At 72.1% G+C, this 56,650-nt stretch carries 49 protein-coding genes and 1 pseudogene; 24 read left to right on the top strand and 26 right to left on the bottom strand.

Going from position 1 to position 56,650, the window contains the following annotated elements:
• The first annotated feature begins 650 nt into the window (after positions 1-650).
• The gene (locus BM339_RS45085; RefSeq protein ID WP_177287928.1) at positions 651-1,406 is read left to right on the top strand and encodes a hypothetical protein; all 756 of its coding nucleotides are present in this window, start codon (positions 651-653) and stop codon (positions 1,404-1,406) included.
• Here BM339_RS45085 and BM339_RS45090 read toward each other — a convergent pair.
• Entirely contained in the window at positions 1,344-2,195 is an 852-nt protein-coding gene (locus BM339_RS45090; RefSeq protein ID WP_256255845.1) for a putative RNA methyltransferase, read from the bottom strand. The two genes, BM339_RS45085 and BM339_RS45090, sit on opposite strands and share 63 nt — an antisense overlap.
• 98 nt (positions 2,196-2,293) lie before the next feature.
• A complete protein-coding gene (gene trxA, locus BM339_RS45095; RefSeq protein ID WP_021598928.1) occupies positions 2,294-2,647 on the bottom strand; it encodes a thioredoxin in 354 nt (117 codons plus the stop codon).
• A gap of 130 nt (positions 2,648-2,777) precedes the next feature.
• Between trxA and BM339_RS45100 the strand changes: the two genes are divergently transcribed.
• Entirely contained in the window at positions 2,778-3,773 is a 996-nt protein-coding gene (locus BM339_RS45100; RefSeq protein WP_256255846.1) for a sigma-70 family RNA polymerase sigma factor, read from the top strand.
• Between the two features lie 125 nt (positions 3,774-3,898).
• Positions 3,899-5,248: a class II 3-deoxy-7-phosphoheptulonate synthase gene (locus tag BM339_RS45105; RefSeq protein ID WP_075024830.1), complete on the top strand. Its 1,350-nt coding sequence runs from the start codon at positions 3,899-3,901 to the stop codon at positions 5,246-5,248.
• A gap of 101 nt (positions 5,249-5,349) precedes the next feature.
• Here the strand turns inward: BM339_RS45105 and BM339_RS45110 are convergent, their stop codons facing one another.
• The 3 genes from BM339_RS45110 to BM339_RS45120 are packed head-to-tail and all read right to left on the bottom strand — an operon-like array spanning position 5,350 to position 8,394.
• Complete coding sequence (locus BM339_RS45110) at positions 5,350-5,718, bottom strand: ATP-binding protein (RefSeq protein WP_033333276.1); 369 nt, start codon at positions 5,716-5,718, stop codon at positions 5,350-5,352.
• A gap of 44 nt (positions 5,719-5,762) precedes the next feature.
• On the bottom strand, positions 5,763-6,101 hold the full coding sequence (locus BM339_RS45115; RefSeq protein ID WP_024936128.1) for an STAS domain-containing protein: 339 nt from the start codon (positions 6,099-6,101) through the stop codon (positions 5,763-5,765).
• 31 nt (positions 6,102-6,132) lie between these two features.
• Complete coding sequence (locus BM339_RS45120) at positions 6,133-8,394, bottom strand: SpoIIE family protein phosphatase (RefSeq protein ID WP_075024831.1); 2,262 nt, start codon at positions 8,392-8,394, stop codon at positions 6,133-6,135.
• A 334-nt stretch (positions 8,395-8,728) separates the two neighbouring features.
• Here BM339_RS45120 and BM339_RS45125 point away from each other — a divergent pair, with 334 nt between their 5' ends.
• From BM339_RS45125 to BM339_RS45135, 3 genes are all read left to right on the top strand, one after another.
• Positions 8,729-12,970: a HAMP domain-containing protein gene (locus BM339_RS45125; protein ID WP_075024832.1), complete on the top strand. Its 4,242-nt coding sequence runs from the start codon at positions 8,729-8,731 to the stop codon at positions 12,968-12,970.
• Positions 12,971-13,046: 76 nt separating this feature from the next.
• Positions 13,047-13,700 carry a response regulator gene (locus tag BM339_RS45130; protein WP_033333273.1) on the top strand — a complete coding sequence of 218 codons (654 nt, stop codon included), beginning with the start codon at positions 13,047-13,049 and terminating at the stop codon, positions 13,698-13,700.
• Positions 13,701-13,795: 95 nt separating this feature from the next.
• Positions 13,796-14,812 carry an urease accessory protein UreH domain-containing protein gene (locus tag BM339_RS45135; protein WP_075024867.1) on the top strand — a complete coding sequence of 339 codons (1,017 nt, stop codon included), beginning with the start codon at positions 13,796-13,798 and terminating at the stop codon, positions 14,810-14,812.
• Here the strand turns inward: BM339_RS45135 and gltX are convergent.
• Positions 14,809-16,206, bottom strand: a complete 1,398-nt coding sequence (gltX, locus tag BM339_RS45140; protein WP_075024833.1) for a glutamate--tRNA ligase — start codon at positions 16,204-16,206, stop codon at positions 14,809-14,811. The two genes, BM339_RS45135 and gltX, sit on opposite strands and share 4 nt — an antisense overlap.
• 66 nt (positions 16,207-16,272) lie before the next feature.
• Positions 16,273-16,854 carry a TIGR03086 family metal-binding protein gene (locus BM339_RS45145; protein WP_052357852.1) on the bottom strand — a complete coding sequence of 194 codons (582 nt, stop codon included), beginning with the start codon at positions 16,852-16,854 and terminating at the stop codon, positions 16,273-16,275.
• Positions 16,855-16,948: 94 nt separating this feature from the next.
• On the opposite strand from BM339_RS45145, the gene BM339_RS45150 reads away from it, so the two are divergent.
• Together BM339_RS45150 and BM339_RS45155 are read left to right on the top strand one after the other, a co-directional pair.
• Positions 16,949-17,788 carry a helix-turn-helix domain-containing protein gene (locus BM339_RS45150; protein ID WP_075024834.1) on the top strand — a complete coding sequence of 280 codons (840 nt, stop codon included), beginning with the start codon at positions 16,949-16,951 and terminating at the stop codon, positions 17,786-17,788.
• On the top strand, positions 17,785-18,423 hold the full coding sequence (locus tag BM339_RS45155) for an NUDIX hydrolase (RefSeq protein ID WP_075024835.1): 639 nt from the start codon (positions 17,785-17,787) through the stop codon (positions 18,421-18,423). Before BM339_RS45150 ends, BM339_RS45155 begins: the two co-directional genes overlap by 4 nt.
• A gap of 3 nt (positions 18,424-18,426) precedes the next feature.
• On the opposite strand, the gene BM339_RS45160 is transcribed toward BM339_RS45155, so the two are convergent.
• Complete coding sequence (locus BM339_RS45160; protein WP_337959955.1) at positions 18,427-18,615, bottom strand: SDR family oxidoreductase; 189 nt, start codon at positions 18,613-18,615, stop codon at positions 18,427-18,429.
• A gap of 27 nt (positions 18,616-18,642) precedes the next feature.
• Positions 18,643-19,653 carry a methyltransferase gene (locus BM339_RS45165; protein ID WP_075024836.1) on the bottom strand — a complete coding sequence of 337 codons (1,011 nt, stop codon included), beginning with the start codon at positions 19,651-19,653 and terminating at the stop codon, positions 18,643-18,645.
• Between the two features lie 199 nt (positions 19,654-19,852).
• Here BM339_RS45165 and BM339_RS45170 point away from each other — a divergent pair, with 199 nt between their 5' ends.
• The gene (locus BM339_RS45170; RefSeq protein ID WP_021595457.1) at positions 19,853-20,491 is read left to right on the top strand and encodes an HNH endonuclease family protein; all 639 of its coding nucleotides are present in this window, start codon (positions 19,853-19,855) and stop codon (positions 20,489-20,491) included.
• Positions 20,492-20,568: 77 nt separating this feature from the next.
• Here the strand turns inward: BM339_RS45170 and BM339_RS45175 are convergent, their stop codons facing one another.
• Positions 20,569-21,069 carry an HAD domain-containing protein gene (locus BM339_RS45175; protein WP_024936121.1) on the bottom strand — a complete coding sequence of 167 codons (501 nt, stop codon included), beginning with the start codon at positions 21,067-21,069 and terminating at the stop codon, positions 20,569-20,571.
• A 90-nt stretch (positions 21,070-21,159) separates the two neighbouring features.
• Between BM339_RS45175 and BM339_RS45180 the strand changes: the two genes are divergently transcribed.
• Both BM339_RS45180 and BM339_RS45185 read left to right on the top strand, forming a co-directional pair.
• Positions 21,160-22,014: a class II glutamine amidotransferase gene (locus tag BM339_RS45180; protein ID WP_075024837.1), complete on the top strand. Its 855-nt coding sequence runs from the start codon at positions 21,160-21,162 to the stop codon at positions 22,012-22,014.
• Between the two features lie 53 nt (positions 22,015-22,067).
• Positions 22,068-22,880: a PIG-L family deacetylase gene (locus tag BM339_RS45185; protein WP_075024838.1), complete on the top strand. Its 813-nt coding sequence runs from the start codon at positions 22,068-22,070 to the stop codon at positions 22,878-22,880.
• Here BM339_RS45185 and BM339_RS45190 read toward each other — a convergent pair.
• The 3 genes from BM339_RS45190 to BM339_RS45200 all read right to left on the bottom strand — a co-directional run bounded on the left by BM339_RS45190 (position 22,873) and on the right by BM339_RS45200 (position 25,862).
• Positions 22,873-24,012, bottom strand: coding sequence for an ARPP-2 domain-containing protein (locus tag BM339_RS45190; RefSeq protein WP_075024839.1), 1,140 nt, complete (start codon positions 24,010-24,012; stop codon positions 22,873-22,875). The two genes, BM339_RS45185 and BM339_RS45190, sit on opposite strands and share 8 nt — an antisense overlap.
• A complete protein-coding gene (locus BM339_RS45195) occupies positions 24,009-25,439 on the bottom strand; it encodes a hypothetical protein (RefSeq protein ID WP_075024840.1) in 1,431 nt (476 codons plus the stop codon). Before BM339_RS45195 ends, BM339_RS45190 begins: the two co-directional genes overlap by 4 nt.
• Before the next feature lie 183 nt (positions 25,440-25,622).
• Positions 25,623-25,862, bottom strand: coding sequence for a hypothetical protein (locus BM339_RS45200; RefSeq protein ID WP_021595451.1), 240 nt, complete (start codon positions 25,860-25,862; stop codon positions 25,623-25,625).
• A gap of 182 nt (positions 25,863-26,044) precedes the next feature.
• On the opposite strand from BM339_RS45200, the gene BM339_RS45205 reads away from it, so the two are divergent.
• Complete coding sequence (locus BM339_RS45205) at positions 26,045-29,944, top strand: hypothetical protein (protein ID WP_075024841.1); 3,900 nt, start codon at positions 26,045-26,047, stop codon at positions 29,942-29,944.
• Between the two features lie 18 nt (positions 29,945-29,962).
• Here the strand turns inward: BM339_RS45205 and BM339_RS45210 are convergent, their stop codons facing one another.
• The 3 genes from BM339_RS45210 to BM339_RS45220 form a co-directional block, all read right to left on the bottom strand.
• Positions 29,963-30,325, bottom strand: a complete 363-nt coding sequence (locus tag BM339_RS45210; protein WP_075024842.1) for a VOC family protein — start codon at positions 30,323-30,325, stop codon at positions 29,963-29,965.
• 70 nt (positions 30,326-30,395) lie between these two features.
• On the bottom strand, positions 30,396-31,058 hold the full coding sequence (locus tag BM339_RS45215; protein ID WP_075024843.1) for a TetR/AcrR family transcriptional regulator: 663 nt from the start codon (positions 31,056-31,058) through the stop codon (positions 30,396-30,398).
• Positions 31,051-32,343 carry an acyl-CoA dehydrogenase family protein gene (locus BM339_RS45220; protein WP_075024844.1) on the bottom strand — a complete coding sequence of 431 codons (1,293 nt, stop codon included), beginning with the start codon at positions 32,341-32,343 and terminating at the stop codon, positions 31,051-31,053. The genes BM339_RS45215 and BM339_RS45220 overlap by 8 nt, the downstream gene beginning before the upstream one ends.
• A 107-nt stretch (positions 32,344-32,450) precedes the next feature.
• On the opposite strand from BM339_RS45220, the gene BM339_RS45225 reads away from it, so the two are divergent.
• The 3 genes from BM339_RS45225 to BM339_RS45235 all read left to right on the top strand — a co-directional run bounded on the left by BM339_RS45225 (position 32,451) and on the right by BM339_RS45235 (position 35,222).
• Positions 32,451-33,515, top strand: coding sequence for a phosphotransferase family protein (locus tag BM339_RS45225; RefSeq protein WP_337959954.1), 1,065 nt, complete (start codon positions 32,451-32,453; stop codon positions 33,513-33,515).
• Positions 33,516-33,590: 75 nt separating this feature from the next.
• Complete coding sequence (locus BM339_RS45230) at positions 33,591-34,097, top strand: GNAT family N-acetyltransferase (RefSeq protein ID WP_021595445.1); 507 nt, start codon at positions 33,591-33,593, stop codon at positions 34,095-34,097.
• 186 nt (positions 34,098-34,283) lie between these two features.
• Positions 34,284-35,222: a TIGR03621 family F420-dependent LLM class oxidoreductase gene (locus tag BM339_RS45235; RefSeq protein ID WP_021595444.1), complete on the top strand. Its 939-nt coding sequence runs from the start codon at positions 34,284-34,286 to the stop codon at positions 35,220-35,222.
• On the opposite strand, the gene BM339_RS45240 is transcribed toward BM339_RS45235, so the two are convergent.
• The 3 genes from BM339_RS45240 to BM339_RS45250 are packed head-to-tail and all read right to left on the bottom strand — an operon-like array spanning position 35,219 to position 38,845.
• Positions 35,219-36,718 (bottom strand): sugar ABC transporter ATP-binding protein, encoded by a 1,500-nt coding sequence (locus BM339_RS45240; RefSeq protein WP_075024846.1) that lies wholly within the window; start codon positions 36,716-36,718, stop codon positions 35,219-35,221. The two genes, BM339_RS45235 and BM339_RS45240, sit on opposite strands and share 4 nt — an antisense overlap.
• Before the next feature lie 13 nt (positions 36,719-36,731).
• A complete protein-coding gene (locus tag BM339_RS45245; RefSeq protein ID WP_021599915.1) occupies positions 36,732-37,808 on the bottom strand; it encodes a sugar ABC transporter substrate-binding protein in 1,077 nt (358 codons plus the stop codon).
• Positions 37,805-38,845 carry an ABC transporter permease gene (locus BM339_RS45250; RefSeq protein ID WP_075024847.1) on the bottom strand — a complete coding sequence of 347 codons (1,041 nt, stop codon included), beginning with the start codon at positions 38,843-38,845 and terminating at the stop codon, positions 37,805-37,807. Before BM339_RS45250 ends, BM339_RS45245 begins: the two co-directional genes overlap by 4 nt.
• 102 nt (positions 38,846-38,947) lie before the next feature.
• On the opposite strand from BM339_RS45250, the gene BM339_RS45255 reads away from it, so the two are divergent.
• From BM339_RS45255 to BM339_RS45265, 3 genes are all read left to right on the top strand, one after another.
• A complete protein-coding gene (locus tag BM339_RS45255) occupies positions 38,948-39,700 on the top strand; it encodes an SDR family NAD(P)-dependent oxidoreductase (protein ID WP_021599913.1) in 753 nt (250 codons plus the stop codon).
• A 46-nt stretch (positions 39,701-39,746) separates the two neighbouring features.
• Positions 39,747-41,390, top strand: coding sequence for a thiamine pyrophosphate-binding protein (locus tag BM339_RS45260; protein ID WP_075024848.1), 1,644 nt, complete (start codon positions 39,747-39,749; stop codon positions 41,388-41,390).
• Between the two features lie 71 nt (positions 41,391-41,461).
• Positions 41,462-42,256, top strand: coding sequence for an IclR family transcriptional regulator (locus BM339_RS45265; RefSeq protein ID WP_052357843.1), 795 nt, complete (start codon positions 41,462-41,464; stop codon positions 42,254-42,256).
• Positions 42,257-42,396: 140 nt separating this feature from the next.
• Here BM339_RS45265 and BM339_RS45270 read toward each other — a convergent pair whose 3' ends face one another.
• The 3 genes from BM339_RS45270 to BM339_RS45280 all read right to left on the bottom strand — a co-directional run bounded on the left by BM339_RS45270 (position 42,397) and on the right by BM339_RS45280 (position 45,121).
• A complete protein-coding gene (locus BM339_RS45270) occupies positions 42,397-43,065 on the bottom strand; it encodes an RlpA-like double-psi beta-barrel domain-containing protein (protein ID WP_075024849.1) in 669 nt (222 codons plus the stop codon).
• Between the two features lie 680 nt (positions 43,066-43,745).
• Positions 43,746-44,222 (bottom strand): hypothetical protein, encoded by a 477-nt coding sequence (locus BM339_RS45275; RefSeq protein ID WP_143118851.1) that lies wholly within the window; start codon positions 44,220-44,222, stop codon positions 43,746-43,748.
• Positions 44,223-44,356: 134 nt separating this feature from the next.
• Positions 44,357-45,121: a siderophore-interacting protein gene (locus BM339_RS45280; protein WP_218163937.1), complete on the bottom strand. Its 765-nt coding sequence runs from the start codon at positions 45,119-45,121 to the stop codon at positions 44,357-44,359.
• A gap of 206 nt (positions 45,122-45,327) precedes the next feature.
• On the opposite strand from BM339_RS45280, the gene BM339_RS45285 reads away from it, so the two are divergent.
• Entirely contained in the window at positions 45,328-46,422 is a 1,095-nt protein-coding gene (locus BM339_RS45285; RefSeq protein WP_021594888.1) for a winged helix DNA-binding domain-containing protein, read from the top strand.
• 7 nt (positions 46,423-46,429) lie between these two features.
• Here BM339_RS45285 and BM339_RS51020 read toward each other — a convergent pair whose 3' ends face one another.
• Together BM339_RS51020 and BM339_RS51025 are read right to left on the bottom strand one after the other, a co-directional pair.
• Positions 46,430-46,834 (bottom strand): acyl-CoA synthetase family protein, encoded by a 405-nt coding sequence (locus BM339_RS51020; RefSeq protein ID WP_075024850.1) that lies wholly within the window; start codon positions 46,832-46,834, stop codon positions 46,430-46,432.
• The gene (locus tag BM339_RS51025) at positions 46,773-47,369 is read right to left on the bottom strand and encodes an AMP-binding protein (protein WP_075024851.1); all 597 of its coding nucleotides are present in this window, start codon (positions 47,367-47,369) and stop codon (positions 46,773-46,775) included. The genes BM339_RS51020 and BM339_RS51025 overlap by 62 nt, the downstream gene beginning before the upstream one ends.
• A gap of 240 nt (positions 47,370-47,609) precedes the next feature.
• On the opposite strand from BM339_RS51025, the gene BM339_RS45300 reads away from it, so the two are divergent.
• Together BM339_RS45300 and BM339_RS45305 are read left to right on the top strand one after the other, a co-directional pair.
• Positions 47,610-47,882, top strand: a complete 273-nt coding sequence (locus tag BM339_RS45300; RefSeq protein ID WP_021594885.1) for a hypothetical protein — start codon at positions 47,610-47,612, stop codon at positions 47,880-47,882.
• 379 nt (positions 47,883-48,261) lie between these two features.
• Complete coding sequence (locus tag BM339_RS45305) at positions 48,262-49,638, top strand: DUF2786 domain-containing protein (RefSeq protein ID WP_075024852.1); 1,377 nt, start codon at positions 48,262-48,264, stop codon at positions 49,636-49,638.
• Between the two features lie 81 nt (positions 49,639-49,719).
• Here the strand turns inward: BM339_RS45305 and BM339_RS45310 are convergent, their stop codons facing one another.
• Both BM339_RS45310 and BM339_RS45315 read right to left on the bottom strand, forming a co-directional pair.
• Complete coding sequence (locus BM339_RS45310; RefSeq protein ID WP_021594883.1) at positions 49,720-49,932, bottom strand: helix-turn-helix domain-containing protein; 213 nt, start codon at positions 49,930-49,932, stop codon at positions 49,720-49,722.
• A 167-nt stretch (positions 49,933-50,099) separates the two neighbouring features.
• On the bottom strand, positions 50,100-51,092 hold the full coding sequence (locus BM339_RS45315) for a class II glutamine amidotransferase (protein ID WP_075024853.1): 993 nt from the start codon (positions 51,090-51,092) through the stop codon (positions 50,100-50,102).
• A 186-nt stretch (positions 51,093-51,278) separates the two neighbouring features.
• Between BM339_RS45315 and BM339_RS45320 the strand changes: the two genes are divergently transcribed.
• From BM339_RS45320 to BM339_RS45335, 3 genes and pseudogenes are all read left to right on the top strand, one after another.
• A complete protein-coding gene (locus tag BM339_RS45320) occupies positions 51,279-52,226 on the top strand; it encodes a hypothetical protein (RefSeq protein ID WP_075024854.1) in 948 nt (315 codons plus the stop codon).
• A 661-nt stretch (positions 52,227-52,887) separates the two neighbouring features.
• Positions 52,888-53,599, top strand: a pseudogene (locus tag BM339_RS52920) (IS5 family transposase); the annotation flags it as partial.
• A 1,589-nt stretch (positions 53,600-55,188) separates the two neighbouring features.
• Complete coding sequence (locus tag BM339_RS45335) at positions 55,189-56,010, top strand: hypothetical protein (RefSeq protein ID WP_075024855.1); 822 nt, start codon at positions 55,189-55,191, stop codon at positions 56,008-56,010.
• Positions 56,011-56,650: the final 640 nt, after the last annotated feature.

Genomic DNA, 56,650 nt, shown 5'->3' on the forward strand with positions numbered 1-56,650 from the left:
GACGGTCACGGGGCGGTCCAGCCACAACAGGCCGAACCGATAAAGGCACTGGCTTTTAACACGCTGTTGAGTTCTCAAGAAACGGACACCCACCGCGCCGAACACCGCTCTCACGGTCCCGACTCCGGGGCAACCCTTCTAACTTACCTGGTTCGTTCCCGTTGTCAAGCGGATCGGCGAAGATCTTTTCGACGGTTCGAGGACGTTCCAGACCCCCACGCGACGACACACCCCCAGGCCGAAGACCTGGCGAGATCGTTTCGTAGGGAGTGCCCTGCGGGCCGGCCACCTCGCGGCGTCCTGCATCCTGTTCCGGGCGGTTTCACCATCGTACAACAGCCCGAGCGAAGCTCGAACCATTTTCGATGGTGTGGTTCCCCTGGGCCGGCCGCCTTCCGGCGTCCCGCATCCCCTCGGGGCAGGAGAGACATTAAGGCGGCTCTCCGAGACCGTCAAATCCATCGCTCCGGCCACTCGGCGTTCTTGTCACCCGAGCACACCAAATGTCCCTTTGACCTCGTCTTTCACGCACTATGTGCGCCGGGTCACAGTGAGGTAGCGTGCGCAGACCCGCTTCCCGCGGCGGGCGACGCCACGGGACGGTGGTGGCTCCCGGCACGCCTGTCAGACCGAGGTCAGGAGGACACCTCGTGAATGTGCCCGTAGCCGTCCGCGCTTCGGCGGAGCGTCTGGTGGTCGCGGCGACGATGGGGCCCACCATCCATGACGTGCACGCCTGGCGATTCCGAGTCGTGCCCGGCCAGATCGAGGTGCACGCCGACCCGGACAGGTTCCGGCCCATGCACGACCCCGCAGGACGGGGCCTGCACCTGAGCAGCGGCGCGGCGCTCGTGAACCTGCGCCTGGCTGCCGCCCAGCTCGGTCATGAGGCCGTGGTTCGCCTGCTTCCAGACGCGGGACGTCCCACGGTGCTCGCGTCTGCGCGGCTCGCCGGGCGCCACCGGGTGACCCGCGAGGAGCGGCTCCTCTACGCCGCGACCCTCCGCCCATTCCTCACGGACCGTCCTGCCGCGGGGACCCGGCCGCCCCTCCCACTCGTCAGCGAGCTGGGCGGTGAGGCCAGGCTGGAAGGGGCGACGCTTCATCCGCTCCCGCCCGCCCCCGGCTCGGTGGGGCAGCGGGCCGTGCTGACGACCCAAGGCGACTCCCCCGCCGAGTGGCTCCGTGCCGGCCAGGCGCTCCAGCGGCTCCTGCTGAGCGGAACGGCCCGCGGGGTCTCCACGTCCTTCATGTACGAAACGGTCGACGTGCCTGGGGCGGAGGACGTCGCAGAGCCCGGCGAGGTGCCGCAGGTGCTTCTGGAGATCACGCAGGACGTCCGCCTATTCGAGGCGCCGGTACGTCGACAGGACGAACGACAGGGGCGTCGGCAACGGGTCCGGTAGCCGTTCCAGCCGATCTTCCAGCAGACCTGCCGGGACGTGGTGCGCGCTCGGCCCCATCCCCACGAGCGTGGCCGCCTCGGCCCGGGTGAGGACGGCCTCGGTCTCGATCTCCTCGCGGGAGTCGAGCTTGAAGTATCCGGCGAGCGCCGCGTCCATGCGCTCGGTCTTGCGCTCGTCGATCGAGAGCAGGCCCAGCGGCCCCACCAGCGTGCCGAGATGCCGTGGCGACGGTGTCACCGTGATGAGCAGCCCGTCGTCTATGAGGACCCTGTGGAACTCGGCCGCGTTGCGGGGCGCGAAGACGTTGACGACGGTCCCGGCGGCACCGTCCCGGACGGGAAGCGGGCGCCAGAGGTCCGCGACGACCGCGCCGCTCCGCGGATGCGCCCTGGCGGCCCGGCGGGCGGCGTGCTTGGAGATGTCCACCGCGAGGCCCACGGCGTCCGGTGATCTGTCGAGTATCCGGCTCAGGTAGTGCCCTGTGCCGGCGCCCGCGTCGAGGACGAGCGATGGCCGCGCCGCGGCGACCCCCCACGCGAGCCGCTCCGCCAGCATCGTGAAGTGCCCGGCGTTCAGGAACTCTTCCCGCGCGCGCACCATGTCCGCTGTGTCGGCTGTTCCCGGCCGGGCGTTGCCGGGCAGGAGGTTGGCGTATCCCTGTCGGGCGATGTCGAACGAATGCCGGGCGGAGCAGCGGAGTCCGCGGCCGGCCAGTTCGAGGTCGGCTCCGCACACGGGGCAGACCAGGTGTGGGACGACATCGGCGAGCATCCGTCCATCATCGTCCATGCGGGACGCGGAAGGGGCGGCACCGTCCGGTTCTTTGCCGACCCGCCGCCCGCGCGCCCGCTGCGCGTCCCGTTCCCGCAATCCGCGGGCGAGGACGGTCAGGTGTCCGCGCGCCGGCGGACGTCCTCCATGTCCAGGGCGCGGACCTGCTCGATCACGTTCTCCAGGACGCCCTCGGGCACCGCGCCCGGCTCGGCGAAGACGATCATGCCGTCGCGGATCGCCATGAGGGTCGGGATCGATTGGATCCCGAACCGCTGGGACAGCTCCGGCTCGGCGTCGGTGTCGACCTTGCCGAAGGTGATGTCCTCGTGCTTGCCCGCCGACTTCTCGTACACGGGCGCGAACCTCTTGCACGGACCGCACCACTCCGCCCAGAAGTCGACCAGCACGATCCCGTCGGCCTGAGCCACCTGGTCGAAGTTCTCGGCGGTGAGTGTGACCGTCGCCATGTCGCATTCTCCTCAGTCGGGGTATCAGGACCTAGAGCGGCTTGCCGTCTCGCAGTATTCCCGACCTGGGAATCACAGAGCGGTAATTAGCGTTGTCCCCCTAGGGAGATCGCACCGGAGAAGGGTCAGGATGGCTGCAACCCGTACCAAGGGCGACAGGGTCGACGTCCCCGAGAAGGATCTCGTCGGGGCATACCTCGACCGGATCGGCCGTACCCCCCTGCTCGACGCGCAGGCGGAGGTCGATCTGGCCAAGGCGATCGAAGGGGGCCTGTACGCCGAACAGCTTCTCGAGGAGGGCAGGGTGCCGGAGGGCGCCTCCCGCGAGGAGCTGGTCGCGGCGGGGCTGCGCGCGAAGCAGCGCTTCGTCGAGGCCAACCTGCGGCTGGTCGTCTCGATCGCCCGGAAGTATCCGACCGATTCGTTGCCCCTCATCGACCTCATTCAGGAGGGGAACCTGGGGCTGATGCGCGCGGTGGAGAAGTTCGACTACCGCCGCGGCTTCAAGTTCTCCACGTACGCGACATGGTGGATCAGGCAGGCGATCGGCCGCGGGCTCAGCCACACCGCCCGCACCATCCGGTTGCCCGTCCACGTCGAGGAGGAGCTCTCCCGGCTGCGGCGCGCGGAGCGCCAGCTCGGCCGCGAGCTCGGCAGGGAGCCGACCCGCGAGGAGCTCGCCGGGACGCTCGGCGCCGACGCCGAGCACGTGGACGAGCTGCTGCGCTGGCGGCGGGACCCGGCGAGCCTGGACGCGACCGTCGACGACGCCGGTGAGACGCCGATGGGCGACCTGCTGGAGGATCCGGACGCCGTCACCCCGGAGTCGGAGATCCTCGCGCTGGACGACATCGAGGGTCTCGGGCGGCTGCTCGACCGGCTCCCGGAACGCGAGTCCGCGATCCTGCGCGCCCGGTTCGGGATGGACAGCGGCCAGCCCCTGTCGTACGCGCAGATCGGCGCGCGGTACGGCCTGAGCCACAACCGCGTGCGGCAGATCACCGACCGGTCGCTGCGCCGGCTGCGGCAGCTGGCGAACGAGGCGGACACGGGCGGCCGCCCGACGCTGACCGCCGAGCCCGGTATCGCGCGCCAGGCCGCCACCGCGGGCAGCCGCGCGGCCTGAACCGCCCCTCCCACTCCTGAGCCGAACCGGGCGGCCCCGAAAGCGGGGCCGCCCGGCCGTGTCTCCGGGGGTCGGCTGGTGGATTCGGCGTCTTCGCGGGGCGGACCGTGCCATAGCCTTTTCACGTGAGTACATCCGCCGTCACCGGGGAGCTCGACGCCTGGCGCGCCCTCCCCGCCCACCAGCAGCCCGAATGGGACGGTCCAGACGAGGTCCGGAAGGTCGCCGTGGAACTGGCGTCCCAGCCGCCGCTCGTCTTCGCCGGCGAGTGCGACCAGCTGAAAGCGCAGCTCGCGGACGTCGCACGCGGCGAGGCGTTCGTCCTGCAGGGCGGCGACTGCGCGGAGACGTTCGAGGGGTCGACCGCCGACGCGGTGAAGAACAAGCTCAAGACGCTGCTGCAGATGGCGGTCGTGCTCACCTACGCGGCGAGCGTCCCGGTCGTGAAGATCGGCCGGATGGCGGGGCAGTACGCGAAGCCGCGGTCCAAGCCCGTGGAGGTCCGCGGGGGCGTGGAGCTGCCCGCCTACCGGGGCGACGCGGTGAACGGGTTCGGGTTCGACGCCGCGTCCCGCCGCAACGACCCGCGCCGCCTGCTGAAGGCCTACCACTGCTCGGCGGTGACGCTGAACCTGTGCCGGGCGTTCACCAAGGGCGGCTACGCCGACCTGCGGCAGGTGCACGCCTGGAACCGCGACTTCGTCCAGCAGAGCCCGGCGGGCCGCCGTTACGAGCGGCTGGCCGGCGAGATCGACCGGGCGCTGACGTTCATGAAGGCGTGCGGGGCGAACCCCGACGAGTTCCACGGGGTGGAGTTCTACTCCAGCCACGAGGCGCTGCTGCTGGAGTACGAGCGGGCGCTGACCCGCATCGACCACCTCAGCGGCCATCCGTACGACGTGTCCGCGCACTTCCTGTGGATCGGCGAGCGGACCCGCCAGCTGGACGGCGCGCACGTGGAGTTCCTGCGGCACATCCGGAACCCGATCGGAGTGAAGCTCGGCCCGACGACCTCGCCGGACGACGCGATAGCGCTGCTGGAGCGGCTGAACCCCGACCACGAGCCGGGCCGGCTCACGTTCATCACCCGGATGGGCGCCGGCCGGATCCGGGACGCGCTGCCGCCGCTGATCGACAAGGTCCGCCAGACCGGCGCGCCGGTCGCGTGGATCTGCGACCCGATGCACGGCAACACGTTCGAGGCGCCGAGCGGGCACAAGACGCGGCGGCTGGACGACGTGCTGGACGAGGTGGCCGGGTTCTTCGAGGTGCACCGCGCCCTCGGCACGCACCCGGGCGGCATCCACATCGAGTTCACCGGCGACGACGTCACCGAGTGCGTCGGCGGCGGGGACGGTCTCGCTGAGGACGACCTGCACCAGCGCTACGAGACGGCCTGCGACCCGCGCCTCAACCGCGGCCAGTCGCTGGACCTCGCCTTCATGGTCGCCGAGCTGTACCGCAAGTCCGCCTGACCGCCTCACGGCGGGGCGCGCCTGCCGACCGTCGCCGGGCACGGTCGGCGGGCACGGTCCCTAGGAGATCTTGCCGGGGGCCGGTGCAGCCGGGGGTCTCGTCAGATGTCGACCTCGGCCCAGACGACCTTGCCGCCGGTCACCGGGTCCGCGCCCCACGAGTTGGCGAACCGGTCGACGATGAACAGGCCGCGATGAGATTCGTCCAGGGGGCCGGGGACGGTCAGCCGGGGCAGCTGGGCCGCGCGGTCGCGGACCTCGACGCGGATCCGGCCGGTACCGCGCAGCAGCCGCAGCTCCAGGGCCGTGCCGGCGTGCCGGACGGCGTTGGCGACGAGCTCCGCGACGATGGCGGTGACGAGCTCCTCGCGGTCCATGAGCGCCCAGGTGCGCATGGTGCGGGCGGCGAGGCGCCGCGCGTACTCGACGGCCTCCGTCTGGGGCGCCGCGCGCAGTGTGGTCTCGGTCATCGGGTCGGTCACTCCGCCCGCTCGCCGTTCTTCATCGGTTCCCCTCACCGCCCATCGGCCGAAGCCTCCTCCGCCGGGCCCTCGATCAGGAACCGGTCGAGGCCTGTGGTCCGCAGCACGTTCTCGACCCGGCCGTAGGCGCCGGTGACGGTGAGCGTGGCGTTCTGCGCACGGGCGTGCTTGTACGCCCTGACGAGGACGTTCAGGCCGGAGGAGTCACAGAAGTCGACCGCCGCGAGGTCGACGACCACCGCCCGCTCGCCGGCGTCCACGAGCTCGGTCAGCCGGGCGCGCAGTTCGTCGGAGGAGTGCAGGTCGATGGAGCCGCGCGCGGCGATCGTCGCGCGGCCGTCCTGTCGTGTCGTGTGCAAGGCAAGCCCCACGCCACCCCACCTTACCGATTGTTGGTCTCCATCATGACGCCCGCAGAACGATGAGGGCAATGTCGTCGTTCGACGGCTCGGGGCCGAAGTCGCGGACCGCGCGCTGGATACGGGCGGCCACGGCGCCCGCGCTCAGACCGGTGCATCCGGCCAGCAGCTTCTCCAGCCCGTGCCCGTCGCCGAGCAGGCGGTTGCCCGAGCGCCGTTCGGTGACACCGTCGGTGACGCAGAGCAGGACCTCGCCGCGGCGCAGGTCGACCGTGTCGGTGTGGAAGTCCACGCCGTCGAAGACGCCCAGCAGCGGCTGGGGCGAGGCGGCCTCGCGCACACCGCCCTCCGGGTCGAGCACCAGCGGGGGCGGGTGCCCCGCGCTCGTCAGCTTGATGGTCACGCCGTCGCGGCGCCGCCGGGACGCGATCTCGCCGTGCAGCAGGGTGAGCAGCCGGCCGCGCTCGCCCTCGCCGAGGATGAGCCGGTTGAGGCGGGTCAGGACGGCCGGGACGGACATGTCCTCGGCGGCGAGGATGCGCAGCGCGTGCCGGGCGAGGCCGGTGACGGCGGCGGCCTCCGGGCCGGTGCCGCACACGCCGCCGATGGCGAACCGCCAGCGGGACGCGGGGGCCGGGCCGCCCGGCCGCAGGCCGCTCTCGAAGACGTCGTAGAAGTCTCCGCCGACCTCGCTGCCCTCCCCGGCCGGCTCGTACACCACCGCGACCTCCAGGCCGGGGATCTCGGGGATGGCGGGCGGCAGCAGGCTGCGCTGCAGCGCGCTGCTCATGGCGGTCTGGGCGGAGAACAGGCGGGCGTTGTCGACGGCGAGGGCGGCGCGGCGGCTCAGCTCCTCGGCCAGCTCGACCGCGCTGCGGGGGAAGCGGTCACCGGACGGGCGGCCGATGACGATGGTGCCGATGCGGCGGCCCCGGGCGATCAGCGGGAACGCGTAGACCTGGTCGGAGGCGGTGTCGCCGGCGGCGGCCCGGACGTCCTCGGCGGCGGTGGCGAGCCCGTTCCAGGGCCCGGGGGTGTCGGTCGGCGGGGCCGCGCCCGCGTGCTCGAGGAGCTCGCGGAGGCCGTCGGCGCGGTTCTCGTCGGCGTGCCACACGTAGGCGAGCCGGTCGGGCTCGGCCTCGGTGACGGTGTAGACGGCGCACCAGGTGGCCAGGCGCGGGACGACGAGCTGGGCGACCAGCGCCATCGTGCGCTCCTGGTCGAGCGTCCCGGCGAGCAGGTCGCTGGCCTCGGCGACGAAGCTGAGCCAGCCGCGCCAGGACCGTTCCAACTCCCCCACCCTGGCCTTCTCCAGGGAGAGCGACATCTCGTCGGCGAGCCGGCCGAGCCGGACGCCGTCGGCCTCGTCGAAGCGGCCGGAGACCGACGAGACGGCCACGATCAGGCCGGTCAGCCGGCCCTGGGACTCCAGCGGCGCGGCGGCCAGCGACGGGGCCCGCAGCGCCTCCGCGGTCGGATCGGCGGCGTCGGCGGCCACCCAGGCCGAGCCGGCGCGGGCGGCGGGGCCGAGGGTGCCGACCGACAGCTCGCCAAGCGGCATCTCCGCGGCCGTCCCGGCGGACGACCCCATGATCAGCCGCCCGTCGCGCTCGGTCAGCAGGACGGCGGCCCCCTCGGCGCCGAGGATCTCCCGGACGGTGGCGACGCCGTCCTCCATGGCCTCGATGGCGGCCGGGGAGCGCAGCAGCCGGTCGCCCGCGACGGGCATCTCGCTCGCGCCGCCGACCAGCCTGCTCTCGCGGCCCTGGGCGGGGCCGGCGCCCTCCCGCGCGGTGTCGGCGCCGTCGGCGGTCTCCCGCGCGCCGCCGTCACGCCCGGCGCGCTCGCGCCGCGGGAGGCCGGCGGCGATGCCGGTGGTGAGGGCCGCCTCCCCCGACCCGGGTTCCGGCGGCGCCGCGACGTCGGCGGCGCCCGGCCGGGGAAGCCGGAACCAGACTCCCTTGGTGCGTCGGTCGTAGGAGACGCCCCAGGACGTGGCGAGCCGGGAGATCGACGGGAGCCCGCGCCCGCTGGAGGCGGTGACGCCCGGCATCTCGATGCCGCGGGTGGGATGGCGGTCGCGGACCTCGATCTCCACGCTCCCGCCCTCCAGGCGGCAGGAGACCTCGAAGGACGTGCCGGCGTAGGCGATGGCGTTGGTGGCGAGCTCGCTCGTGGCGAGGACGGCGTCGTCCGCGACCTCGTCCATGCCCCAGTCGGCCAGCACCTTCCGGACGAACCGGCGCGCGTCCGCCACCGCCGCGGCGGCGGACGGGAAGGTGGCCGACGCCGTCTGCCGATCCAACTGTCGTCCCTCGTTCGAAGCGTCTCTACCCGGGCCTGGCTATCGTGACAGACTGGTCGGCCGCCCGGCCACGAGTGCCGGGAACCGGGCCGTGCGATGCGTCCGGCCTCGGTGTTCGCGACCCCGCCACAACACGACAGACCGTAACACGAAGGCTACAGGGCAGGATGCACGGTCAATGCCGCGCGACGGCCCGCGCGACGGCCGCCCGGCGTCGGAGGGGGGTTCCGCCGCCGTGCGGAGACGTAGAGTACAAGGGCGGCCGGACAGGCCCTGGAGCAGGAGTCCGTGTCACCCGGATGACCAACGATCGCGGGCCAGGAGGATGAAGAGAATGCCGCGTACCGCGTCACGTGCCCGCCCCGGAGGCGGGTACCGCGACACCACCCCGCGTTACAGCGACGCGGACCTCGAACCGCTCCTGAGGGCGCTGATCGCCGTCCGGGACGGCAAGGCGAGGTCGGAGCTGGACGTGCCGGGCGAGGGCGCCGTCGCGGAGGCCGCGGCGGTGCTGGAGGAGATCCGGCAGAACGGCATGGAGCTGGCCTCGGGCCTGGCCCGCGTGCGCCGGGAGATCGGCCGGGAGGGGCAGCTCCGGGGGCGGCTGACGCCGGGGACCCTGCGCGGCACCTGGGTGACCGCGGTGGAGGACGCCAACGCGATCATCGACAAGCTCACCGATCTCGCCACCGGGATGAGCCAGGTGGTGGAGGCGGTGGCGGCCGGCGACCTGAGCCAGCGGGTCGAGCTGCGGGTGCGCGGCCGGCCGATGCGCGGCGAGCTGCTGCGCATGGCCAAGTCGGTCAACGGCATGGTGGAGCTGCTCGACCAGTTCACCTGGGAGGTCACCCAGTTCGCCCGGGAGGTCGGGACGGAGGGCCGGCTCGGCGGGCAGGCCCCGGCGCGCGGCATGACGGGCCGGTGGCGGGACGTGACCGCGTCGGTGAACGTGATGGCGGCGCGGCTGACGTCGCAGGTCCGCGACATCGCGGAGGTCACCACGGCGGTCGCCGAGGGCGACCTGACCCGCAAGGTCACGGTGGAGGCGACCGGTGAGCTGCAGGAGCTGAAGCTCACCGTGAACACGATGGTCGACCAGCTGTCGGCGTTCGCCGACGAGGTGACCCGCGTCGCCCGCGAGGTCGGCACCGAGGGGCAGCTGGGCGGGCAGGCCAACGTGCCCGGTGTCAGCGGCGTCTGGAAGAACCTGACCGACAACGTCAACGCGATGGCGAACAACCTGACCTACCAGGTACGCAACATCGCCCAGGTCACCACCGCCGTCGCCGAGGGCGACCTCGGCAAGAAGATCACGGTCGACGCGCAGGGCGAGATCCTGCAGCTCAAGGACACCGTGAACACGATGGTCGACACGCTCTTGGCGTTCGCCGACGAGGTGACCCGCGTCGCCCGCGAGGTCGGCACCGAGGGCCGCCTCGGCGGCCAGGCCAACGTGCCGGGCGTGAGCGGCGTGTGGAAGGACCTGACCAACAACGTCAACGGGATGGCGTCCAACCTGACGTTCCAGGTCCGCAACATCGCGCAGGTCACCACCGCGGTCGCCGAGGGCGACCTCGGCAAGAAGATCACGGTGGACGCGCAGGGCGAGATCCTGGAGCTGAAGGACACCGTCAACTCCATGGTGGACACGCTGTCGGCGTTCGCGTCCGAGGTGACCCGCGTCGCCCGCGAGGTCGGCACCGAAGGGCGCCTCGGCGGCCAGGCGATCGTGCCGGGCGCCGGCGGCGTCTGGCTCGACCTGACCGACAACGTCAACTCGATGGCCAACAACCTGACGAATCAGGTGCGCGGCATCGCGCAGGTGACCACGGCGGTGGCCCAGGGCGACCTGACCCGCAAGATCGAGGTCGACGCGCAGGGCGAGATCCTTCAGCTCAAGGACACCCTGAACACGATGGTCGACACCCTGTCGGCGTTCGCCGACGAGGTCAGCCGGGTGGCCCGCGAGGTCGGCACCGAGGGCCGGCTCGGCGGCCAGGCCCGGGTGCCCGGCGCGGGCGGCATGTGGAAGGACCTGACCGACAACGTCAACGGGATGGCGTCCAACCTGACCTACCAGGTCCGCAACATCGCCCAGGTCGCGACCGCGGTCGCGCACGGCGACCTGACGCGGCGCATCGACGTGGACGCGCAGGGCGAGATCCTGGAGCTGAAGACCACGCTGAACACGATGGTCGACACGCTGTCGTCGTTCGCGTCCGAAGTCACCCGTGTCGCCCGCGAGGTCGGCATCGAGGGCCGGCTCGGCGGCCAGGCCGAGGTCGAGGGCGTGTCCGGCACCTGGAAGCGGCTGACCGAGAGCGTCAACGAGCTGGCCGGGAACCTGACCACCCAGGTCCGCGCGATCGGCGAGGTCGCGAGCGCGGTCGCCACCGGCGACCTGACCCGGACGATCACCGTGGAGGCGCGCGGCGAGGTCGCCGAGCTGTCCGACAACGTCAACCTGATGGTGGCGACGCTGCGCGAGACGACCCGCGCCAACGAGGAGCAGGACTGGCTCAAGACCAACCTGGCGCGGATCGGCGGCCTCATGCAGGGCCACCGCGACCTGATGCAGGTCGCGGAGCTGATCATGCGGGAGCTGACGCCGACCGCGAGCGCCCAGTACGGCGCCTTCTATCTGGCGGAGAACTCCGGCGAGGAGACCGACCTGGTGCTGATCGCCGGGTACGGGACGCGGCGGCACCGCGGCGGCCACATCCGGTTCGGGCTGGGCGAGGGCCTGGTCGGGCAGGCGGCGCAGGAGCGCCGGCCGCTGCTGATCGCCGACGCGCCCACCGACTACGTCAAGCTCGGGTCCGGCCTCGGCGAGGCGTCCCCGGTCAACATCATCGTGCTGCCGATCGTCTTCGAGGACGAGGTGCTCGGCGCGATCGAGCTGGCCTCGTTCGGCCGCTTCACCGACGTCCACCTGGCGTTCTTCAGCCAGCTGATCGAGACGATCGGGGTCACGCTCAACGCGATCCGCGCCAACACCCGGACCGAGGCGCTGCTCGGCGAGTCGCAGCGGCTCGCGCAGGAGTTGCAGGAGCGGTCGGACGAGCTGCAGCGCCAGCAGGGAGAGCTGCGGCACTCCAACACCGAGCTGGAGGAGAAGGCGGCGCTGCTGGCCCAGCAGAACCGCGCGATCGAGATCCAGAACTTCCAGATCGAGCAGGCCAGGCGGACGCTGGAGGAGCGCGCCGAGCAACTGGCGATCTCCTCGCGGTACAAGTCGGAGTTCCTGGCCAACATGTCGCACGAGCTGCGCACGCCGCTGAACAGCCTGCTGGTGCTGGCCAAGCTGCTGTCGGAGAACCAGGACGGCAACCTCACCGACAAGCAGGTGGAGTTCGCGCGGACCATCCACGAGTCCGGCACCGACCTGCTGGAGCTGATCAACGACATCCTGGACCTGGCCAAGGTCGAGGCCGGGAAGATGGAGGCGCACCCGCAGCACCTGACGGTCTCCGCGCTGGTCGACTACGTGGACGCGACGTTCCGGCCGCTGTCGGTCGACAAGGGCCTGCAGTTCGGCGTGGAGGTCGCGCCGGACGTCCCCGCCACCCTGAACACCGACGAGCAGCGGCTGCAGCAGGTGCTGCGGAACCTGCTGTCGAACGCGGTGAAGTTCACCGCTGAGGGCGAGGTGCGGCTGCTGATCGAGCGGGCCGGCGACATCGACTTCACGCTGCCCGCGCTGTGGAACACCCCCGATGTGATCGCGTTCCGGGTGATCGACACCGGGATCGGGGTGAGCGCCGACAAGCTCCAGGAGATCTTCGAGCCGTTCCAGCAGGCCGACGGGACCACGAGCCGCCGCTACGGCGGCACCGGCCTCGGGCTGTCGATCAGCCGGAACATCGCGCGGCTGCTGGGCGGGGAGATCCACGCCGAGAGCCAGCCGGGCCGCGGCAGCGTGTTCACGCTGTACCTGCCCGCGCAGTACAGCGACCGGGACGGACGGCGCCGCGCGGCGCTGCCGGACGAGCCGGCCGCGGCGGACGCGGTGCCGGGTCTGGCCGCCGGCGGCGGCAACGGCGGGGTGGCCGGGCCTGGGCCCGTCGCCGCCGTGGAGCAAGGGCGGACGGCGGAGCAGCGCCCGCCGGCCGGGGACCGTCCCGGCGAGGAGGAGCCGGCGCTGAGCAGGCTGCTGGAGGAGCCGCCCGCCGAGTTCCTCGACACGGCCCTGTCGGGCCGCAAGGTCCTGATCGTCGACGACGACGTGCGGAACGTGTTCGCGCTCACCAGCGTGCTGGAGGGGTACGGCATGGAGGTCCTGTACGCCGAGGACGGGCAGGCCGGGATCGAGGTCCTGCACCGGAACCCGGACGTGGCGGTGGTCCTGATGGACGTCATGATGCCGGGCCTGGACGGCTACGCCACGACGGCCGCGATCAGGGAGATGCCGCAGTTCGCCGAGTTGCCGATCATCGTCATCACGGCCAAGGTGATGAAGGGCGATCGGGAGAAGAGCCTCGCCTCTGGCGCGTCGGACTATGTGCCGAAGCCCGTTGACGTGGACCATCTCCTTGACGTCATGAGGAACTGGCTGCAACCCTCCATCGTCCGCTGAGGGAGAGGAGACGCCCGGCAAGTGGGTCGCCGCGGGGTCGGTGGCGATGGCGGGGACCGGAATCGGAGAGACGCGCGTGGACGACAAGGCGAAGATCCTGCTCGTGGACGACCGCGAGGAGAACCTGATCGCGCTGGAGGCCATCCTCAGCTCCCTCGATCAGGACCTCGTCCGGGCCCGGTCCGGGGAGGACGCGCTGAAGGCGCTGCTCACCGACGAGTACGCGGTCATCCTGCTGGACGTCGTCATGCCGGGGATGGACGGGTTCGAGACGGCGCGGGACATCAAGCGCCGCAAGAAGACCCGCGACCTGCCGATCATCTTCCTGACGGCGGTGAACAGCGACCCCGACTACGCGTTCCGCGGTTACGCGGCGGGCGCGGTCGACTTCATCTCCAAGCCGTTCGACCCGTGGGTGCTGCGCGCCAAGGTGTCGGTGTTCGTGGAGCTGCACACCAAGAACAAGCAGCTCCGCGACCAGACCGCCCTGCTGCGGGAGCAGGCGGCCCTGCTGCGGGAACAGGCGACGCTGCTGAAGGCGCGCCCGGCCGGCGACGGGGCGGAGCCGGCCGGGGACCGGCGCGTCGGCGACCGCCTGGCCTCGGTGGAGGAGCAGGCGGAGCTGGTCGCCAAGCGCGTGCCGGCCGCGCTGCGCGACGAGTTCGAGGAGCTCGACCGCCGGCTCGCCGAACTGCGGGCGGCCCTCGACGGCGCCCCCTCCGCGGGGTGACCGCCGCCGGCACCGCGGGACACCGGAGGGTGTCCGTACGGTGACGCTTCGCGGCGTCCGGCGGTGGGGAGGGTCTCGCGGCGGAGGTGGTCCGGGTGGGCGTCGCCGCGCTGTTCCTCACCGGTGCCGGGACGGGCCTGCTCGCGGGCGGCACCACGTGCGCGGCCGTGCAGCTGGGGCTGCTCACCGGCGCGGTCTCCGGCGGGCGGAAGGCCCCGGAGAGGGAGGCGTCGGGTACGCGATCGGTGGGCGGGGAGGTCCGTGCCCGCCTTGTCCGCCCGGTGGCGGCCTTCCTCGCGGCGAAGCTCGTCTCGCACGCGCTGCTGGGGGCGGTGCTCGGCCTGGCGGGCGGCGCGCTCCAGCCCGGGCCGCGTGTGCGCGGGGCGATCCTCGCGGCGGCCGCGCTGATGCTCGCCGTGTTCGCGCTGGACCTGCTCGGCTTCCGGCCCGCGCGGCGCCTCATGCGGCGGAGGGGCGCCGAGCGGTGCCGTCCACCGCGTTCCGGGCGTCCCGCCGTGCTCGGGGCGGCGACCGTGCTGCTGCCGTGCGGGCTGACGCTGTCGGCCGAGCTGCTCGCGGTCTCGTCGGGGTCGGCGCTCGGCGGCGCCGCGGTCATGGCGGGGTTCGTGCTCGGGACCGCACCGCTGTTCGGGCTCGTCGGCGTGACGGTCGGCCGGTCGCTTGCGGCCGTGCGGGGACGGCTGGCGGCGCTGCTGGCCGTCGGGTTGCTGGCCGTCGCCGGCTGGACGCTTGCCGCGGGCCTGCGCCTCGGCGGCTGGCTCCCGGACGGCGGCGGCACGGCCCCGGCGTCCGGTGCGGCGCGGTTCGTCTCGACGGACGCGTCCGGGACCCAGCTCGTGACCGTGTGGGCCCTCGACCGCGGTTACCGGCCCTCGCTGCTCAGTGCCCGCGCCGGGGTGCGCACCGTCCTGGTCGTGAAGACGGCGGGCACGCGCGGCCACACCAGGGCGTTCACCATCCCGAGCCTCGGTCGGGACGTGTTCCTCCCGGTGACCGGTGAGACCCGGATCGACGTGGGCGCCCCGGGGCCCGGCCGGATGCGCTTCGTGTGCGCGTCCGGCCACTTCCCTGGGGCGGTCACCTTCCGCTAGGCGGCGGCCAGCCGCGCGCGGGCGGCGGCGATGCGCGCGAGGGTGCGGTCGCGGCCGAGGATCTCCAGGGACTCGAACAGCGGCAGCCCCACGGTGCGGCCGGTGACCGCGACGCGGACGGGCGCCTGCGTCTTGCCGAGCTTGAGCCCGTGCTCGGTGCCGATCCGCTCCAGCCGGTCCTTCAGCTCGGCCGCGTTCCACGGCGCGTCCTGGTAGGCGGCCTCGGCGGCGGCGAGGATCTCGGCGGCCGGCTCCTTCATCGCCTTGTTCCAGGACTGCTCGTCGGACGGCGGCTCGTCCAGGAACGCGAAGTCGATCATCTGGACGATCTCCGACAGCAGCGCGACGCGGGTCTGCGCGAGCGGCGCCAGCTCGGCGAACACGGCGACGTCGACGTCGAAGGGGGCTTCCTGCAGGAACGGCAGGCACTCGGCGATGAACTTCTCCACCGGCAGCGCGCGGATGTACTCGCCGTTGATCGCGCGGAGCTTCTTGACGTCGAAGAACGCGGGCGAGGTGTTGACGTCCTCGATGCGGAACTCGTCGACGATCACGTCCCAGGGGACGATCTCGCGGTCGCCGGACGGGGCCCAGCCGAGCAGCATCAGGTAGTTGCGCATGGCCTCGGCGAGGTAGCCCTCGGCCCGGTAGTCCTCCAGCGCGACCTTGTCGCGGCGCTTGGACAGCTTCTGCCGCTTCTCGTTGACGATGACCGGGACGTGCGCCCACACCGGAGGCTCCCCGCCGAGCGCCTCCCAGAGCAGCTGCTGCTTGGGCGCGTTCGACAGGTGCTCCTCGCCGCGCACGACGTGCGTGATGCCCTGGCTCATGTCGTCGACCGCGTTGGCCAGGAGGAATGTGACCGACCCGTCGGCGCGGGCGATGACGAAGTCCTCCATGAGGGCGTTCTCGAACACCGGCTTGCCGCGCAGCAGGTCGACGACGGTCGTCTGGCCCTCGTCGGGCGTGCGGAAGCGGAGGGCGCGTCCCGGGCCGGCCTCCAGGCCGCGGTCGCGGCAGAAGCCGTCGTAGCCCTTGTGCGAGTCGCCGGTGCGGGCGATGACCGACTCGCGGGAGCAGTCGCAGTAGTAGGCGCGGCCCTTGCCCTTGATGGTCTCGACGGCCTCGGCGTGCTTGTCGGCGTTGGCGGACTGGAAGTAGGGGCCCTCGTACTGCTCGCCGTCCATCCCGAGCCACGCCAGGGCGCGGATGATGCCCTCGGTCCACTCCGGGCTGTTGCGCGAGGCGTCGGTGTCCTCGATCCGGAGCACGAGCGTCCCGCCGGACTGGGCCGCCATCACCCAGTTGAACAGCGCCGAGCGGGCGCCGCCGACATGGAACATGCCGGTCGGGGACGGGGCGAAGCGTACGCGGATCGAAGAGGTCGAAGACATGCCACCAAGGGTAGGGCGCGGGGAGCGCGGTTCGCGCCTCGTTTACTCCCGGGCTGTTCCGGCGTGTCAGGGCCTCCAGGACGGGTCGCGGCCCGCTTTCCCGAGCACGCGGTCGAGCAGCGGCGCGTCCCCGGGCACGGGGACCTCGGCTCCGATGGCCCCGTATTGGCGGCTCATCTCGGCCGTGGCGGAGATCTGCTCCCACGCGGCCTCCACCACCGCGGGCGGGAAGGCCGGCTCGCGGCCGGTGGCGACCGCGAGGTCCCAGCCGTGCATGACCCACTCGCCGAGAAGGATCCCGGCGATGAACCCGGCCGGCATGCCCTCCTTGTTCCCGGTGAGGCTGGTGTTGCCTTCCCACGCGGCGGGGTCCTGCCACGCCTCGGCGGTCTTGCGGGCCTGCTCCGCGAACCGCTCGGCCCAGCCCGCCTCGGCGGTGAAGTCGTGGTCCTCCCCCGGCCCGGTGGGCGGCAGCCGGTGCGCGGCGGTCTCGCCCCGTCCGGTCCACAGGATCAGATGGCCGGCGAGCCCCCGCACGTCCCAGTCCGGGCACGGGGTCGGCGCGTCCAGCCCGCTCTCCGGGATCGCCAGGACGATCCGCCCCGCGGCCTCCGCGGCGGCGGGCATCTGGGTCCTTATGTTGTCCATGTCCGTCTCCTCGCTCATCCGTTCGAATACGGTCCACGCTAGGAGGACCCCGTGACGCGCGTCTTGAAGAAACGCGCCACGTTAGCCTGACCTCATGGAACGTCCCCTGCCCGGCGGCACGCGCGGCATCCTGCGGCCGCGGACGGGCCTGGAGCGCTTCCAGATCGAGCGGATCCCGCCGCGGGCGGCGCTCGCCCCGTTCGTCGCCAACTTCTGGGTGCTGCGCTGGGATTTGCGGGGCCGGCCGCCGCACCGCCAGCAGGTGCTCACCCGGCCGTCGGTCCATATGACCTTCACCAGTTATCTGACCGAAGGCGCGACGCGGGCCAGGATCGTCGGCGTGGTGAGGGACGACTTCGCCGAGGAGATCCACGACGAGGGGCGCGTGATCGGCGCGGCCTTCCGCCCGGGCGGGTTCCGGCCGTTCATGGACGCGCCGGTCGCCACGCTGACCGGCCGTTTCGCCGGGGTCGAGGAGGTGTTCGGCGCGGACGGCACCGCGCTCGCCGCCGAGATCTTCGACTGCGCCGACGCGGCCGAGGCCGTCGGCCTGCTGGAGGCGTTCCTGACCGGGCGCGGGCCCGCGCCGGATCCGTCCGCCGAGCGGGCCGCCGTGATCGTCGACCGGATCGCGGCGCGCCCCGGCCTGGTCCGGGTGGACGAGCTGGCCGCGGAGGCGGGGCTCAGCCCCCGCAGCCTGCAGCGCCTGTTCCACGAGTACGTGGGCATCGGGCCGAAGTGGGTGATCCGGCGGTTCCGGATGCAGGAGGCCGCCGAGCGCGCCGCGTCCGGCGCGGACGTGGACTGGGCGGAGCTGGCGGCCGAGCTCGGCTACGCTGACCAGGCGCACTTCGTCCGCGACTTCACCGCCTCCGTCGGCACACCGCCGGCGAGATACGCGCGGGAAACCGGGCCTGGCAGTATCGGGGGATGACCGCCGCCCCCAGCAGCCCGTTCGACGACCTCACCGCGTTCCGGGCGCTCGCCGCCGAACGGCTCGGCTCGTTCGAGCACACGACCGTCCCGGACGCGCCCGGCCTGCGCCGTGCCGGGGTCGTGCTGTGCGCGGTGGAACACGGCGGCGTCCCCTCGGTCATCCTCATCAGGCGCGCCTACCGTGGGCGCAACGCCGGCCAGTGGGGCCTGCCCGGCGGGCGGCTGGAGGACGGCGAGACACCCGAGGCTGCGGCGCTGCGGGAGCTGCACGAGGAGATCGGGCTGACCGCCGGACCCGGTGACGTCCTAGGCAGGCTCGACGACTTCCCCGCCACCTCCGGCTTCGCGATCACGCCGATCGTGGTGGTGCTGGACGCTCCGGGCCCCCTGGCGCCGAGCGCGGACGAGGTGCACTCCGTCCACCACACCAGCCTGCGCAAGCTCGCCGCCGACGACACCCCGAAGTGGGTTCCGCAGCCCGACGGCGGACGCCTGCTGCAGATGTGGCTGGGCCCGAAGTGGCGCGTCCATGCCCCGACCGGCGCGATGCTGTGGCAGTTCCGCGAGGTCGTCCTGCTCGGACGGCAGGTCAGGGTCGCCGACTTCGTCCAGCCCGACTGGACGCGCCACTGAGGGTCAGAACGTCCCGCCGTCCACGACGATGCGCTGCCCGGTCACGTAGGACGCGGCGTCGGAGACGAGGAACCGCACCACGTCGGCGACCTCCTCGGGAGTGCAGACGTGGCCGTACGGGGACGAGGCGTCCGCCTGCCGGATGTCCTCGATCCCGGCGGTGGCGCGGACCAGCCCGCACGCTCCCGGAATCCCGCCGTGAGCCGCCCCTGACGCGGGTCATCGGGCGGGCACGGCCTCGATGACGTGGTAGGCCGCCGGCGGCAGCGGCCCGGTCAGCGCGACGACCGTGAACCCGGCGCCGTCCAGCAGGTCCCGGTACTCGGCCTCGGTGCGCTCCCGCCCGCCGGTCGCCACCAGCATGTTGAGGTCGTTGCGGACGATGCCCGCCGACTCCGGCGCGACGATCTCCGGCATCACCTGCTCCAGCAGGATCATCCGGGCGTCGGGGCGCATCGCCGCCCGGCAGTTCCGCAGGATCGCCGCGGCCTTCTCGTCGTGCCAGTCGTGGACGACGCTCTTGAGGACGTAGGCGTCCGCGCCCCCCAGGACCGACGCGAAGAAGTCGCCCGGGACGATCTCCGCCCGCCCGGCGACGTCGGCCAGGGTGCCCGGTGCGGCGGCGAGCCCGGCGGGCAGGTCGAACAGGACGCCGCGCAGGCCGGGATGGGCGCGCAGGATCGCGGCGAGCAGCGTCCCGTCGCCCCCGCCGAGATCGGCGACCGTCCCGTAGCGGCCGAAGTCGTGGGCCTCGATGACGCCCGGCGCGATGTCGCGGGTGTGCTCGGCCATGGCCCGGTTGAACGTCGCCGACGGTTCGGCGTCCGACGCGAAGAACTCGAACGGCGTCCTGCCGGTGACCCGTTCCCAGGCGTACTCCCCCGTGCGCAGCGTCTCGGTCATGTCGCCCCACGTCCGCCATACCTCGGGGCCGCAGAACAGCCTGATCAGCGACCGGATCGAATCCGGGGCGTCGGCGCGCAGGCGGCGCCCCTCGGCGGTCAGCGAGAACAGGTCGCGGTCACGCTGCTCCACGACGCCGAGGCCGGTGAGCCCGCGCAGCAGGCGGTGCAGCGACGGCGCGTGCGCGCCGGTCTCCTTCGCCAGCTCGGTGCTCGACATCGGCATGTCGCCGTCGAAGGCGTCCGCGAGCCCGATCTCGGCGGCGGCGTAGATGATCTGCGCCGGCATGAATCCGAAGGCCAGGTCCATGAGCGGTGATCTCGGCATCGTCGTGCTCCCCTCCGTGCCGCCTTCCCTTGCCGTCCGCACGTTACGAGGCCGCCTCGGGCGCGGTCTTGGACGAATGCAACCTCCCGGACAGATCGCCGTTACCTGATCGTGATCTCCGCTAACACGATAGACATTTCCGGTTTATCTAACTATTTGAGACTGGCGGCTCGTGCTCCCGAGCGAAAAGGAGTTTCCCGTGAGACGCACGGGGATCACCGCCAGCGCACTCAGCGCACTCACCGCCGCCCTCACCGGGGCGGCCCTGCTCGCCCCCGCCGCCGACGCCGCTCCGCCGCCCCCGCCAGACGGAAGCACCGCGTCCCAGCACCTCGCCGCCCTGACCGTCGCCGCCGAAGGCTCCGGCGACGGCTACTCCAGGGACAAGTTCCCGCACTGGATCGACCAGGGCGACAGCTGCAACACCCGCGAGGTCGTCCTCAAGCGGGACGGCGACAACGTCGGGACCGGCTCGGACTGCTACCCGACGTCCGGTTCCTGGACCAGCCCGTACGACGGGGCCACCTGGACCCAGCCGTCCGACCTCGACATCGACCACATGGTCCCGCTCGCCGAGGCGTGGCGGTCGGGGGCCTCGTCCTGGACGACGTCCCAGCGCCAGTCGTTCGCCAACGACCTGTCCAGCTCGCAACTGTGGGCGGTCACCGACAACGTCAACCAGGCCAAGGGCGACAAGGACCCGGCCGAGTGGACGCCGCCGCTGGCCTCGTTCCACTGCATGTACGCCAGGTCGTGGATCGACGTGAAGTACCGCTTCGGCCTCACGGTCGACTCGGCGGAGAAGTCGGCGCTCACCGGCCTGCTCGGCACCTGCTGACGCGATACCCCCGCTCCCGGCGGGTCCGCGGCGCGCCCGCGGACCCGCCGGCCTCCGCCGTCAGCCGGCCTCCGCTGTCAACCGGCCAGGGCTCGCAGCCAGGTCTTGGCGATCCCGATGTGGTCGTCGGTCAGGCCGGTCAGCGGGTCGATCTCCACGAGCAGATGCTCGGCGATGCCGGGCTCCCCGGCGATGCAGTCGGTGGCGTCCGGCTCGTCCTCGAACCAGACGAACGGCCTGCCCTCCGCCCACGCGGCCACGTGGCGCGCCTTCCACGCCCCGAGCGTGCGGCCCTCGTGGATGCCGGGGAACTGCGGGATCGGCACGAAGGGCAGCTCCGGCAGCCCGACCCGCGGGGCGATCCACTCGTTGGCGTTGTCGCACCAGTAGCTCGCCCAGGCGAGCTCGGCGCCCGTGGACTCGGCGAGCTCCAGCAGCGCCGGGCCGTGCCCGGGGTTCAGCCACAGCGTGAACGGCATCCCGTTCGGCGAGCACCGGTGCCGTTGAAATCCGCGATGAGGCCTCTCAAAGGGATTGAGCACCCCGTCGACATCCAGAAGAACCACCGGCGACCCCATACACCGGACCGTACGGCATCCCGGCCCGCCCGTCGAAGGTCATCGCGGCGCGGCCGTCATAGGTCGCCGCCGAGCGGGCATCGTCCCCGCATGTGCCGACTGTTCGGACTGACCACGGGCGGGCCCCGCGTCCGCGCCACGTTCTGGCTGCTGGACGCCCCCGACAGTCTCAGTTCCCAGAGCCGCCGCATGCCCGACGGGACGGGGCTCGGCTGGTTCTCGCTGGGCGAGGAGCCCGTCCGCGACCGGGCGCCCATCGCCGCCTTCCAGGACGCCGACTTCAACTCCGAGGCACGGTACGTCGCCTCGCACACCTTCGTCTCCCACGTCCGGTACGCCTCGACCGGGGCGCCGGACGTCCGCAACTCCCACCCGTTCGTCATGGACGACCGGCTGTTCGCCCACAACGGGGTCGTGCGCGGCCTCGACGTCCTCGGCTCCTGGCTCACGGACGCGGAGCGGGCGATGGCGCGGGGGCAGACCGACTCCGAGCTCGTGTTCGCCTACATCACCGCGCAGATCCGGCGGCACGGGGACACGCGGTCCGGGCTGATCGCGGCCGTCGGCCGCATCGCCGCCGAGCTGCCCGTCTTCGCGCTGAACCTCCTGCTGGCCGAGTCCGGGCGGCTGTGGGCGCTGCGCTACCCCGGGACCCACGAGCTGTGGGTGCTCGCCCCCGAGCTGACCGAACCCGGCGCCGCCCGGCACATGTCCTCCGGCCGCGAACCGGGCCGCATCGACGTCACGGCCCATCGGGAGGCGTGCGCGGCCTGGATCATCGCGAGCGAGCGCATGGACGACGACCCGGACTGGCGGCTCCTCGATCCCGGCGAGCTGCTCATGCTGGACGGGTGGCAGGCGTCCTCGCACTTCCCCTTCGGCACCCCCGCGCACCCGCTGACCACCGCCGACCTGTCGGCGGCGGAGTCGGTGTCCCAGACATGATCGGGTTCGCCGCTCCCGCCGTATAGTGGACGGCCGAGGACCGAGGAGCCCGGATGCCGCGAGAACTCACACTGATGGCCGTGCACGCCCACCCCGACGACGAGGTGCTGAGCACGGGCGGGATCCTCGCCCGCTACGCCGCCGAGGGCGTCCGCACCGTCCTCGTGACGTGCACCAACGGCGAGCAGGGCGACGGGCCCGGCGGCGTGAAGCCCGGCGAGCCGGGGCACGACGCCGAGGAGGTCGCGCGGCGGCGGCTCGCCGAGCTCCGCGAGTCCGCCGGCCTGCTCGACATCGGCCACCTGGAGCTGCTCGGCTACCGCGACTCCGGCATGCCGGGCTGGCCGGCCAACGACGACCCGGCGGCCTTCGCGAACGTCCCGCTGGACGAGGCGGCCGGGCGGCTCGCCGAGCTGATGGAGCGCCACCGCCCCCAGATCGTCGTCACCTACGACGAGAACGGCGGCTACGGGCACCCCGACCACATCCAGGCCCACCGCATCGCGGTCGCCGCCGCCGAGCGGTCCGGCATCCCCGACAAGCTCTACTACACGGCCATCCCCCGGTCCGGGAGCAAGCAGCTGTTCCAGGCCGTCCGGGACGCCGGTGTCGATCTCGGGTTCGACCCGCCCGACGACTTCGGCACGCCCGACGAGCTGATCACCAGCGTCCTGGACGTCTCCGAGCATTTCGACGCCAAGCGCAAGGCGCTCCTGGCCCACGCCAGCCAGGGCGAGAGCATCTTCCTGCTGCGGCTGCCGGAGGAGACGCAGCGGATGGCGTTCTCCTCCGAGGCGTTCATCCGCCACCGCAACCGCGTCGAGGCACCCGACCAGGAAGACGACCTGTTCGCCGGGCTCAGGTAGCGCGCTCGGCCCGGTAGTGGTCGAGGACGTCCTGGCGCAGCAGGTAGCCGAACCCGGCCCGTTCGAGCCGCAGCACCAGGGCCGCCTTGTCGGCGCCCAGAGCGGCGGCCGTGGCGCCCAGCCTCCAGTCGTGCTCCGCCAGCCGCTTGAGCAGGTAGCCGCGCTTGACCTGCGCTTCCGAGAGCCTGAAGGTCTTCATGTAAGCGATGCGGCCGTCCCCGTCGGTGATGGTCTCGCCGATGTGGTTCTCCCCGCGCAGCGCGAAGGAGGGCAGCCACCGGGAGAGTTCGAAGCCGTGCAGGTACTGCACCACCTGCCGCGTCCCCTCCTCGTCGAAGAGCTGCCCGGCCATGACCCCGTCGTGGAAGGCGGCCCACTCCTCCTGGCGCAGCGTCACCGCCGTCCGCAGGTCGCCGAGCGAGCGGATGTCCGCGTCGTCGATCGGCGCGGACAGGTCGCCGGCAGGGGCGCCCAGCAGGCCGTACATGTAGACCAGCTCACCGAAGAGGTCCTCGACCAGCGTGGGGTGCAGCGCCCGGTAGTCGTCGGGGTGCGGGACGACGAACGCGCTCGCCAGGGAGTCCGCGACGTACACCATCACGCCGCACTGCCCGGGGTGGATCTCGAAGATCCTCAGCGCGTCCTCCAAGCCCTGGACCGCCCGCCCGAGGTAGGCCTCCTCGCTGCGGGGGGACAGGCCGTGCGCGACCGCCCGGCGCGACCACTCCTCCCACGCGATCGACGGTCCGCCGAAATGCAGCGCCAGATAGCCCTCGACGGCCAGATGCAGCGGAAGGAAGCGCAGCCGGTCCTTGCCTGCCTTCCGCGCCATCCTCCGCGTGAACCGCACGGGCATCCGCGGCGGGGCCGCCGCGGTGTCGCGCTCCAGCAGGCGCGTCCCGTACGAGGCCGCCTGCGTCTGGTCGCCGTCACTCCACGCCGCCACGAAGGCGTGCGGGACGAACGAGACGTACACGGAGTCGCCCACGTCCACGACCGACACCGGCTCCTCGTACGCCTTCCGGTGCAGCCGCAGGTACGGGACGGGCTCCTCCCGGACGAGCGGGACGAGCCGCACGGAACCCCACACCTGCGCGGGCCTGGTCTCCAGCCCGTCCAGCCTGATCGTCATGCGCGCTCCCCGAGGAACCGGGCGACCCGATCGTCCAGATGCGCCCGGAGCCCGGCCAGGCCGACCCGCCCCTCGGCGAACCGGGCGAGTTCGACCAGCGTCGGGAGGTCCTCGGCATCCCGGACGCCCGCGGTCGGCACGGCCGGCGACAGCCGCCGCACGTCGAAGTCGTCCGCGTCGTACACCGGGTTCAGATGCGCGATCATCACCCGCCGGCCCGGCGCGAGCCGGTGGCCGGGGTCGAGGCGCGTGCGCCAGATCCGCAGGACGTCCGCGGCGAGGCCGGGGGGCGCGTTGTCCCAGCCGTCCGAGATGATGAGGAGCCGCTCGGGGCCGGTCTCCAGGGCGTCGATGATCCGCTGCCCGAGCGGCGTCGGGCCGGACGGGTACACGAGCAGCTCGTCGGTGCGGCCCGACGTCCACAGCGGCGTGTAGTCCTTCGCGAGGGTCTCCAGCAGGTAGTGCGCGGCGAGCGCGACCGCCAGCGGGCGGCGCCGCTTCTGCCCCGACCCGAGCGAGGAGTAGCTGTCGTCGAGCACGGCCGCGACCCTGCCCCAGGAGCCTCGCGCGGCACCCGCCACCCGCCGCGCGGCGGTCCGCAGCGCCCGGCTCAGCTCGGCCCGCCGCTCGGACCGCTCGTCCAGCGGCAGGGAGAGCACGTACGAGGCGAGGCGCGTCAGCGGCATCTCCCCCAGATCGGCCCGGACGGCCGCCCCTCCGCTCGACTGCAGGCGCAGCCGCTCCAGCCGCGTCATCCGCGGCTGGATGCGCTCCAGGAACACCTCGCGCGGGATCCGGTGCTTGACCGCGAATCCCTCCGCGACCGTGTACGGCAGCTCGTAGATGGCCGCGTGCTCGTAATGCGCCCGCCGCCACTGCTCGAAGATCGGCGTCTTGAACGCCTTGACGCTGAACGGCGCGAACAGGAACTTGCGCTGCTCGCCGCGGAGCCGCAGATGCGCGTGCCGCGCCGCGTCCTTCACCGCGCCCCGGTACTTGACCGCGTCGAACGCCGGGTCCCGCCGCCCCGCCATCCAGTCGCGGATGATGACGCGCGTCCGCCGGTTGTTCACCCCGAGCCGCCGCAGCTCGCGGAAGAGCCGGTACACGCGCTGGGGCGGCAGCGTCTCCAGCCGCCGCGCGATCAGCCGTCCTTCCCCGCGCCGCCGCTCGACCCCCACGTCCCCCGCCCGGACCAGCAGGTTCCGCACGATGATCGCCGCGTTGTGGTCGTTGACGTCCAGCGCGAGGACGTCGGCGTACATGTCCCGGTAGTTCTCCAGCATGTACTCGTGCAGGAACTCGAGGCTGAGGCGCTGCTCTCCCGCGTGGTGGTGGAACTCGCGCTGCCCGGTCGAGGTGATCGCCGCGTTGACGAACATCAGCACGTCCTCGCACGCGACGAGATCGGCGAACGTCTCGCTCATCACTCCCCCGGGGTGGACAGGCGCCGGCCGGGGAATGGGGGCGCGAACAGCGAAGCATCGCTTTCAAGGCGGGTTCCGGAAGTCACACCGAAGTCCCGCGGCCGGCCACCGAACCGTAACACCGCCCCCGGCCGCGGCGCCTTCGGATATCCGCCATGCGAATCGGCGCGCCGGCTTTCCGCGTCATCCCTCGTCATGAGGGTCGGCCACGTCCTCCAGTGCCGCGAGACGGTAGGTGACGAGGTCGGTGGCCAGCGTCGCGGCCGCGCACGCGATGACGACGGCCGGCCGGCCGGCGCCCATCGTGCCGGCGACCGCCATCATGGCGGCGCGGACGGCGGCTCCGGCCGGGCGGGCCCGGTCGGCGCACCTTCGCGAAAGCCCGCGCGCCGCCGCGCGGACACGAACCAGAATGCCCTTCATGGTGACTCCACTTCCATGCGATCAATGGCAGTGGAATCGACATTAAGGACAGCAATAAAACCCTTCCAGGACTGTCGACAATTGGCGGGAACTGTCGAACACGGCAGGGTATCCTCGCAGTTCAGAACATGAAGTGCTCCTTCGTTCATCAGATCTCGGCAGATCTCGACAGGAGGCTGGCGGTGTCAGAGAGCTGGGCGGACCTGTCCGACTCGGAACTGCGCGATCTCTGCGAACGGCTCGTGCGCGGCCTCGCGAAATCCGACCTGCCCCGGCTGATCTCCAGGGAGGAGACACTGCTCGCACTCGCTCGCCGGCTCGCCGGCGAGGGCGCGGTGATGACCCGCGTCCAACTCGGCGGCGTCCTGTCCGAGCGCATGAACGAGGTCACCGCCCGCACCCGCCGGCGCGAGCTGAAACAGGCACGCGACCTGCTGGGGCTGTCAGCGGAGGACGACGGCTTCGAGGAGCGGCTCGGGGACCGGGATCCGCGCGTCATGGAGGTGCGCCTCTCCCTGGCCGCCAAGTGGACGAGAGAATCCTCGACCAGCGTGCGCCGGAAGCTGGGCACGATTCTCGGCGCCCTGCTCAGCGCCACCGAGACGTCCCGGCGCCGGGACGGCGATCCCGAGGTGGCACGGGTCCTGCGGATGTGCGAGGGGTTCGCGTCCGAGCTGGACCAGACGTTCGAGGCCGCGGACGGGCGCGCGACCCGGTACAGCACCGGTCTGTACGTGCCACGCCGCCTTCAAGGCGACGTCCTTGCCCGGGTGACCGGCCAGGCGTGGCGCACGAAGATCGTGGGCGAGGCCGGCTACGGCAAGTCCAGCCTGCTGTGGGGCCTGCACAAGGAGCTGAAAGGCGCGTTCCGCCCGCTGCTGGTCAACGCCGCCTGGCTGCGCGCCGATCCGGGCCTTGACCCGGTGCTGGACGGAGAGGTGCTCGTCCGCGCCGTCGAGGCCCTCGCGGCAGCCGGCGAGCGTCCCGTGCTCCTGCTCGACACGGTGGATCTGCTCCTCCATGAGCAGCATGAGATCGACCGGGCCAACGCCATGCTCAACGCCGCCGTCGACGCGGGCGCGCGGGCCGTGGTGAGCTGCCGTGAGCAGGAGTCGCACGCCCTCGACCCGCGATTCGACCAGGTGCGGCTCGGCGCCTATGACGAGGACGAGCTGCACGACGTGATCGAGCGCCACGTCGAGGCGTTCTGTCCCGACGCGCCGCCGAAGCCGATCGGCGCGAAGGTCGCGCTGATGATGCGGACGGCGTCGCGGGGGCTGAGCATGGCCGAGGTCTGCCGCCATCCACTGCTGCTTCGGCTGCTCTTCGAGGCGTACGAGGGCACGTTCCCGGACGAGGAGGTCAACAGCCTCGACGTGCTGGGCGCGTACTTCGACAACAAGATCCGCCGCGACCGGAACTGGCGGACGGATCCCGTGCGCGGCCGCGGCGGCGACATGGGGGACGCCTGCGCCTGCATCGCCATCGGGCTCTTCTCCTCGGGTTCCGTGGAGTCCCCCTACGAGGAGCTGTCGTCCCGGGCACGGGACGTGGCCGCCGCATGGGACGGCTGCGCGGTGACCGACCTCGACGCCGCGTTCGACGTCCTGCTCAGCAGGTCGGTCCTGCTCATGGACGAGCGGGGGCACGTCCGGTTCCGCCACCAGCTCCTCTTCGAGTACGTCGCCGCGCGGGCACTGCTGGCCCGCGGCAGGGACGCCGAACTGCGCAGGCTGCAGGGCATCGTGCAGGACCGTCCGCTCGACCTCTACGTCGGTGCCGTGTTCGAGCAGGCCCTGATCTACGGCTGGCACGCCCATCCGGCGCTGCGCCGCCACGTCTCCTCGGCCCTGGACGCGCTGGCCGCGTCCGGCCAGGTCAACCTCCAGTCGATGGCGCTGGTCGTCGCGGCCCACCACCCCGACGTCGACGCGGACGTGCCGGGCCTGCTCGCCCGGGCCGGAACCGAGGTGGTCCGGCGCTTCGTGGCGTTGACCCCGCGCGTGACCGGGGCGGGGGTGGGCCGGGCCATGGCGCTGCTGCGCCTCGTCTGGAAACGCGATGAGCAGGCCTGCCGGCGGGCCGTGCTGAACGTGTTGGAGCGCTTCGCCGGCCAGGACGCCGCCGCCGTACGGGACCTCGTCGATGATCTGGACTGCGTCTGGTACGTCATCGAGAAGAAGGGCGAGCTCCTTGTGAGCGACCAGGCGCTTCCCCGCGCCGTCGGCCTGGTCGCCGCCGAGGATCCGGGCTGGAGCAGCACCACGCTGCGGTCGCTCTTCGAGGCCGGCTGCCTGGCGGCCAGCTCGCGGGCCCTGGCCGTGACGATTCTCGGGATCGTCGGCGACCAGTGGGAGCACCTCGGCTCCAAGGCGACGCTGGACCTGTTCATCGAGGCCACGATCGCCGCGCAGGCGCGCAACGGCGGGCAGGAGGCCACGCCGGTGCGGCTCGCCGCGGGCAGGCTCTGGGGGCTCCACTGGATCGGCGAGTACCGCCTCGGCGGCCCGGAGCCCCGCGCGGCGGAATGGGCCGGGCTGGTCGCCGAGGTTCGCGCCGAACTGGCCCGGCACCCGCAGGCGCCCTGGCCGACCCAGCTCAGGCTCGCGGGCCTGGCGGTCGCGCTGGCGGCCCTTCCCGACGGGAACGCCCTCATCGATCCGACGCTTTCGGCGATCTTCCCGCCGGCCGAGGAGTCCTTCGGCCTGCCGCTGCTGGAGCTGCCGGACTCGTTCCTGATCCCGCTCCTGCGCGGCCCGAGCCCCGCCGGGCGCCGGCTGCGCGGTCTGCTCCGGGACGCGCTCAGCGCGCTGCCCGCCGATCCCGCGCACACGGCGGACCCGCGGTGCCTGCGCGCCACGGTCGCGAGGACCGCCGTCCACGGCGCGGAGCTCTCCCCGGACGAGGTCGCGGAGCTGCTGACGAACCTGCCCTCCCTCCAGCGGCCCTCCCAGTGGACCGCGGCGGGCGGCTTCATCGCCGCGGTCGTCCCGGCGGCCCTCGGCGGCCACCCGGTCGCCCGTGCCGCGCTCGACGCCGTCCGGGCCGATCCCGGAGCGATCGGGGCACCGGGCCGCAAGTCCGTCACGGCCTCCCTGAGCCGGCATCTGAGCGACCACCCCGATCTGCTGCCGGCGGCTCTCACCTGCTGCGGCGCGTGGCTGACGGCCGCGCCCCTGATCGAGGCGGTCCGTCGGGACCGGGACGCGCTCGGCCCCGCGCTGGCGCGGCACGCCGGCGAGGTGGACGACTTGATCGACACCTTGTTCGCCAAGGGGGGCGGCGCGCAGCAGGACGCGATGAACCTGTGGCTCGCGGTGGAGGACCTGGACATCCTCCGGGTCCGCGGCTTCGCGGAGCTGCGGAAGATGTGGGAAGGAGCCCAGGTCCACACCGCCAGGCAGAACGTCCTGCGGCTCATGGGGCGGCAGGCCGGGCGAGGACGGCTGCCGCTGGACGACGTCACGTCGCTCATACGGACACTGGTCAGCGTCCGTCCCGACGGATTGCACGCCGTGGGGACGGCGTACCGCGACCAGGGAACGCTGAACGCGGCGCGCGACGCGCTCGTGATCGCCCTCTCGCAGGCCGGGCCGCTGACCGAGGACGCGCTGGACGATCTCCTCATGCTGGCCCTGGGCGGTTCCGCCGGACGCGGCACGCAGGTCTGGTTGCGCTTCCCGTTGCGCCGGCTCGGCTCCTCCGGGCGGTCGGGCGATGCCTTCGCCTTCTACGCGCGGCTCGGGCGGCTGACCGCCGACCGCGGTCCCCAGCACCAGAACAAGCTGGCCAACAAGCTGTTCAAGGAGGTCGCCACCCTGTGCGGCGACGCTCCGCAGGCCGAGCGGCTCCGCTGGATCGAGTCGCTTCCCGCCTTGCCCGTGCCGTTCGCGCAGGTGATGGTGCGCGCCCTCGCACGGACGGCGTTCGGCAAGGTGCACGGCCCGCTGCTGGAGTCCGCGGCGGAGGAGCATCTCCCCGAGCCGGTGAAACTGACCATCCGCAGCGTCGTCCAGGACGGTGCCCGCCTCAGCGGCTCGATCGTCATCGACGAGCTGCTCGCCCCGCCCGGCTCTCCCTGAACGGCGGCCCGGAACGGGTCAGGGGCGGTAGGTGCCGAAATACCATTCGTTGCCGTCGGGGTCGCGGGCGGCGTAGTCGCGGGAGCCGTAGTCCTGGTCGGTGAGCTCGCGGAAGATCTCGGCGCCGACGGCCTTCGCGCGGTCGTGGTGGGCGTCGGGGTCGTCGACCGCGACGTAGACGCTCGCCGCCGGCGTCTCGGCGGCTCCGAGCATGATCAGGCCGGTGTCGTAGCGCATCTCGGCGTGGACGATCGCGCCCCGGTCGTCCTTGTGGACTCCGGCGGTCTCGAAGCCGAACGCCTTCTCCAGCCATTCGAGCGTCCGGGCCGGGTCGGCGGCCCTGATCAGCGGGTAGAAGGTGCGGCGGATCTCGCTCGTCATGTCGTCCTCCCTGCTTCTGGGATGCCCAGTCTGCGGGGAGGGCGACCGTCCGTCTTGGACGAATGTGACCTCAGCGGCGGGCGGCGTCGCGCTCGGCGGCGAGGCGCCGGGTCTCGGCGGAGACGGGGGCGCCGAGGATCGCGGCGACGACGTCGATCAGGTAGCTGGTGAACAGGCGGTCGTCGGTGCGGGGACCGGAGCGGGCGCGGCGGGACAGCTCGATGGAGGCGTAGAGGATGGCGGTGAAGCGGCGGTGCAGCCGGGCCGCGTCCTCTTCGAGCAGCGGCTCGACCAGGGTGCGCCAGCGGCAGAGGCTGTCGGGCGTCCGCTGGGCGGACGGTCCCGCTCCAGGAGGGTCGTCCAGGACGGCCGTGGGGACGAGCGGGTCCGGGCGGTTGACGACGTCCGCCCAGATCTGGAGGTAGGCGCGGCCGGACTCGTCGGTGAGCCGGGCCGCCATGGGGCGGACCAGGGCGGCGGCCAGGGGGCGGACGCCCGGCTCGCCGTCCTCGTAGGCGTCGAGCAGGGCGTGCCGGCGGGCCTCCACCTCGGGCGCGTGCCGGGCGAAGATCGCGCGGATGATCCCGGCGCGGTCCCCGAAGTGGTACTGGACGGCCGTGGCGTTGCGGGCGCCGGCCTCCTGCACGATCTCGCGGAGGCTGACGGCGTCCACGCCGCGGGCTGCGTAGAGGGCCTCGGCGGCGTCCAGCAGCCTCTCCCGCGTGTCACTCATCGCCGATCGCGTGCTCCAGGGCCTCGGCGAAGCGCTCCTCGGCCGCCGCCCGGCGGGTGGGCAGGTGGCCGGACGGCCACAGGCCCTCGACGGGCTCGACGCCGCGCAGCAGCTGCCGGGCCAGGGTGATCTTGTGGACCTCGGTGGGGCCGTCGGCGATGCCCATCGCCTCCGCCCCCATCATCATGGCGGCGAACGGCATCTCGTTCGACACGCCGAGGGCGCCGTGCAGGTGCATCGCGCGCTGGACGACGTCGTGGTACACCTTCGGCATCGCGGCCTTCACGGCGGCGATGTCCTTGCGGACCTTCCTGTAGTCCTTGTGCCTGTCGATGAGCCAGGCGGTGCGCAGGACGAGCAGCCGGAACTGCTCGATCTCGATCCAGCTGTCGGCGATCTTCTCCTGGGTCATCTGCATCTTGGCCAGCGGCCCGAAGCGCGTCTGCCGGGACACCGCGCGCTCGCACATCATGTCGAACGCCTTGCGGACCTGCGCGATGGTCCGCATTGCGTGGTGGATGCGGCCGCCGCCGAGCCGGGTCTGCGCGATGGCGAACGCGCCGCCCTCGTCGCCGAGGAGGTTCTCGGCGGGGACGCGGACGTCCTCGTAGCGCAGGTAGCCGTGCGACCCCTCGCGTTCGCCGCCGACGCCCACGTTCCGGACGGTGGTCAGGCCCGGCGCGTCGGCCGGCACGATGAACATGGACATGCCCTCGTAGGCGGACACGTCCGGGTTCGTCACGGCCATCACGATGAGGAACGTGGCGTGGCGGGCGTTGGAGGAGAACCACTTCTCCCCGTTGATGACCCAGCCGTCCCCGTCGCGGGTGGCCCGGGTGGTGAACAGGGTCGGGTCGGCTCCCCCGTGCGGCTCGGTCATCGAGTAGGACGAGGAGATCTCGCCGTCCAGGAGGGGACGCAGGTAGCGCTCCTTCTGCCCGGGCGTGCCGAAGTGGGCGATGATCTCGGCGTTGCCGGAGTCGGGCGCCTGGCAGCCGAACACCGACGGCGCCCAGCGGGAGCGGCCGAGGATCTCGTTCAGCAGCGCCAGCTTCACCTGGCCGTACCCCTGGCCGCCGAGATCGGGGCCGAGGTGGCACGCCCACAGGCCCTTGTCGCGGACCTGGTCCTGCAGAGGGCGGACAAGTCGCTTGTAGCGGGGGTCGGTCTTGTCGTAGGGGTCGCCGAGGACGAGGTCGAGGGGCTCGACCTCGTCCCGGACGAAGGCGTCCGCCCAGTCGAGAAGTTCCTGGTAGGCGGGGTCGGTCTCGAAGTCCCAAGCCATGGCGCCCTCCCGGGGTCGTGAGGACTCGATAATCCACCCACTTGAGGAAATAATGCAAGTGCATGACTGTTAGTCTCCGGACGATCAGTGTCGGGAAGGGACCCGCCGTGCAGCCTGAGCAGATCGACCGCGCCCTCGTGGACTTCGGCGTCCTGGCCGGGTGGATGGACGGCCAGGACCTGCCGGGCGGGCCGTTCGAGGACGTCGAGGTGCTCACCGGCGGCACCCAGAACACCCTGGTCCGGTTCCGCCGCGGCGGCCGCGAGTACGTGCTCAGACGCGGCCCCGGCCATCTGCGGCCGCGGACGAACGACGTCCTGCGCCGCGAGGCGCGCGTGCTCGCCGCGCTCGACGGGACCGACGTCCCCGCGCCGCGCCTCGTCGCCGCCTGCCCGGACGAGTCCGTCATGGGCGGCGCGGTGTTCTACCTGATGACCGTGGTCGAGGGCTTCAACGCCTCGGTGACCTTGCCCGAGCGGCACGCCGGGGACGCCTCCGTCCGGCGCGAGATGGGGTTGAACGCGGCCCGCGCGCTGGCGGCGCTGGGCGCGGTCGACCACGAGGCGGCCGGCCTGCGGGACTTCGGCAGGCCGGAGGGGTTCCTGGAGCGGCAGGTGGGCCGCTGGATGTCCGAGCTCGATTCCTACAGCGCCCTGGACGGCTACCCCGGGCCGGACATCCCCGGCCTGGACGACGTGGCCCGCTGGCTGGAGGAGCGCCGACCGAGGACGTGGCGTCCCGGGATCCTGCACGGCGACTACCACCTGGCCAACCTGATGTACTCCTTCGACGGGCCCGAGGTCGCGGCGATCGTCGACTGGGAGATGTGCACGATCGGCGACCCGCTGCTGGACCTCGGCTGGCTGCTCGCCACCTGGCCCGACCGCGCCGACCAGAGCGCGGCGCTGGCCGGTCCCCTCGGCGCGGCCGGCGGGCTGCCCACCGCGGACGAGCTGGTCGCCGCCTACGCCGAGCGCGCGGACGCCGTCGCCGGGCGCGACCTGCCGTCCATCACCTGGTACGCGGTGCTCGCGTGCTTCAAGCTCGGCATCGTCCTGGAGGGGACCCACGCCCGCGCCTTCGCAGGAAAGGCGCCCAAGGAGACCGGCGACCTCCTCCACGGCATCACGCTCGGCCTCTTCCAGCGCGCCCGCGGCTTCATCGACCCGTAAGGCCGGACGCACCGTTCCCCGCCCTCCGATCTCGTGCGGATGATCAAGAACTGCGAGGATGCCGGAGGAGGTGCGATGAAGATCCGAAAGGGCGGGCCCGGCGACGCGCCCGTCATGATGGCGATGCTGGACGGCGCCGTGGCGTGGCTCGCCTCGAACGGCCGCACGGGGCAGTGGGGCAGCGAGCCGTGGTCGGAGGATCCGCGGCGCGTGGAGCGCATCGCGGGCATCGCCCGCGACGACGAGATCTGGGCGGCGGAGGTGGACGGGAGCCCGGCCGGGGTCATGGCCGTGTCGCCGGGACCGCCGCACTACGTCGACCCGATCGACGAGCCCGAGCTGTACATCACCCTGCTGGTGACCGATCGCGCGTTCGCCGGGCACGGGGTCGGCGCCGCCCTCATCTCCAAGGCGAAGGACGAGGCCCGCGCGAAGGGCGCCGGCCTGCTGCGCGTCGACTGCTACCGCGGCGGCGACGGGCGGCTCGTCGAGTACTACCGGCGCAACGGCTTCGAGCCGGTCGGGGACTTCACCGTGGGCGACTGGCCGGGAAAGCTGTTGTCCCAGCGTGTCGGGGGCTAGCCCCGCCCCGCCTTGCAAAACCGGGCGGCGCGACGCAGCCTGGTAGGTGACGGTGAGAACGGGGCAGTCGGTGACGCCCTTACGCCGCACGGACGGCGACCGAGCCGCTCGCCCCGTTCCGCCGCTCCAAGCCTCACGTCGGATTCCTGCCAGCGAGGCCGCCCGATCGCGGTGCAGGCTCGGGGCATGACCAGAGACTTCCGCTTCGGCGTGGTGGGCGAGTCGATCCGCTCCGGCGCCGAGCTGGCCGAGACCGCCCGCCGCGCGGAGGACCTCGGATACGACGTCCTGACGCTGCGGGACCACTTCGTCGCCGAGCCCTTCGGCGAGCAGCTCGCGCCGATGGCGGCGCTGGCGTACGCCGCGTCCGCGACGAGCACGCTGCGGCTGGGCACGATGGTGCTCTCCAACGACTTCCGGCACCCGGTGATGCTCGCCAAGGAGGCCGCCACCCTCGACCACCTCTCGGGAGGGCGGTTCGAGCTGGGCCTCGGCGCGGGCTGGCTGCGCGAGGAGTACGAGGCCGCCGGGATCGCGTTCGACCGGGCCGGGACGAGGGTCGGGCGGCTGGAGGAGTCTCTGCTCGTCCTGCGGAGTCTGCTCGGCGGAGAGAAGACCGTTTTCTCAGGCGAGCACTACCGGATCGACGGCCTGACCGTCTTCCCGGTCCCCGCCGCGCGCCCGCCGCTCGTCGTCGGCGCCGGGAGCCGGCGCATGCTCGGCATCGCCGGACGGCACGCCGACACCGTCGGCATCCTTCCGCGCGCCCTCCCCGAGGGCGCGATCTCGGACGAGATCTCCGAACGCCTCCCCGAAACGATCGCCCGCAAGGTCGAGTGGGTCCGCGAGGCCGCCGACGGGCGGGACGTCGAGCTGAGCATGATGGTGACGCCGACGTTCGGCCCCGATCCGCGGCGCGCCGCCGCCAGGGTCGCGGTCACCCGCGGCTGGGGCACCTCGTCTGCCGACCTCGTCCTCGGCATGCCGTCCCAGTTCGTCGGCCCGCCCGAGCACATCGCCGAGCAGATGCTCGCCCGCCGGGACCGCTTCGGCTTCACCTACTACCAGGTGTCCGACACCGTCATGGAGGAGTTCGCCCCGGTCATCCCGCTGCTGGCCGGCTAGCCGGCCGGAGCGGCGAAGCCGGCGTTCATGGCGAGGCTCAGCTCCGGTTCGGTGAGCCGGTCGCCGTCCAGCGCGGCGACGATCCGGCCGTGCTGGAGGACGACGACGCGGTCGCACAGCTCGACCAGCTCCGCGAGGTCGCTGGAGGCGATGAGCACCACCTTCCCCTGACCGGCGAGCTCCCGGACGATGTCGTGCAGCTCGCCGCGGGCGCCCACGTCCACGCCCCGCGTGGGATCGTCCAGGGCGAGGACGGCCGGATCGGCGTCCAGCCACTTGGCGAGGACCACCTTCTGCTGGTTCCCGCCCGACAGGTCGCCGGCGCGGCCGTGGACGTCCCCGCGGACCCTCAGCCGCACCAGATGGCCGCGGGAACGTTCGACCAGGCGTGCGCGGCGGGGCATCGGTCCGCCGCGCCCCTGCCCGAGCCAGCTCACCGACGTGATGTTCTCCCAGAGCGTCTTGTCGAGCATCAGCCCGCGGCCCTTGCGGTCGCCAGAGATGTAGGCGACGCCCTTGGTGACGGCGTGCCGGGCGGAACGGGGCGACCGCCCGTCCGGCAGCCGGACGGAACCGGACGAGGGGCGCACCCGGCCGCATACGGCGTCGAGGACGGCGAGATGCCCCGCCCCCTGCAGGCCCGCCAGCCCGACGATCTCCCCGCCCCGGGCCGTCAGGGACACCTCGCGCAGGCGTCCCGGGACGGTGACGCCGGCGAGGGCGACCGCCGCCCCGCCGGAGCGGCGCGGGGCGGCGGCGTCCGCGGGGTCCGCGCGCCGGGCGGCCTGCCCGAGCATCGCGGCGACCAGGGAGTCCAGGCCGACGTCGGCGACCGGCGCGCCCGCGAGCACGACCCGGCCGTCCCGCAGGACGGTGACCCGGGTCGCGACCCGCATCACCTCTTCCAGGAAGTGCGAGATGTACAGGACGGCGTGCCCCCGCGCGGCCAGCCGCCGGGTGACGGCGGCGAGCCGGGCGGCGGCGTCGCGGGGCAGCGCCGAGGTGGGCTCGTCCAGGATCAGGACGCGGGGGTCCTGCAGCAGCGCGCGGCAGATCTCCAGCAGCTGCCGGTCCGCGAGGGGCAGCTCGCCGACCTTCGCGTGCGGCGGCGGGTCCAGGCCGAGCTCGGCGAGGACGGGCCCGGCGACCCGCCGCATCTCCCGCGTGCTGACCAGGCCGCCGCGCCGCGGCGCCCCGTACGGGAACAGGTTCTCCAGCACGGTCAGGTCGTCGTAGGTCATCAGCTCCTGCGACACGATCGCGACGCCCTGCGCCGCTGCCCGTCGGGCGTCGGCGAACCGGACCGGGAAGCCGTCCAGTTCGACCGTGCCGCCCTCGGGCCGCACCACACCGGAGATGACCTTCACGAGGGTGGACTTGCCCGCGCCGTTCTCGCCGACGAGCGCGTGCACCTCCCCCGCGTCCAGAGTGATGCCGACGCCGTCGAGCGCGGTGACCCCGCCGTAGTGCTTGACCAGGCCGGAGGCGACCAGCATCAGCGCCTCCCTGTCATCGGGCGTCCTTCAGCGGGCGCATGCTCGCCTGCTGGTTCGCGAGCAGCTTGTCCAGCTGCGGCTTGTACCACCGGTAGGCGTTCTGCACCGACTGCTGGCGCGTGAGGATCTCGTCGATGTTGGACGAGTCCATCACCAGTCCGGGCGTCTTGAACCAGCCGTCCGGCAGCTTGCCGTCGTTCTCCCGCACCGACTTGATCAGGATCGCGGTGGCGATGTAGCCCTTGAGGTAGTGCTCGGGGTCGATGCCGGCGAAGTTGGTGCCCTTCTTGATGTACTCCAGGGTCTTCGGGTCGACGTCGAACCCGGCCGTCAGGTACTTGCCCTTCTTCTGCTCCTTGAGCCGGCCGAGGTTGTAGCTGTCGGCGTCGCCGACACCGAGGAACGCCAGCGCGTCCGGGTTGGCGTTCACCTGCGACTGCCATGCGCCGTAGTTCTGCGCGGGATCGCTGTAGGTCTGGAACGGGCCGACGACGCGGATGCCCGGCGCCAGCTTCGCGAACGTTTCCTTGATGCCCTTGGCGCGGCTGTCGAGGACGGGCGTCCCCGGGTTGGGCACGCCGACGACCACGGTCCCCTTCGCGTCCGAGCCGAGCTTCTTCACCGTCGCCTCGGCGAGCAGCCCGCCCAGCTCGTAGTTGTCGTTGCCGACGTAGAAGGTCACCTTGCTGCCGTCCGTCGGCGCCGTGTCGAGCGCGACGATCGGGATGCCCTTGTCGACCGCCTGGGCGGCCGGGCGGGTGAAGATCGGCGGGTCGAGGTTCTCCAGCACGATGCCGTCCGGGTGGGTGACGGTGAGGTTCTGGAACAGCTGCTGCTCGGCGGGCCCGTCGGTGTTGGGCGGTCCGACGACCTTGAAGTCGATGTTCCCGGCCTGCTTGGACGCCTCGGTCGCGCCCTCGTACATCTCGCGGGCGAAGTTGAGGCTGTAGTTGGCGACGGCGATGCCCATCCTGAGGCGCTCGCCCTCGCCTCCGGAGCCGCCGCCGTCACCGCAGGACGCGGTGGCGAGGGCGGCGCCGAGCACGAGGGCGGCGGCCGCCGCGACGGGCCCGCGGGGACGCGGGATCATGGGTTCCTCCCTGAAGAGCGCAGGTCACGGATGCGGCGCAGCAGCGGCGCGGCGCCGACGGCGGCGAGGATCACGCCGCCGGTCGCGAAGGTCGTCCAGTTGATGGGGACCTCGAAGAACACCAGCGCCGCGGTGACGGCGCCGAGGATGAGGGTGCCCGCCGCGGCGCCGAGGACGGAGCCGGTTCCGCCCTTCAGCGGGGTGCCGCCGATGATGGCCGCGGCGATGGCCGTGAGCTCGTAGCCCTGGCCGATGGTGGGGTCCCCGGCGATGAAGAACGCCAGGGCGAGGACGGCCGCCACCCCAGCCATCAGCCCGGACAGGGCGAGCGCCGCGATCCGGGTGCGGGTGACGGGCAGCCCGCCGAACTCGGCCGCCTCGGGGTTGGAGCCGATCGCCCGGACCCGCGCCCCGAACCTCGTCCGGGTGAACACGACGGTCAGCACGGCCACGGCGAGGGCGAACACCCACACCGCGTTCGGCACGCCGAGGGACTCGCCGCCTCCCAGCACGCTGAAGAAGGCGTGCTCCTGCGGCAGGTCGGTGACCTGCTTCCCCTCGGCCAGCGCCAGCCCCACGCCGCGCAGCAGCATCAGCGTGGCGAGCGTGACGATGAACGACGGCAGCCGCAGATACGTCGTCACGGCGCCGTTGAGCGCGCCGAGCAGCGCCGACAGGGCCGGCACCGCGAGGGCGGCGAGCCACGGGTTCCAGCCGTCCCTGATCAGCAGCGCGCCCACGACGACGCCCATCGCGTACATCCCGCCGACCGACAGGTCGACCTCGCGCATCGCAAGCGCGAACACCATCCCGCACGCCATCAGGCCGACGTAGACCGAGTTGTGCGCGGTCGTCAGCAGGTTGCCGGCGCGCAGGAAGTCCGGCTGGAGCAGGCCGACGCCCAGCACCAGCAGGATGAGCACGCCGACGACGCCGGCCTCGTCGGGGACCGGGCGCCGGGCCCGGGGCCGCCCCGCCGGGGGCTCGCCCTTCGTGTTCTCCGGGGCCGGCGTGACCGCGGGCTTTCGTTCGGACATGCGGCGAGCATGTGACCGGCCCCACTCCACCACAAGGAACCCGTTTCAATGAATGAAAACGGGGCCTTGCCGGGACCGCGGGCATGGCGCAGGCTGCCGTCCATGAGCGAGACGCCGTCGATGAACGGGACGCGGCGGGTCGCCCTCGTGACCGGTGCGGCGGGCGGGCTGGGGCGCGAGTTCGCGATCGCCCTTGCGGCGCGCGGGCACCGCGTCGCGGGACTCGACCTCGCCGACCAGTCGGGCACCGCGGAGGCGATCGGCGACCGCTTCCATCCGGTGCGCGCGGACGTGACCGACCCCGACGAGGTCGAGGCCGCCGTCGAGGAGGCCGCCGCGAGGTTCGGCGGCCTGCACGTGGTGGTGAACAACGCCGGGATCTATCCGCCGCTGGAGTTCGAGAAGACGACGCTGGAGGACTGGCGCAGGATCCTGCGGGTGAACCTGGACGGCCCGTTCCTGGTGTCGCGGGCCGCGCTCCCCCACCTGAAGGCGGCCGGCTGGGGGCGGATCGTCAACATCGCCTCCGCCGTGGTGTTCCTCGGGCCGCCCGACCTCGTCGCCTACACGACGTCCAAGGCCGGCCTCGTCGGCTTCACCCGCGCCCTGGCGAGCGCGGTCGGCCCTCACGGGATCACGGTCAACGCGATCGCACCGGGCCTCACCCGGACCGACACCGCGGCCCGGACGACCGGCGCGGACGGCGCGTTCGAGCGGGTCCGAGACCTGCAGATCGTCCCGGCGGTCGAGGAGCCCCGCGACCTGGTGTCGACGCTCCTGTACGTGTGCGACGAGGGCAGCGGCTTCCTCACCGGCCAGACGATCAACGTCGACGGCGGCTCCGCCCTGCACTGACCACCCGGCCGGCCGGCACGGGCTCCGACGACGTGGGAGGCAGGACATGAGGCCGATCGAGGCGCTGCTGGAGATCGTCCGGGACGAGGGGGTGACCCGGGTCTTCGGCAATCCCGGCACGACCGAGCTCCCCCTGATGGACGCGCTGGCGGACGCCCCCGATCTCCCGTACGTGCTCGGCCTGCAGGAAGGGTCCGTGGTGGCGATGGCCGACGGGTACGCGCGGGCGACCCGGCGGACGTCGCTGGTCAGCCTGCACGTCGCCGCGGGCGTCGCGAACGGGCTGATCGGGATGCTGAACGCGATGCGGTCGCGGACGCCGATGGTGGTCGTGGCCGGGCAGCAGGACCGGCGCCACCTGATCCAGGACCCCATGCTCTCCGGCGACCTGGTGGGCCTCGCGTCGGCGGCGGCGAAGCACGCCGTGGAGGTGCGGCACGCCCGCGACCTGCCGATCGTGCTGCGGCGCGCGTTCGCGCTGGCGGCGCGTCCCCCGGCGGGGCCGGTGCTGGTGTCGGTCCCGATGGACCTGCTGGAGGAGGACGCCGACGTCGCGGTGCCGGCCCGCTCCCCCGTGACGGGGCCCGGCGCGGCCGACGCCGGGGACGCCGCGGCGCTGCTCGCCCGCGCCGGGCGTCCCGCGATCGTCGCGGGCGACGGGGTCGGGCGGGCCGGCGCGGTCGCCGACCTCGTCGCGGTGGCCGAGCGGCTCGGCGCGGCCGTCCACCACCAGCCGATGAACGACGGCATCGACTTCCCCACCGGGCATCCGCTCTACGCGGGGATGCTGCCGCCGCGCAACGCGGTCATCCGGGAGACGCTCGCCGGCCACGACGCCGTGCTGATCGCCGGGTGCCACGCGTTCATGCCCCACCACTACACGCCCGGCCCGGCCGTCCCGGACGGCCTGGCCATCGTGCAGGTGGACGAGGACCCGGCGGAGATCGGCCGGAACTTCGCCGTCCGGCACGGCCTGACCGGCGACCTGGCCGGGACGCTGCGGGCGCTGGCCGACCACCTGGACGGGCTCGTCCCCACCGCCCCGGAGCGCGCCCGGCGCCTCGGAGCGCGGCACGCCAGGGCACGGCACGAGGTGGAGGCCGCCGCGCGGGCGGCGTACTCGCCGTCCCCGCTGGACCCGCGCGCCGCCGCCCATGCCGTCGCCGCCGGGCTGCCCGAGGGAGCGGTGGTGGTCGAGGAGGCGATCACCGTCGGGCTCCGGCTGCGCGCGGTGCTCCGCCAGGACCGGCCCGGATCGTACGTCCACACCGTCGGCGGCGGCCTCGGCTGGGGCATCGGCGCGGCGGTCGGCACCAGGATGGGGGATCCGGGGCGTCCGGTGGTCGCGGTGCTCGGGGACGGGTGCGCGATGTTCGGCCTGCAAGGGCTCTGGAGCGCGGCCCGCTACGCGGTGCCCGCCGCGTTCGTCGTCATGAACAACGGCGAGTACCGGACGCTCAAGGACACCCTCGACGAGGGCGGAGGGGCGTCGGCCCGGCACGGCACCTACGTCGGCATGGACCTGGCCCCGCCGGCACTCGACTGGCAGGCCGCGGCGCGGCTGTTCGGGATCGACGCGCTGCGGGCGGGATCGGCGGACGAGCTGCGCGACGCGGTCGCCGCGGTCAAGGACCTCGACGCGCCGCTGCTGATCGAGGCGCCGGTCCGGGGCCACGGGGAGGACCGGTGACCGGGGCCGCGAGGGGCGGCGCCCGCTTCCCGCCCCTTGCCGACGGGTCCGATCACGGACACCATCGGGGGATGGACGTGCCCTCCCCGGGCGACGAGCCGCCGAGATCGGTGCTGGCGCGCGGGCTCAGCCTGCTGGACGCCTTCGGCTCGGCCGACACCGAGCTGAACCTGACCGAGCTGGCCGCCCGCACCGGGCTGCCGAAGCCGACCGCGCACCGGCTGCTGAGCGAGCTGGTGCGGTGGGGCGGGGTGGAGCGCACCGGGTCCGGCTACCGGCTCAGCATGCGGCTGTTCGTGCTCGGGCAGCGCGCCCCCCGGCCGCGCGGACTCCGCGAGGCAGCCCTGCCCTACCTGGAGGACCTGTACGAGGCGACGCACGAGAACATCCACCTGGCCGTCCTGGACGGGACGGACACGCTGTTCCTGGAGAAGGTCACCGGGCGACGGTCGATGCCGATCGTGTCCCGGGTGGGCGGGCGCCTGCCCGCGTACTGCACCGCGACGGGCAAGCTGTTCCTCGCGCTCGGCCCTCCCCTGCGGCTGGAGCGCGTGCTCGCGGCCGGGCTCGTCCGCTACACACCGCACACGATCATCATGCCGGGGCTGCTGCAGCGGGAGCTGGCCCGCACCGCCGACCGCGGCTACGCGGTCAACCGGGAGGAGTCGGAGGCGGGCGTGTCCGCCGTGGCGGCGCCCGTCCTGGACCACCGGCGGCACGTGATCGCCGCGATCTCGATCACCGGCAACGTGTGCCGGCTGGACCTCGACCGGCTCGCCCCGGCCGTGCGGACCGCGGCGCTGGCGCTGTCGAGGGAGCTGTCCCGGGAGGGCTCCGGCGGAGTGAAAATGGGGATTCCCCGGTGATCTTTCCGATACCGGGGAATCCCCGTTCTCCATGCACCGGCAGCCCTGTGCCGGGTCTGTGAGAGACCTCACGAACGTTCTGTGCGCGGGCTCACATTCGCACGGTGAGCCATTTCACGAACGGTTCGCTCGGCCTCCGGTCAGGAGCCGAAAGGCCGCGGCTTGCCCTTCTTCCCGGCGCCGGAGCCCCAGGAGAGGACTTCCCACTTGACGCCCTTCAGGTGTCCCTCGCCGGTACCCGCGTTGTACTTGCTCGCGGGCTTCTTGCCGTCCAGCAGGTACCGGAAGGTGTAGGTGTCGAGGTCGAGCATCACCCCGCGGTGAGACGGCTCGCCGGGACCGCGGTCGCCGACGAAGCCGGTGATGCTGCGGCCCTTGTAGGTGACCCGCACCTTGGTGAGCATCGGCCAGCTCGGGCTGGCGAACATGCCCTTCTGCATGGCCTTGCCGCTCGCGGGGGCACCGGTGTCGCCCCGCACGCCCGACCCGTCGTCCCAGAAGTAGGACGAGGTGGTCTTGCCGCTGAGCAGGGCCTTCGGGCCCTTCTTCGCGTTGTTGCTGTCCTTGGCCACCGCGGGCTTCTCCGCGGGCTTGGCCTCTGTCTTGGCCGCGGGCTGCTTCTTCTCGGGGGCCTTGAGGGCGTCCTGCCGGGGAGCCTTGTGCTCCTGCGCGGCAACGGCCCGCTCGGGCTTGAACTGCTTCTGGGGAGCGGAGTCGTCGCTGGCCGCGGCCACACCGGCCACGAGCATGCCTGCAAGGGCGGTACCGGTCACGCCTGTCAGGACGACGTTGATCGCTCGCTGCTGCATGAAGATCCTTCGTTCGGGGTACAGGGCTGCCGGCCTGCCCTGGCATGCGCGCAGGTCACGCGCTGTTTCCGGGCATGAGGGGACCGGCTCCGAGACTCGAGACTCGGGAGCTGCCGCCGCGATGAGGACCCCGCTTGGAACGATCCACGGGCATGGTGGACCGCGCCCGCGATCAATCGCGCCCGTCCGTGCTCGGACGTGCGTGTGTCACGGGCTTCGTTGAAGCGGAGAGAATGCCGACCGGGGGCTCAGCGGCCCGTCTCGGCAGGCGGCCGGTGCATGGTACGGCCGCGTTCGGCACAGGGGACCCGCCTGGCGGGCGGGAGCGACGGCTCTGCGATTGGCCAGGTCAACGGTTCTTTGACCCGGACCTGGGAGTGACTATATACGGCATTACCGTGCTTTCGCCAAACGGGCGATTTCTTTACCTTTGTCCAGGTAGATCATTTAGCCGCCGACCGTGCGAAAGCGCCTTTCGCATGGGGCCTGCGGTCCAGTCGGCCAGTGAGCGGACGAGAGAAAAGGATCTTCCTGTCATGGGAGATCGCCAGACGCCGAAGGTAAAGAAGGGGGCTCGTGACCGCGGATCCGTGCCCGACAGGGCCGCCCAAGCGGCTACCGGGCCCCTGACATGAGCGTGGCCCGTACGGCGAGTGCCGCACGGGCCGAAGGACGTCGCGTCAGTAGTTCGGGTAGACCGACGGCACCAGGGGTGTCGGGCCGGTTCCGCCGGTGAACACCGACGCACCCTGCTGGGGCGGGATGTACGGTGACTCCGTGTAAGCGGCGTCACCGTAGGCAGGCTCCCCGTAGGCAGGCTCCCCGTACGGCGCGGCTGCCGCGACGATGGGGCCCTGCGCCGCCGGGACGGCCTGGGCCGCCTGCGGAGGGACGGGGGGCGGCACGGAGCCGTCGGCACGGCGCGGCTCCCCGGTGGGCACGCCGCCCGGTTCGGCCCGGCGCTCGGCCAGCACGGCCATGAGAGCGCGGGCGGTGTCGGCGTCCATCCTCAGCAGGACGCTGGGCATCCCGGACTGATCGACGAACGGGGAGACCGAAGGCGGGGACGGCAGCTGCGGCAGTGCCGCCCGCATCTCCTCGCGGAGATCCTGGGCCAGCCGCAGCGCCTGTCGGTCGCTGTCGTTCAAGTGGGTCATCGCGATCTCCGGGGAGTTCACGTGCGGGGGTCCGGGGCAATCCTGCTAGGAATGGCGTGCAGGTGCAAGGGCTGATGCACGTGCATTTCAAGAAATATCGCCCCGTAACCCCCGCGCCCGTCGATCGTTCCGGATCACTCCATACCGCGCTTGCCCGGCGTCCAGAACGGCTTGACCAGCACGGATCTGCGCGGCCAGCCGCGTTCCCGCATCAGGTGCGCGCGGACGGCCTGCACGGTGCGCGCCTCCCCGGCCACGTAGGCGATTCCCGGTTCGGACGGCAGATCGAGCCCGCGGATCGCGTCGACGAGCGCGGCCGAGTCCGCGGCCGGAGCGTCTCCGCGGTGGCGCCAGGTGAGCTCCTCCGCCCTCGGCAGGGGCAGCCGGTCCTCGGCGCCGGCGACCTCGATCACGCCGTGCACGGGCTCGTCCGGCGGCGCGGCCCGCAGCATGGCGCCGAACGCGACGGAGGCCGTCTCCTCCCCCGCGAAGACGTGGTAGTCGGCCGGACGGAGCCCGAACCTCCCCTCCGGCTTGCCGAAAACGACCTCCCGGCCGGGCCGCAGGTCCCGCGCCCATCGCGTCCCCGGGCCGCCGGCCTCGTGATCCATGACGCACAGCCGCATCACCCCGGCGGACGCGTCGTAATCCCACACCGAGTAGGTGCGCAGCGACTGGAGGACGGCCCCGCTGACCCACGTCCGCGCGGAGGTGATGTCCGCGACGTGCACCCGGACCTGCTGTCCGGGCGTCCAGTCCAGGCCGGGCACGCCGGCCACGGCGATCCAGCGCATCCGGCCCGGCCCCGAAGTCACCTCCTCGACACGGCCGCGCACGAACATCAGGTCGAGCAGCCTGCCCCGGACGCCTCCCGCGGGCGCGCGTTCTTCCACGGACACCGTCACACCTCCAACAGACGCGATATATCTCGTGAGTCACGATATATCTTTATTTGCCCGCGCTCCAGCCGTTCGCGGACGCCATGCCGGAAGGCCGAGTCCGATGGGGACACCCGCGAGCGCGATGGGGACACCCGCGAGCGCGATGACCGTCGGGCCATGCTGAGGCGCTGCGTCCGGAAGGCGGTCGGCGGCATGCTGGAGGGATGACCGAAACCCTGAGTGTCCAGGCCCTCAACCGCGCCACCCTGGCGCGGCAGATGCTGCTCTCGCGAGAGCCGGTGCCGGTCGCGGAAGCGGTAGGACGCCTGTGCGGGATGCAGGCACAGGAGCCCAAGCCGCCTTTCCTCGGCCTCTGGACACGCTTGGAGGGTTTCCAGGCGGCGGACCTGCACTCCGCGTTCAACGACCGCTCGATCGTGCGCGCCACGATGATGCGCGCCACGCTGCACCTGATGGCGGCGGCCGACTACACGGCGTTCCGGACGGCTCTCCAGCCGATGCTGGACGGCGCCTTGCGCGTGCTGGGCGACCGCGCAAAGGGGTTGGACCTGCAGAAGGTCGTCCCGGCCGCACGCTCGCTCCTTCAAGAGGCGCCACTGACGTTCAACGAGGTGCGTGCGTCGCTGCAGGAGATGTTCCCGGACGTCAACGACCGGGCACTCGGCTACGCCGTCCGGCTCTGCGTGCCGCTGGTCATGGTTCCGACGCAGGACAGGTGGGGCTTCCCTCGCACGGCCCAGTTCACCTTGGCCGACTCATGGCTGGGATCCGTCCCCGCGGCGGAGCCCGCGGTGGAGGAACTGATGCTGCGTTACCTGGCCGCCTATGGCCCCGCCTCCGCCGCCGACGCGCAGATGTGGTCCGGACTGCAATCGACCGGTGAAGCACTGGAACGGCTGCGTCCACGCCTTCGTGTCTTCGCCGACGACAAGGGCCGGGAGCTGTTCGACCTGCCCGACGCGCCACGTCCCGGCGAGGACGTCCAGGCGCCGGCCCGCTTCCTGCCTGAATTCGACAGCCTCGTCCTTGCGCACGCCGACCGCAGGCGCATCATCGCCGACTCACACCGCCCGATGCTCACGACCAAGAACCTGCGCGTGCGCGCCGTCTTCCTGTGGGACGGCTTCGCCCGGGGCATCTGGGAGACGGAGTACAAGCGCAAGGTCGCGACCCTGCGGATGCGTCCGTTCGAAGCACTCCCCCGGGCGGCCATCGACGAACTGACCGCTGAAGGCGAGGCGCTGCTGCGCTTCCTGGAGCCGGACGCGAAGGACACCGCCGTCGCCATAGAGGCCTGACGGCCCGTCAGGCGGTGGTCCGTCCCAGCCCCTCCCAGTAGGGCGCGCGGAGGTCCTTCTTGAGGATCTTGCCGCTGGGGTTGCGGGGCAGGGCGTCCACGAAGTCGACCGAGCGGGGCCGCTTGCCAGCCGCTCGCGCGCGGGGGTACACGTTCTCGGCGCCCGTGACGATCATGTCCTTGATCCGGTCGGTGAGGAAGAGGTACCCGTCGGCGTCGACGAACCCGGCGTCGCCCGTGCGGAGCCAGCCGTCCGCCACCAGGAGCCGCGCCGTCTCCTCCGGGCGGTTCCAGTGACCGGGCGTGTTCTGCGGGGAGCGGGTCAGCACCTCGCCGGTCGCGCGCTCGGTGTCACCGCCCGGCTCGACGATCTTTATCTCGACCCATGCGTAGGGGCGCCCGGCCGAGCGCATCAGGTGGGAGCGCGGACCCTCGGGATCGTGGTCCTCTGGGTCGAGCTGGACGATGGCGCCGGTCGTCCCGGAGGTGTAGAGGCACCACGATGTCGTCCGGGCGCCCGGTGAAGCCCGGATCCTCGGCGGGATGCCCCGCCGGCCACCGCTCGTGCTCCGCGCCCGTCACGACGATCCTTCCGGGCAGCTCGCCCGCGAGGGAGGCGAACTCGGCGTCCACGAGGGTCACCGGGGCCTGCGCGTCCGCGACGACCGCCGCGATCTCGGGCGGGGTCAGCCCCCAGTTGACCGGCGCGGTCACGGCGCCGATCTTCGCGGCGCCGAACAGCAGGTCGAAGTACTCGGGCGCGTTCTTCCCGACGTAGGCGACCCGGGAGCCGGCTCCGAGGCCCGCGTCGAGGAGGGCCTGCGCGCACCTGCTGGAGCGCTCGTCGAGCTCGGCGTAGCTCACGGTGCGCCCGTCCCCGGTTACGGCGGGCGCTCCCCCCCGGTCGCGGGCATGGTCACCGACGATGGACACGACCCGGTACTCCACCCCGACCCCTTCCGAATCATATTCGGTTACGTGCCGCGACCTTACTCGCACGGCACGGCGGACGAAAGCGCCGTCACAGCGCGACATGGGAACATGACGCTTTGAGCGTGGACAACTTCGAATAGTGATCAATCCGATATCTGGGCTGATTGAAAGATCCACCAATAGGGCGCAAGCTGTCCCAGACGTCAGGAATGCCCCGCCCGTTCCTTCCGACCGACCGCCGACAGGACACGACTGATGTTCGAGATCTGGGAGACCAGTGAGCCTGCGCGGCTCATCAGCGACGCGGGGAGCCTGAAGGTGGCGCTGGAGAAGGTCGACACGATGTGCCGGCTCAGGCACGACCAGGCCGTCGCCCACGTCGGCGAGGCCGGCGAGGGCTACCACTTCGAGATCAGGGACCACGAGGGCAAGGCCCTCGCGAGGCTGAGCTACGTCCCGGACACGTCCCGCGCCTACCAGAGCGTCGTGGTCGAGGAGATGCGCGGCGACCGCGACGGCTCCGGCTAGGAACGTTCCCATCGGAAGCCCCCGGCCGCTTGGGTCCTAGGTGTGGCGCCCCAGTTGATCAGCCGGCCGGTGTGGGGAGCGTGGCGAGCCGCTCGACCGGTCTGGACCAAGCTGTACTTGGCCACCCACCGATCACCCGCCTATCACCAACGCCATGACCGAGTACACCTAGTCGCCCCGGGGAAGCAGCGGCGACGCCACGACCACCGGGACGAGGAACCCGAGCACGGCCGCGGGCAGTTGAGCGTTTTGCGTGGTCGGGCGACGAGTTCGGCGGCGCCGCGGTCCAGGCCGTCGTGGCCCCAATGGCGGCGTGTCCTGTCGCCCCTGGATGGCAGGATGCGTCGTGCCCGTATGACCTCGACGGCGGGAGTGAGCGGTGCGAAAGGCGTGGCGACGTGGCCGGGCCCCATCCGGGGAATCCTCCGCGACGTCCGCGGAGGACCTGCCCGCCGAGTCGGTACGGGCCCTCTCCCGCGGGGACGGCCCGCTTTTCCGTGCCCTGGTCGCCGAACTCGCGGAACGTCCCGACCTGGCGACCACCGACCGCGTTCTGGCGCGACGGCTGCACCAGGGCGTCACGCACGCGTGGGAACGGGGCTGGCAGCCGGCCGATGTGGTCCGGTTCACGTCCCGCCGGCGCACGGCCAGGCACGCCCGCCTGGTCACCGACGCGATCGCCGCCGAGATGCGCGCCTACTCCGCCGCCACCGTCGACGACCGCTGGCAGGACCAGCTCGCCGCCCTCGGAGCCGAGGTGTGGTGGCCGGACGACGACGCCCACGCGACCGCCTGGTGCGCCCGCGAACACGTCGACCGCGCGGCCTACATCACGTGCGCACTCGAACTCCTCCACCTCCTGCAACACCTCCCGAGACTCCCGACCATCACCCCGCCTCCCGGCACAGAGACCTCCGGCACTGGCGAAGGGGCGGACGACCCGAGGGCGTCCGATAGGCGCAGGGGCGGGGCCCGCCGGGAGCGGGAGGTCGATGGCCCGCAGGACGGTCACCAACGGCTCCGTGGCCGCGCGAGGCGGGAGGTCGATCAGCGGACGCTGGGGCGGGTCCGGGCGTTGCTGGCCAAGGCCGAGTCGACCGAGTACCCAGAAGAAGCCGAGGCGCTCAGCGCGCGCGCCCAGGAGCTGATGGCGCGGCACAGCATCGACCACGCGCTGCTGGCGGCCGAGACCGGCGACCTGGGCGGTCCGGACGGATGGCGGATCGCGGTGGACAACCCCTACGAAGCACCCAAGGCGGTCTTGCTGACGGTGGTGGCGGACGCGAACCGCTGCCGTGCGGTCTGGCATCGGGAGCTCGGGTTCTCCACGGTCCTCGGCTTCCCGGCCGATCTGGCGGCGGTGGAGATGCTGTTCACGTCGTTGCTGGTGCAGGCGACGTCCGCCATGGTGCGCGCGGGTTCGAGGCGCGACGCGCGGGGACGGTCACGAACGCGGTCGTTCCGGCACGCGTTCCTCAATGCCTATGCCGCCCGTATCGGGGAGCGGCTGAGGGAGGCCGCCGACGGGGCGGCGGGCAGTGCGGCCGCGGGCGCCGGCGGGAAGGATCTGCTTCCCGTGCTGGCGGCGCGCGACCGGGCCGTCGATCAGGCCGTCGACACGATGTTCCCGGCTCTCGCCAAAGGGCGGGCGGGCACGGTCTCCAACTATGAGGGCTGGGTCGCCGGACGAGCGGCCGCCGACCTCGCCAGCCTGAACGGACGCTCCGAGGTCACCGGGGCGTTCCGCGGTTCCTAGCGCACGGGGTCCCCCCGGGGGGCGAGGGGGACGTCCGGTCATTGCTTGTCTTCCTTTTCTCGCTGGGGGTTCGGGAGCCAGTCAGTCCTTCTTGCGCCGGGTGTTGCCACCCCGGCCGCGGAGCGGCACGCCCGCCTCCTTCAGGACGTTGTAGATGAACCCGTACGAGCGGCCGGTCTCGGCCGCGAGGTCGCGGATGCTCTCGCCGGCGGCGTAGCGCGGTGCGAGCTCCGCGGCGAGACGCGTGCGTTCGGCACCGGTGACACGGGTGCCCCTCGACAGTGTTCGAGCCACGGGGACCTCCTGATTCCAAGGCTGGGCAGCGGGGCCCGTCCCCGCAGCTCACAGCAGTGTTGATCTCCCCAACGTACACATTCCCCCCGAATGCACCGTCGATGCCGCGCGAATCACCGCGAATTCGGCCGAAGCTGGTCTTTTCCGTGGTGAACGGCGTGTCGGAGCTAGACAGACGTGTCCCCGACCGCCGACGGTCGGCCGTTCCGCAGGATCACCGGTTGCAGCGGCGCCCGGACCGGAACCGGTTCCCCGTCGGGGCCGCGCAGCTCCATCACCGTCACCGCCCCGCTCCTGGCCGGCGACGCCGACACTGCCTCGTGGCCGACGGGGACCATCTCCGCCGCTTCGGAAGTCGCCTGGGAGGCGGCCTCGCGGACGGAGAGATCCGAGCGGCGCAGCGGGTACCGGAGAGGGCCGAACGGGAAGAGCGAGGTCTCGGCGAGCCCGTCCACGATCAGCAGCTCGCCGGGCTCCAGGAGACGCCATCCGGGCTGGTCGTCCATCGGCTCGCTGGCGACGACGACGGCCGGGACATCGGCGTCTCCGGCCCCGCTCACACCGCCCCGCCGGTGCGACAGGACCCACAGCTCGTTGCTCTCGGGATAGCGCAGGGCCCAGAGCCGTCCCGCCTCGGCGACCAGGAGGTTGAGCGCGAACACCGGGACCTCCGCGGCGATGCGCCGCACCGCCTCGACGATCCCGGCCGTCGTGTCGCCCCGGCGCCGGATCTCGGCGGTCACGCAGGCGAACACCAGTTCCGAGTCGGTCTCCCCGGAGATGTGGGCGCGCTCGACGTCGGTCAGCCACGACTTGAGCGTCTCCAGGCCCTTGACGACGCCGTTGTGCGCGAAGAGGCGGTCGTTCATCACGAACGGGTGGCAGTTGTGCACCGTCAGCCCGCCCACCGAGGCGTCACGGACATGCGACACGAACGTGTGCGACGGGACGTTGCGAGCGTGCAGATCGAAGTCGGCGTTCTCGAAGGCGGCGAGCGGCGCCCGGTCGCGCACGGGCTCGCCGCCGAGCGAGAACCACCCGAGGCCCGCGCCGTGCTGCATCCGATGGCTCTGCGCGCGCAGGCTCCGGGGCGCGTCCAGCAGCCAGTGGGCCGCCCTGACCCGCGGCCCGCCGGTACTCATCCCGAAAAGTCGGCACATATCGTCGCCCCTCAGTGATCTTAACTCCAGGTGACGGAAATTTTACCGAACGTTGCCTTGCGCGTCCGGCGAATCTCGCCACGGCCCGTGGTCGGGAGTTATCCCCAGAATCGAGTTCTAGTGCCTGGAGAGGCCGCCACCGCGGATGCTGAACAGGCCCGTCCCGGTTCTGGAAGGAGCGGCCCCATGGCCACGATCACGTTCCCGGTCCCGTCCACCACGACCTCCCGGTTCGCCGTAGCCGCCGAGAGCATGCCGGACGACCTCGCCGGCGTCCTCCACCGGCTCGCGGACGGCCCTTACCACGCGCACATCGCCGGGCGGCTCGGCTCGTCCCAGCTCCACGTCGCCCAAGAGCAGCTCGGCTCCCTCCGCTGGGACCCGGGCCTCATCAAGGCGGCCCGCCCCGAGGACAGGCCCGTGGCGCGGGCTTTCAACGACGCCGCCGAGTTCGCCGTCATCACCGCGTTCGCCCCCATCACCGACCAGCCCCGCGGCGTCCAGGTCGCCCGAGCCGCCGCGCACGCCCTCGCCGAGGCCACGGGAGGGATCGCCGCCGACCTCGTCACGGGCCACATCCTGCCTCCGTCCACCGGCGAAAGGACGCGCTTCGTCCTCGCCGATCACTGGCTGGGCGACGTCCTGCCACCGTCCCGCGCCAACGGCCGCTGCACGGCCGCCGACCCTTCCCACGACCCCGAGGGCGTCAACGGCTGCGCCTGCGTACGCCTACGAACCCGCGGCCTCCGCCGCTTCGGCCTCCCCGAACTGCAAATCACCGACGTAGCCTGCCCACACGACCTGGCCGCCCTGAACGTCCTACGAACGACCGCACGCCACCTCCTGACAGACCACTGGTCGTGGCTGGCCACCGGACCGGCCGCCCGCACCCGCACCGTCCCCGACACCCTCGACCTCACGGAGACCGACTTCAACGACTTCTGGGGCTCCGCCCCCCGCATGCACCTGTCGCCGCCCACTCCCTTCCAAGTCCACCTCTCACCGGTGACCGGACGCCTCATCACCCTCGCCCCACCCCCCGCCTTCGACGGCACGATCAACGACTGGCTCTGGAGCGACACCGTCCCCCTAGGCATGTCCGACACCCCCACCACCCTCCCCACCGCCGCCTAACAAGGCACCCCACCAATGCCCCTCGCCAAGCACCCATCTCACTCGCTGGACGCCGACAGCGGCAGCTTGCGAAGGCAGCACAGGGCGACAGCGAAAACCATGAAGCACTCAAGCTTGCGTCCGTGGCAACGACGCAAGCAGCAGCGGCGGCCACCCAGTCGATCAACGGCCACAGATGATCGGGCGCGACTCCGGGCCAGATCAGCACCTGCCCAGTCGTCCAGACGATTCTCCGACTAAGGCAGCCACTCCAGGAACCGCCCACTCAGGATGGCGAACAGCGCGAGGAGACCGACCTACCAGACGACCCAGCAGAGAGACAGCTCGGAGTACTGCCGCGTGCCGTCACCGCGAGGCGCTGGATCCGCTGGATCGTCTGGATAAGCCGGGCGTCCATCTCCGAGTCCTCCGTCGCGGCAGATCCGAATGGCACCAAAGGCAACAAGGGCCAGGAAGCGCCCAGGCCTGGCCTGTGCTTGTGACCACCATGCTGGGCGGCAGCCCCGCCCAGCAACCGACGGCGGCAGCTCAGAGCGACGGCGAAGGCCGGGCGGCAACCGCCCCCCAGCAAGGGACAGCGGCAGCTCAGGGTGTCGGCAATGACCGCGAGGGGCCAAGAAGCGCTCAGGCTTGTTCGCGACGACCATGCAGGAGTCGGCACCCGCCCACGTCGTCAGCATCATCCGGGCGTAAGCGGCTGGACGACCGCAAGGTGCTGTGCGGGATGCTGCACACCGGTATCCGGTGGGAGTTCCTGCCGCAGGAGCTGGGATCCGGGTCGGGGATAACGTGCTGGCGCCGCTTGGCCGAGTGGCACCGGGCGGGTATGTGGGATCGGCTGCACCGGCTGCTGCTGGAGGAACCGCACACCGCCGGGCGTCTCTAGGACTGGTCCAGGGCGGTGATCGACAGCTCGCACGTCCGCGCGCTCAAGGGCGGCTCAAAACCGGGCCGAGTCCGGTCGACCGCAGCCGGCCGGGCTCCAAACACCACGTACTGACAGACAGGAACGGCACCCCGCTGCTGTCGTTGACCGGCGGGAACCGCAACGACGTAACCCAGTTGATGCCGCTGCTGGAGGCGGTGCCGCCGGTGCGAGGCCGAATAGGCCGCCCCCGCCGAAGACCCGAGCGACTGCTGGCCGACCGCGGCTAGGACCACGACAAGTACAGGCGGCTGGTGTGGACCAAGGGCATCAAACCGGTCATCGCCCGCCGCGGCAGCCCGCACGGATCGCGCTGGTCGTCCACCGCTACCCCGTCGAGCGCACCATCGGCCTGCCGCGCCGGTCCCGCCGCCTGCGCATCCGCTGGAAGATCCGCGACCACATCCACCAGGCCTTCAAGCCCCTGGCCGCAGCCATCATCCAATAAGGGTCGTCACGTCGAAAGCCTGTGGCATAAGACCGTGCACGCGCGGCCTGCCGTAGTGGACGGGTTGGCGGAATCAGGCCCCGCCACCGCGGCGGCATCGGGCAGGTTGTCGATCGTGGTTCTAGCCGCCCGCGCGGTGCATCCCTCGCCATCATCAGAGTCTGCTGGCGCCCTCGTCGGGTTAGGGCCCACGCTGGTGCTCCAGGATGGCCAACTGCGCCTCGTCCGCTGATTCTATTACGGCCTCCAAGGCCACAGAGCGATCGGGCGCGATGCAGGCGGTAGCCGCTCAGCCACGACCCGTGCGTCCACGAACCAACGGCGCGGACCCAGCCGACCGCAGGTCTCGATTCCGCGCCGGCCAGGAGCGGCGGGGTAACGCTCCGCCCGGCCCGTCCACCGCGTGACGCGGCGCGGCAACGGCGAACGCGGTGAGGTGCGCCCCCCACCACGCAGGTCGCCCGCGAGCGCGACGATGCGCGGCGATGAGGGCCCGTAGCCGGCGCAGGTCGGCGCAGCCGGTGTGGATGAACGCCCTCACCCGGAAGGTCCGGCACCCGGGATTATGGCCAGCGCGCCTTGGCCTGGGATGACCTCCTTGACGGGCTCGGTGCCGTCGTCTGCTCCGTCATCTCATTCGGCCCAGTGACACAGGTTCGAGGAGCCGTCGCCCGACTCTGCTCGGCACGCGTCCTCTATGCACCAAATACGGTGCCATGGTGGTGGGGCCACACGGCGCGCGTGAACGGCGCGTCGGCCAGAGTATGACGGTGACACCGAGTGAGACTTTTGGAACCGCCTCGCCACTCGAAGGTGCCATCCCGGGGGCTCCCAAGCCTGGGTCAAGCGTGGGCGGATAGGGCGGGAACCATTCCCGGGGAACACCTTACGCGTTGCGAGTAGAACGCCCGCAAGCAGGAAACGCGAGGGTTTCCGGCCGTCCTCCCGCCCAGCCGTCCACGCCGGCGCACCGTACACCGACAGTTCATGGCAGTTCGGTATATGCCCCCTTTTTCAGCCGGGGAGGCGGTGACGGAGGCCACTCGCGATCACCGCGGCGACTGTGAGCAATATGCAACGCTCCGTAGCCGAAGTGGCTACGATCGGCATTCTCACGGTGACCGACGCGATCCCCCGGGGCGAAGATGAACCGTTTCCTGGCACATCCCAGACTTGCCGAGGCGATCGGCGAGCTGTTCCGCTGCACCTGCGGGTTCCTGGGATGCACGGCGATAGCCGGTGCCATCGCCATGGGCGCAGCGACCTCTTCGGAGGCGGCGGTCCGAGCCGAGCCGAAGCCGCGCACGTCCATGCCGCCCGTCTGCCGTCACGCCGTGAACACCGGTGACTGGTACACCGAGCACAAATGCAAGGAGGCTTGGCTGGCAATGTACGAGAGGTCTCGCAGACGGACAGGACGGGACCGGGAGTTCTCCCGTTGGATGGACCGGTATCAGCGAAAGCCGAAGGCCGAGCGCCGGACGCCTCCGCCTGACCCGCTTCAGAAGCCCGCTCCCCCTCCAGCCATCCGGAAAAGTCCGAACAGCGCGCCACCATCGCCGACGCGGTCGCGAAGCAAACCGCCGCGCGTGTCCTCCCTCCCCGCTCCGCCCCCCACGCACACCGTTCCGCCTCGCAAGCGCGAGGAGGCGGAGGAGACCGGCTCACGTCCGCCGTCGCTGCAGCCGGTTCTTCTACTCGGGCTGCTCCTCCCTGTCGCCGCGGCGATCTGCTACCCGTTCCGGCATCGCCTCTACGCGGCCGCCACGGCGGGGCTTCCCCCGTTCCCGGTGGGCGAGTCGCTGGAGACACAGCCGGCGACGTTCAGCTACCGGCCCGCCCTCGACCCGTTCGCCGTTCCGGCCATAGGCCTGTCGGGGCCGAGCGCCGGATCCGCCGCACGCCTGCTGGCACTCACCGCCCTCGACGAGTACGGCGACGACTCCCTGGTCGTCATCCCCCGTCCCGACACCACCATCCTGTTCGGCCTGGCCGAGGACGAACTCCTCGATGAGGACACGCCAGGCCTGTTCATCCCCGGCAATCTCGACGCGGCCCTGGCCTACCTGGAAACCGAACTCGCCATCCGCCAGAAGACCGGGGTACCACAGGCACGGCGCCTCCTCCTGGTGGCCGATTGCGCCAAGGAGGCCGAACGGATCACAGCGCTCCTCGCCCGGCACCCGGGCGGAGTATCCGCCGTCCTGCTCGGTCCTTGGACCGGTGACAGCGCCACCATCGACGACGACGGCCTGGTCGCCGCACCGGCGGCGCTCGCGTCCACCCTGCCCGAGCGCCTTCCGGCGATGTCCCGCACCGAGGCCCGCGACCGGCTCCTGACCGCCCTGGCCCAGCACAAGGAGACCCGGCGCCCTCCAACCCGACGCCGCTCAACTCCCCGCCGCCAATGACCCTCGTCAACGCTCGACCGAATGTCGCCCCAAGCCCAAGACGCCGCTCGCAGTCACTGCGAAGCGCAAGAGTCGCCTGCCACCACCGCACAACATCACAGCTGCCGCTGCCCCGGCCGGAGACCAACCCCCGATCGCCAAAGCCCAGCAACGTTCAAAACACACCGCGGCAGGCCCCCGAAGGAACCCACACCCGGCGCACAACAGTCACCTCCCACGCCACCCAGCAACACCACTCCCGCTACACCGCCCCAAGGCCGACCCCCGATCGACGAAGCCCACCAGCATCCAGCAGCACCGCAATCGGCCACCGAAAAGACCAACACATAACGCGCGATACTCGCCTGCCACGCCATACAGCAACATGACCGGTGCCACGCCGGCCCAAGGCTGACCCCCGATCGACGAAGCCAGCGACGTTCAACAACACCGCAGCCCGCCGCCGAAGGAACCAACACACGCGGCGCGCGCAACAGTCACCTGCCACGCCACGGAGCAACACGACTGCCGCTACACCGGCCGAAGAACGAACCCCCGAGTGATGAAGCCCAGCAGCATCCAGCAACACCGCAGTCGGGTAATCAAAGCGACCAACACGCGGCGCGAGAGTCACATGCCAGCACCGCACAGGATCACGGCT

Source organism: Actinomadura madurae, from assembly GCF_900115095.1.
Lineage (GTDB): Bacteria > Actinomycetota > Actinomycetes > Streptosporangiales > Streptosporangiaceae > Spirillospora > Spirillospora madurae.

What these genes read in the sequence shown, in the direction of transcription:
- trxA (WP_021598928.1), bottom strand. Translation starts at nt 2,647, where the DNA reads ATGGCGACGGTCACACTCACCGCCGAGAACTTCGACCAGGTGGCTCAG.
- BM339_RS45110 (WP_033333276.1), bottom strand. Translation starts at nt 5,718, where the DNA reads ATGACCGAGACCACACTGCGCGCGGCGCCCCAGACGGAGGCCGTCGAG.
- BM339_RS45185 (WP_075024838.1), top strand. Translation starts at nt 22,068, where the DNA reads ATGCCGCGAGAACTCACACTGATGGCCGTGCACGCCCACCCCGACGAC.
- gltX (WP_075024833.1), bottom strand. Translation starts at nt 16,206, where the DNA reads ATGTCTTCGACCTCTTCGATCCGCGTACGCTTCGCCCCGTCCCCGACC.
- BM339_RS45155 (WP_075024835.1), top strand. Translation starts at nt 17,785, where the DNA reads ATGACCGCCGCCCCCAGCAGCCCGTTCGACGACCTCACCGCGTTCCGG.
- BM339_RS45265 (WP_052357843.1), top strand. Translation starts at nt 41,462, where the DNA reads ATGGACGTGCCCTCCCCGGGCGACGAGCCGCCGAGATCGGTGCTGGCG.
- BM339_RS45180 (WP_075024837.1), top strand. Translation starts at nt 21,160, where the DNA reads ATGTGCCGACTGTTCGGACTGACCACGGGCGGGCCCCGCGTCCGCGCC.
- BM339_RS45125 (WP_075024832.1), top strand. Translation starts at nt 8,729, where the DNA reads ATGCCGCGTACCGCGTCACGTGCCCGCCCCGGAGGCGGGTACCGCGAC.
- BM339_RS45150 (WP_075024834.1), top strand. Translation starts at nt 16,949, where the DNA reads ATGGAACGTCCCCTGCCCGGCGGCACGCGCGGCATCCTGCGGCCGCGG.
- BM339_RS45195 (WP_075024840.1), bottom strand. Translation starts at nt 25,439, where the DNA reads ATGAGCGAGACGTTCGCCGATCTCGTCGCGTGCGAGGACGTGCTGATG.
- BM339_RS45215 (WP_075024843.1), bottom strand. Translation starts at nt 31,058, where the DNA reads ATGAGTGACACGCGGGAGAGGCTGCTGGACGCCGCCGAGGCCCTCTAC.
- BM339_RS45245 (WP_021599915.1), bottom strand. Translation starts at nt 37,808, where the DNA reads ATGATCCCGCGTCCCCGCGGGCCCGTCGCGGCGGCCGCCGCCCTCGTG.
- BM339_RS45235 (WP_021595444.1), top strand. Translation starts at nt 34,284, where the DNA reads ATGACCAGAGACTTCCGCTTCGGCGTGGTGGGCGAGTCGATCCGCTCC.
- BM339_RS45315 (WP_075024853.1), bottom strand. Translation starts at nt 51,092, where the DNA reads ATGTGCCGACTTTTCGGGATGAGTACCGGCGGGCCGCGGGTCAGGGCG.
- BM339_RS45165 (WP_075024836.1), bottom strand. Translation starts at nt 19,653, where the DNA reads ATGCCGAGATCACCGCTCATGGACCTGGCCTTCGGATTCATGCCGGCG.
- BM339_RS45260 (WP_075024848.1), top strand. Translation starts at nt 39,747, where the DNA reads ATGAGGCCGATCGAGGCGCTGCTGGAGATCGTCCGGGACGAGGGGGTG.
- BM339_RS45230 (WP_021595445.1), top strand. Translation starts at nt 33,591, where the DNA reads ATGAAGATCCGAAAGGGCGGGCCCGGCGACGCGCCCGTCATGATGGCG.
- BM339_RS45175 (WP_024936121.1), bottom strand. Translation starts at nt 21,069, where the DNA reads ATGGGGTCGCCGGTGGTTCTTCTGGATGTCGACGGGGTGCTCAATCCC.
- BM339_RS45220 (WP_075024844.1), bottom strand. Translation starts at nt 32,343, where the DNA reads ATGGCTTGGGACTTCGAGACCGACCCCGCCTACCAGGAACTTCTCGAC.
- BM339_RS45190 (WP_075024839.1), bottom strand. Translation starts at nt 24,012, where the DNA reads ATGACGATCAGGCTGGACGGGCTGGAGACCAGGCCCGCGCAGGTGTGG.
- BM339_RS45285 (WP_021594888.1), top strand. Translation starts at nt 45,328, where the DNA reads ATGACCGAAACCCTGAGTGTCCAGGCCCTCAACCGCGCCACCCTGGCG.
- BM339_RS45145 (WP_052357852.1), bottom strand. Translation starts at nt 16,854, where the DNA reads ATGGACAACATAAGGACCCAGATGCCCGCCGCCGCGGAGGCCGCGGGG.
- BM339_RS45250 (WP_075024847.1), bottom strand. Translation starts at nt 38,845, where the DNA reads ATGTCCGAACGAAAGCCCGCGGTCACGCCGGCCCCGGAGAACACGAAG.
- BM339_RS45210 (WP_075024842.1), bottom strand. Translation starts at nt 30,325, where the DNA reads ATGACGAGCGAGATCCGCCGCACCTTCTACCCGCTGATCAGGGCCGCC.
- BM339_RS45320 (WP_075024854.1), top strand. Translation starts at nt 51,279, where the DNA reads ATGGCCACGATCACGTTCCCGGTCCCGTCCACCACGACCTCCCGGTTC.
- BM339_RS45100 (WP_256255846.1), top strand. Translation starts at nt 2,778, where the DNA reads ATGGCTGCAACCCGTACCAAGGGCGACAGGGTCGACGTCCCCGAGAAG.
- BM339_RS45275 (WP_143118851.1), bottom strand. Translation starts at nt 44,222, where the DNA reads ATGACCCACTTGAACGACAGCGACCGACAGGCGCTGCGGCTGGCCCAG.
- BM339_RS45240 (WP_075024846.1), bottom strand. Translation starts at nt 36,718, where the DNA reads ATGCTGGTCGCCTCCGGCCTGGTCAAGCACTACGGCGGGGTCACCGCG.
- BM339_RS45200 (WP_021595451.1), bottom strand. Translation starts at nt 25,862, where the DNA reads ATGAAGGGCATTCTGGTTCGTGTCCGCGCGGCGGCGCGCGGGCTTTCG.
- BM339_RS45270 (WP_075024849.1), bottom strand. Translation starts at nt 43,065, where the DNA reads ATGCAGCAGCGAGCGATCAACGTCGTCCTGACAGGCGTGACCGGTACC.
- BM339_RS45300 (WP_021594885.1), top strand. Translation starts at nt 47,610, where the DNA reads ATGTTCGAGATCTGGGAGACCAGTGAGCCTGCGCGGCTCATCAGCGAC.
- BM339_RS45090 (WP_256255845.1), bottom strand. Translation starts at nt 2,195, where the DNA reads ATGGACGATGATGGACGGATGCTCGCCGATGTCGTCCCACACCTGGTC.
- BM339_RS45255 (WP_021599913.1), top strand. Translation starts at nt 38,948, where the DNA reads ATGAGCGAGACGCCGTCGATGAACGGGACGCGGCGGGTCGCCCTCGTG.
- BM339_RS51020 (WP_075024850.1), bottom strand. Translation starts at nt 46,834, where the DNA reads ATGCGCTCGGCCGGGCGCCCCTACGCATGGGTCGAGATAAAGATCGTC.